Genomic DNA, 55114 nt, shown 5'->3' on the forward strand with positions numbered 1-55114 from the left:
CGGGGCGGGAGCCGGCTGTCGGCGGTAACAAGTCAGCTGTCGGCGGGAGGGGGGTGGGGGTGGGGGTGGTGGTCTCGCGGACCATGAGGCGGTGGGGCACGGTCACGGTCTGCGGGGGCACGCCGGCGGCGGCACCTCCGCGCAGGAGCAGGTCGATCGCCGCGGTGGCGAGGGCCTGCTTGTCGGGGGCGATGGTGGTGAGCGACGGCGTCGTGTACGTCGCCTCCTCGACGTCGTCCACGCCGACGACGGCCACGTCCTGCGGCACCCGCAGGCCGCGCAGCGCGAGCGTGCGCAGGGCTCCCAGGGCGAGGGCGTCGTTGAAGCAGAAGACGGCGTCGGGCGGTTCGGGCAGCTCGAGGAGCCGGTCCATGGCGGCGGCGCCGTCGGGGCGGTGGAACTGCTCGACGGTGGCGACGAGCCGCTCGTCGGCGGGCACGCCCGCGGCGGTGAGCGCGTCGCGGTAGCCCTCCAGGCGCAGCAGCGCCGTCTCGTTCGGGCCGCTGACCTGCGCGCCGATCGCCGCCACGCGCCGCCGGCCCAGGCCGAGCAGGTGCGTCGTCGCGTCCGCGGCCGCGGCGCAGTTGTCGATGGTCACGTGGTCGAAGACGGCGTCACCGACGTGCTCACCGAGCAGGACGAGCGGTGAGCGGTCCACCCGCTCGCGCAGCGCCGGTCCGTCCAGGGCGAGAGGGGACAGGACGAGCCCGTCGAGCACCGGCAGGTCGCGTCCCTCGAGGAGGGCGCGCTCGGCCTCCTCGGTGCCCTCGGTCTGGGACAGCAGCACCATGCGCCCGCGTGCCTTGGCGGCGCGCACGAGCTCGGCGGCGAGCTCGGCGAAGTAGGGCTGGGTGAGCTCGGGCAGCGCGACGGCGATGAGCCCGCTGGACCCGCGGCGCAGGTGCCGCGCGGCGAGGTTGGGCCGGTAGTCCAGCGCGGTGAGCGCCTCCTCGACACGCTCGCGCGTGGTGGCGGTGACCGACCCGGTGCCGTTGACGACGTTGGAGACCGTCTTGATCGACACCCCCGCGCGGGAGGCCACCTCGCGCAGACCGATGCGAGCCATCGCCCCTCCTTCCGCTGCCCGCCGGCCACCGCCCCGCGACGCCGCGCGATCTGGACCGGACCACCCGACCATAACGAATCGGCTCACCGGTATACAACGTTTACCGCCTGTGTTAGAAAGGCCGTCCAGGCACCTCCAGGGCCGGGGGTGCACCTCATCGACGAGGGGGCTTTCACGATGACAACCACACGGACAGCACGGGCCGGTGCCCGCAGGAGGAGTGCCCTCGCGGCCGCGACGGCCACCACCGTCGTCGTCCTCGCGGCGTGCGGCGGCGGACAGACACCCGAGGAGGCCGCCGGCGGCGGCGACACGAGCGAGGCACCGGAGTTCACCGGGGAGTACACCGGGCCGGAGGTCGAGCTGGCCTACTGGAACGGCTTCACCGGCGGCGACGGTCCGTTCATGCAGGACCTCGTGGACCAGTTCAACGAGGAGCACGACAACATCACCGTCGTCCCCAACACCATCGAGTGGGGCGACTTCTACCAGCGGCTGCCCGCCGCCGTCACCCAGGGCGAGGGACCCGAGGTGGGGGTCATGCACCTGGACCAGCTCGCCACCATGGCGGCACGCAACGTCATCGTCCCCCTCGACAACCTCGCCGAGTCCCTCGAGCTCACCGCCGACGACTTCACCGAGGAGATCTGGGACGCCGGCATCTACGAGGACGCCCGCTACGGCATCCCGCTCGACGTCCACTCCCTGGCGATGTACTACAACACCGAGCACTTCGAGGAGGCGGGCATCACCGAGCCGCCCACCGACGAGGCCTCGTTCATGGAGGCGCTCGACGCCCTCCAGGCGGCCGGCTACGAGCAGCCCTTCTGGATGCCGCAGGTGTGGCCCAGCCACCTCATGTGGCTCTCCCTCACCTGGCAGAACGGCGGGGAGATCTACGCCGAGGACGGCTCCGCCGCGATGTACGACTCCCCGGAGGGCGTCGAGGCGCTGGAGTGGCAGCGCTCCATCATCGAGGAGGGCTACAGCCCCAACGACGTCGCCCCGGACTCCCAGTACATCGCCTTCAAGAACGGGGAGACCTCCATCACCTGGGACGGCATCTGGCAGATCAACGACCTCGAGGCCTCGGGGGCGCCCTACGGCATCGCCCCGGTGCCGACGATCGGTGAGGAGGACGCCGTGTGGGCCAACTCCCACCACTTCTTCATGACCCGCCAGGCCACCGAGGACGAGAACACCGCCGCGGCCGCGCAGGTCTTCATCGCGTGGATGTCCGAGCAGTCCGGCGAGTGGGCCGGCTCCGGCATGATCCCGGCGCGCCTGTCCGTCCGTGACAGCGGCGTGCTCGACGGCATGCCTCAGCAGGCCATCGCCGAGGTCATCGACACCATGCGCTTCCTGCCGCCCGTGCCCGGCGTCGGTGGCGTGCAGACCGAGGCGCTGGAGCCGGCGATCTCCAACGCCGTGCTCGGCAACACCCCGCCGTCCGAGGCGCTGGGTACCGCGGCCGAGCAGGCGACCAACCTCATGGAGCAGAACCTCGAGAGCTTCGGAGCGGAGTAATGACCACCGCTGTGGCACCTCCGCGTAGCGAGGAGGGGCTGCGGGAGGGGCCACGGCGTGGCATCCCGGTTCACGGGAGGGCGACGCCGTGGCTCTTCCTGGCCCCCTACCTCGTGCTGTTCCTCGTGTTCGTCGTCGCGCCGGTCGTCCTCGGCGCGTGGATCAGCCTGCACCGGTGGGACTACACCCTGCCGAACAAGCCCTTCGTCGGCCTGGACAACTACGCCGCGCTGTTCGACTCCGGCTCCATCACCTCGGCGCAGTTCTGGGACGCCATGGAGGCGACGGGCATCTTCACGCTCTTCAGCGTCCCGCTGCTGCTCACCGTGCCCCTCGGCGTCGCGCTCATCATGAACATGCGTTTCAGGGGCCGGAACTTCTTCCGCGCCGTGTACTTCGCGCCGTACGTGCTCGGCGTGGCGGTCGTCGCGGTCCTGTGGCGCTACCTCCTCGACAACAACATCGGGCTCGTCAACTACTACCTCGGCATGCTCGGCCTGCCGGACGACACCGCGTGGCTCACCTCGAGCCCGGCGGTGTGGGTGAGTCTGGTCGGCGTCACCGTGTGGTGGACCCTCGGCTTCAACGCCGTCATCTACCTCGCGGCGCTCCAGGACATTCCCGGTGAGCTCTACGAGGCGGCCCGGGTGGACGGCGCGAACCGCTGGCAGCAGTTCCGCAACGTCACGCTGCCGGGCCTGCGCCCGGTGCTCGCCTTCATCACGACGATCACCATCATCGCCTCGGCCAACATGTTCGGGCAGTCCTACCTCATGACCCAGGGTGGCCCCGGCCGCGAGACCCGCACGGCGATCTACCAGATCGCCGAGACGGGCCTGCGCAACTACCAGATGGGCACCGCGGCGGCGATGAGCTACATCCTCACCGCGGCGCTCATGGTGCTGAGCATCATCGTCTTCTGGCTCTTCCGTGAGCGGAGGTCATGACATGACGACGACGGCACACCGGGAGCCCGCCACGACCCGACGGAGGCCCGGCGGTCGCGTCGTCGTGCGCTACGTCGTGCTCGGCGCGCTCGCCCTGCTGTTCATCAGCCCGCTCATCTACATGCTCGTCACCTCCTTCAAGGAGCGCGGCGAGGCGGCCGGCTTCCCGCCGACCTGGGTCCCTGACCCGCCGACCACCGACGCCTACTCCTCGATCCTCGGGACGAGCGGCACGCCCGTGCTGCGCTGGTTCCTCAACAGCCTCGTGGCGGCGTCGGCGAACGCCGCCCTCGTGGTCACGACGTCGACGCTCGCCGGTTTCGCGCTCGCGCGGATGCGCTTCCGGGGCCGCAGCCTCGTGTTCGGGGCGGTCATCGCCACGCTCTTCGTGCCGCCGGTCATCCTCGTCATCCCGAACTACCTCATCGTCGGGGAGCTCGCCTGGCTCAACACCCTCGCCGCGATCATCGTGCCCACCGCGGCCTCGGCGTTCGGGGTGTTCTTCATGCGCCAGTTCTTCATCAGCCTCCCCGGGGAGCTGGAGGAGGCCGCCCGCCTGGACGGGGCCAACCAGTGGCAGGCCTTCCTCAAGGTCGCCCTGCCGCTGTCCCGACCGGCGCTGGCGACCCTCGCGCTGCTGTCCTTCCTCACCAACTGGAACGACTTCCTCTGGCCGGTCTACGTCCTGTTCAGCCCCGAGGTCCAGACCCTGCCGGCGGGCCTGTCCACGCTGCAGACCGCCAACGCCGTGCGCTACGACCTCCTCATGGCCGGCGCGGTCATCGCCTCCGTCCCGGTCCTCGCGCTGTACGTCTTCCTGCAGCGCTACATCATCGAGGGCGTCTCCCGCTCGGGGCTCAAGGGATGAGGCGACCGGGCACGACGACGACGGCGCTGGCCTGCGTCGTCGTGCTCGCCGCCTGCGGGGGCGGGACGGACGACGACGCCGCCGCGCCCGCGCCGTCGTCGTCCTCGCCCGCCGAGGACGTCAACCCGGTGATCGACGACGACTTCCCCGACCCGGACGTCCTGGAGGTCGACGGCACCTACTACGCCTACGGGACCAACGGGAACCTGCGCAACGTGCGGGTGGCGCGCTCCACGGACCTGGAGGAGTGGGAGCTGCTCGAGGACGCGCTGCCGGACCTGCCCAGGTGGGTGATCCCCGGCAAGACGTGGGCACCAGAGGTGACGGAGCTGGACGACGGAAGCTACGCGCTGTACTTCACCGCGACGAACTACGACCCCTACGCGCAGTGCGTGGGCGTGGCGACCGCCGACGCGCCCGAGGGGCCGTTCACCGTGGTGGGAGAGGAGATGCTCGTGTGCCCGCAGGAGCAGGGCGGCGCGATCGACGCCTCGACCTTCACCGACACCGACGGCACCCGCTACCTGCTGTGGAAGAACGACGGCAACGCGGTCGGGGTGGACACCTGGCTCCACCTCGCCCCGCTCGCACCGGACGGGCTGTCGCTCACCGGTGAGCCGGAGCGGCTGCTCAAGCAGGACCAGGACTGGGAGGGGCACCTCGTCGAGGCGCCCACGCTGGTGGAGCGGGACGGCACCTACGTCCTGCTCTACTCGGCCAACGACTACGGCGGCGAGCAGTACGCCGTCGGGTACGCGACGGCCGACGCCGTCGCGGGCCCCTACACCAAGGCCGACGAGCCGCTGCTCACCACCGACGCCACCGACGGCCGCTTCATCGGCCCCGGCGGGCAGGACGTGGTGACGGCGCCCGACGGCACCGACCGGCTCGTCTTCCACTCGTGGTACGGCGACACCTCCTACCGCGGCGTCAACGTCCTGCCGCTGGAGTGGGACGACGGACGTCCCGTCGTCGTCGTGCCCTGACACACCCCTCGGAGAGACCAACGATGAGACACCGACGGATCACGGCTGCCCTGGGCGCTGCGGCGCTCGCGCTCGGCATGGTCGGGGCGGCCCTCGCGCCGGCCCAGGCCGGCGGCGGGCACGACGACGGCCCCGCCACGTCCTACACGAACCCGGTGACGGCGGACTTCGCCGACACCTACGCCGACCCCGCGATCATCCGCGGCAAGGACGGCTGGTGGTACCTCTACGCGACGTCCGACCCGCTCGTCGAGGGCGGGGAGTTCGGGCTCATGCACGTGGCGCGCTCGCGCGACATGGTCGACTGGGAGTACCGCGGCACGATCCTCGACGAGGGGTCCGCGCCGTCCTGGGCCACCGACACGTCCTTCTTCTGGGCGCCGGACATCCGCTACGTCGACGGCCAGTACGTCCTGTACTTCACGGTGACCGACACCGAGCTCAACGCCGGCGACGACTCGGCGATCGGGGCGGCGACGGCGCCGACGCCGGAGGGACCGTGGACGCCGGTGGCCGAGCCGGTGGTCCCGCCGCGGCCCGACGGCGGCGGCTTCTTCTGGACCTTCGACCCCTCGATGCTCGCCGACGACGACGGCAGCCGGTACCTGTACTACGGCAGCTACTACGGCGGCCTGTGGGTCACCGAGCTCGACCCGAGCGGCCTGCGGGCCGTGGGCGAGGCGACGCAGGTGGCGATCAACGACAAGTTCGAGGGCGCCTACGTGCTCAAGCGCGACGGGTACTACTACCTCATGGCGTCCTCGGCGAACTGCTGCGCGGGTCCCTCGACCGGGTACAGCGTGTTCGCCGGCCGGTCGGAGAGCCCGCGCGGGCCCTTCGTCGACCACGAGGGGGTGTCCCTGCTCGACACGCGGCCCGGCGGCACGCAGGTGCTCGTGCAGAACGGCAACCGGTGGATCGGGGCGGGGCACCACACGGTGGTGAGCGACCTGTCCGGCCAGGACTGGATCTACTACCACGCCATCGACCGGGAGGAGCCGTGGCTGAGCGAGCCGGGCGGGATCAACCGGCGGCCCACGCTGCTGGACCGGCTCGACTGGGTGGACGGCTGGCCGGTGACCCGGGCCGGGGCGGGGCCGAGCGAGGGGTCGCAGACCGGTCCGGTGGCAGGGTCCCTGCTGGGCCTGACGGTCGAGGACCCGGCCGAGGGGCGCGCGCTGCGCGGCTCCTACCGCCCCGACGTCGACGAGCAGTCCGGGGACCACGCGCTGGTCCGCGGACGGGTGTGGACGGACGAGGCGGCGCCGGAGGAGGTGCACGTCGAGCTCGACCTGCGCACCCGCCGCACCGAGCCCTTCCTCGTGCGGGTGGGGCGCGGCTCCAACCGCATCGAGGTGGAGGTGAACCCGGGGGAGCGCGAGCTCCACGTCGAGTACGGGCACGGACGCTTCCAGGAGGAGACGACCGTGCCGATCCCCGAGGAGTACGACCTGTCGGTGTGGACGGCGCTGCAGGTCCACGTCGTCGAGGGGCAGGTGCACGCCCGGCTGAGCGAGTCGCGGCTCGGTGACGTCATCGCCGAGGTGGGGCTGGAGCTGCGGCCGGGGATCCTGCGCTCGGCGCCGGTGGAGCTCAGGGGAACCGGTGCCCACGTGGACAACCTGTCGGTCAACGCGGCCCACGAGCCGGTGGCCGAGATGGTCGCGGAACCGGTGCGCGGTGAGGTGCTCGTGGAGGAGAGCTTCGACGACGCCGAGCTGGACGGGTGGGAGTGGGTCCGCGAGGACCCGGCCGCCCGCGTGGAGGACGGCGCGCTCGTGTGGCCGCTGACCGGTGCTGACCTCGTCGGTGCCGGCGGTTCTGGCGGCCTGCTCCTGAGGGAGGCACCCGCGGGTGACTGGATGGTGGAGACGAAGCTGACCCTGGACCTCGGGGACACCGAGGTGCGCAACTACCAGCAGGCCGGGCTCATCGTCCACGCCGACGACGACACCTTCCTGCGCCTGGGCCACGTGGCCATCTGGAACACCCGCCAGGTGGAGTTCGGCAAGGAGGTGAACCAGGACGGCTTCCTGTCCTGGGGCGGCCACACGAGCGGCCCGCCCGCCGACACGACGTGGCTGCGCATCCACCACACGACCAACGACGCCGGCGAGCACCTGTACCGCTCGGCCTTCTCCACCGACGGCGAGTCCTGGCGCTGGGGCGCGACGTGGACCCTGCCGGCGGGCTCGGACGCCCGTGTGGGCCTCTACACCGGCGGCGGCGCCCAGCCCGAGACCGAGGCCGTCTTCGACCACGTGCGGTTCTACGACGCCGGCTGACGCCCCCTCATGTCGCCGAGAGCTGAGTTGTTACTCGGGCATACGCCGGAACAACTCAGCTCTCGGCGAGGGGAGGAGGCCGCAGCTGGGCTACTCGAACTTGATGGTGATGACGACGCGGCGGTTCTGGGCGCGGCCCTCGTCGGTGTCGTTGTCGGCGCGCGGGTGGGCGAAGCCGTGGCCGGTCGTGCTGACGAGGCCGGCGTCAAGGCCGCCGTGGTCGACGAGCCAGGTGGCCACCGCCTGCGCGCGGCGCTCGGACAGGTCGAGGTTGTGCTCCTCGGTGCCGACGTCGTCGGTGTGCCCCTCGACGACGACGGCGGCCGGGGTGCCGCGGTCCGCGATGTCAGCGACGACCGCCTCGAGGGCGGAAGTGGCCTCGGGCAGGATCTCGTCCTCGTTGTTCCCGAAGAGGACGTCCCCCTCGCTGCTGTAGGACACGGACTCGTCCTTGTCCGTCACCTCGACGTCGTCGGTCCCCTCCAGGCGATAGCCCTCGAGCGACGCACCGGAGACGCTCTCGCCGGACACGGAGGAACCCGGGACCGACACCCCGGGGATCGACGCGCCCGGCACCTGGCCGTCGTCGAGGTACTCCACGGGCCGGTAGGCCACCGACTGGTAGGAGGCGGGCTGGTAGCCCGCCGCCCGGTAGATGGCCGGCCGGTAGACGGCCGACACATACGAGCCGGGCTCGTCGTCCTCGACCTGGCAGACCTGCTCGGCGGAGACACCGTCGACGACGACGTCGGGCTGGGTGACGCCGTCGACGACGATCTCCTCCAGCACGGTGCCGTCCGGCAGCATCACCGCGGGCAGCACCCGCGAGGGCAGGGAGTAGCCGGGGATGAGGGCGCCGCTGATCTCCACGGCCCCGAGGCAACCACCGGGGGCGTCGTACTCGACGATGCAGCCGCGGTCGATCACCCGCTCGGGGATCGTCACCGCCTCGATGACCTGCGCCGGCACGGTCTCGCCACCGAGCTCGAAGGCCTCGACCACGACCTCGGGGACCTCCTGCGCCTCGATCACCTCGTCCTCGAGCATGGTGACGGTCTTGCCCTCGCCGGGTTCGCACTGGGAGAAGCGCTGACCGACGGGCGCGGTGGCCGTCGCGCCCTTGGACTCCTCCGTAGGGCTCCGCTTCTCCTCGACGGTGCTCCCGGTGGCCGACGGCGTAGGTTCGGCAGGGGAGGCGGCCGGTTCGGCCTCGCCCGAGCAGCCGGCGAGGAGGAGCGCCCCCGTCGCGAGAACCGACACCGAGACGCGCGATGACCGCATGAGTACCCCTGCCCTTCGACGGGGTGAGCCCCACGCCTGTCGCCGACAAAACCGACACCGAGGCTAGCGGAGCCCCAAGGCTCGTCAGGACCGCCCTAGCATGAGCGCCATGCTCTTTGCCTTCTCCGTCGCGCCCACCGTCTCCGACTCGCCCGACGGCTCCGTCTCCGACGCCGTCGCCGCCGCCGTCCGCGTGGTGCGGGCGTCGGGGCTGCCCAACGAGACCACGGCCATGTTCACCACCATCGAGGGGGAGTGGGACGAGGTCATGCCCGTCATCAAGGCCGCGTGCGACGCCGTCGCCGCCCACAGCCCGCGGGTCAGCCTCGTCCTCAAGGCCGACCTGCGCCCAGGCTACGAGGGCCAGCTCAGCGCCAAGGTCGAGCGCGTCGAGGAGCGACTCCAGGGCGAGGGCTCGCCCGAGTAACGCCTCCGCGCTCGGCGCGGGGAGGGGCGGGTCGGCGTCAGTGACAACTCAGCTCTCGGCGCGGACGGTTGTAGGACCTCCTCCCCATGCTGGGGGGCGGGTTCGCTGAGAGGGTGGTGGGGAGGGCCGGCACCTCGCGCCGGTCCAGAAGGAGGATCAGCATGAAGGCCCTGCAGTACCGCACGATCGGCGCCGCTCCCGAGGTCGTCGAGATCGAGACACCCGAGCCCGGTCCCGGCCAGGTGCGCCTCAAGGTCACCGCGGCCGGCGTCTGCCACTCCGACTCGTTCATCATGAGCCTGCCCGAGGACCAGTACATCTACGGGCTGCCCCTCACCCTCGGCCACGAGGGCGCCGGCGTCGTCGACAAGCTCGGCGAGGGCGTCACCGGCGTCGAGGTGGGCACCGCCGTCGCCGTCTACGGGCCCCAGGGCTGCGGCCGCTGCTACATGTGCGCCCAGGGCAAGGAGAACTACTGCGAGCGGGCCGCCGAGCTCGGTATCGCCCCGCCGGGGCTCGGCTCGCCGGGGGCCATGGCCGAGTACATGATCGTCGACGACGCCCGCCACCTCGTGCCGCTGGGCGACCTGGACCCCGTCCAGAACGTCTCCCTGACCGACGCCGGCCTCACGCCGTACCACGCGATCAAGGGCTCGCTGGACAAGCTCGTCCCGGGCTCGGTCGCCGTCGTCATCGGTGCCGGAGGCCTCGGGCACGTCGGTATCCAGATCCTGCGCGCCATCACCCCGGCCACGGTCGTCGCCCTCGACCTCGCCGAGGACAAGCTCGAGCTGGCGAAGGAGGTCGGCGCTCACCACGCCTTCCTCTCGAACGACGACGCCGTGGAGCCGGTCCGCGCCCTCACCGGCGGGCGCGGGGTCGCTGCCGTCTTCGACTTCGTCGGGGCCCAGCCGACGATGGAGCTCGGTGCCAAGATGGTCGCGGTCGCCGGTGACCAGGTGAACGTCGGGGTCGGCAGCGGGACCCTTCCCGTCGGCATGCTCGACCGGCCGTACGAGTCCTCGGTCCGCGCGCCCTACTGGGGCTACCGCCACGAGCTCTTCGAGGTGCTCAACCTCGCGCGGACCGGCGCCGTCCACGTCGAGACCGAGGTCTTCTCCCTCGACGACGCGCCCAAGGCCTACGAGAAGCTGCACGACGGCACGCTGCGCGGCCGCGCCGTCATCGTCCCGTAGCCCCTGACACCGAGAGCCGGGCTCCCGCGGCGGGAGCCCGGCTCTCGTCCTGCATAGCGGCTGCTCGTGATCGGCGCACAAGTCCGCGACACGTCCGGTAACCCGCCGCACCTCAAGGCTGGAGCCTGGACGGCGACAGGCCGCGGCGGACTTGTGTGCAGGATCCGGACGGCGGGCAACCGTCAGGCCGCGGCGGCGTCGCCCTCCGAGGCGAGACGGACGAGGTAGTCGGCCAGCGCGCCCGGCGCCGAGCGCGGCGCGACGGCCTCGACGTTCGCGTTGTAGTTCGTGTTCGTGTTGACGTCGTAGGTGAGCAGCCGCCCGTCGGCGGACTCGATGAGCTCCACGCCGAGCACCTCGATGCCGTTGCGGGCGGCGAAGTCGATGTACGTGCCGATGATCGGGTGGTCGAAGCCCTCGCGGAGGCTGAAGAGCTGCTGGCCGATCTCGGGGGCGATGGTCGCCCCGGGCGGGGTGATGGGTCGGCCGGTGCTCGGGTCGATCTCGCAGGCGTCCGCGGGGCAGAGCTGGAAGCCGCCGCGCGCGGTGTCGGCGTCGATGGCGTAGATGAACTCCCCGCCCACGATCTCCACGCGGGTGATCCGCGGCGTCGCCGCCTGGACGTACTCCTGGACGAGCGTGATGCCGTCCACCGGCTCCTCGAAATCGGTGGACCCGACGTAGGCCTCGAGCTCGTCGTAGGTGTCGAAGCGTCGTACGCCCAGACCCTTGCCGCCCTGGTTGTGCTTGAGGATGAGCGGGACGGGGAAGCCTCGCGCCGCCTCGAGGATGCGCTCGCGGCCGATCGCCGCGACCGTCCGCGGGGTCTCGATCCCGGCGGCGCGCAACGCGGTCAGCTGGTCGACCTTGCTCATCTCCAGCTCCAGCACCCGGCGCCCGTTGACGGTCCGCCGCCCGTGTGCCTCCAGCCAGGACAGCACCGCCCGCGTGTAGTCCTTGGACAGCGTGTGCCCGCGGGTGTGGGAGGAGGCGCTGATCCGGGACCAGAAGATCCCCTCTGGCGGGGCGGAGTCGAGGTCGAGGACTCCGTCGGTGAGCACCCACTCGACGACCTCGACGCCGCGCTCGGCGAAGGCCCGGGCGAAGGGCGGGAACCACTCGGGGTTCTCGTGCAGGGCGTAGATGGGGAGAGTCATGTCAGGGCGAACAGTCACTCGTCGAGGAAGATTCCGTTGCCGGGCCCGACGGGCAGGTCGAGGGCGAAGAACACCGACAGCACGAGCACCCACGCCACCCGGAACACCACGGTGAAGGGCAGCATCCGCGCGATGATCGTGCCGAGGCCGGCCTTGGGCTCGTACCTCCGCAGCATCGTCAGCAGCACGATGATGTAGGGGTTGAGCGGGGTGAGGATCTGCGTGGCGGAGTCGCCCACGCGGAAGGCGGCCTGGATGAAGGCCGGCTCGTAGCCGATGAGGGCGAACATCGGGACGAAGACCGCCGCCATGAGCGTCCACAGCGCCGAGCCGGAGATGATGAAGAGGTTGAGGCTCGAGGCGAGCATGACGAACAGGAGGATGGCGAGGAAGCCGGTGAGCCCGGCGGCCTCCAGCCCCTCCGCACCGGTCACCGCGATCCACGAGCCGATCCCCGACCAGTTGAACAGCGCGATGAACTGGCCCAGCACGAAGGCGAGCACGAGGAAGGGGATCATGTCGCGGACGGCCCTGCCCATGAGCGTGGTGACGTCCGGGACGCTGCGGGCGGTGCCGACGACCCACCCGTAGACGAGCCCGGGCACGAGGAACAGCAGGAAGACGAGGAAGACGATCGAGCTGAGCAGCGGGGAGCTGGGCAGGAAGCCGCCCTCCTCGTTGCGCCACGGCGAGCCGGGCACGGCGACGGCGGCGACGACCGCCACCGCCGTGAGCGCGAAGGCCACCGCCGCCCACAGCAGCCCACGGCGTTCGACGGCGGTCAGCTCGGCCGTCACCGCCTCGCTCGACGGCGCGCCGTCCTCCTCGTCGGCCCGCTCGGTCTGCGGCACGCCCTGGCGGGTGAGGCGAGGTTCGAGCACCTTGTCGATGAGCAGGCCGGCCAGCACCATGAGGATGAGGGCGGCCGCGATGTTGAAGAACCAGTTCGAGACCGGATTGACCGGCGCGCCCGGGTTCGGCAGGACGCCGGTCACGGACTGGGTGATGCCGGCGAAGAGTGCGTCGAGGCTCGTGACGAGGATGTTCGTCGAGTAGCCGGCGCCGGTCGCCGCGAAGCCGCCGATGAGGCCCGCCACCGGATGGCGGCCGGCGGCCTTGAAGGCCAGCGCGGTGAGCGGGGGGATGACGACGAAGGACGCGTCCGAGAGCACCGAGCCGAGCACGCCCACCACGCCGACGGCGTAGGGCAGCGCCCAGCGCGGCGCGGACCCGATGAGCCGGCGGATCGCGGCGGCCAGCATCCCGGACTTCTCCGCGACACCCACGGCCAGGAGGATCGGCAGCACGGTGACCAGCGGCGGGAAGCCGACGTAGTTCGCGCCGAGGTTCTCGGTGAGCCACACCAGACCCTCACCGGTGAAGAGGCCGCGGATCTCCGTGACCTCGTCGCTGCCGGGGATCTGCACGGTGACGCCCGCCCAGGCCATCACCGTCGACGCGACCGCGACGATGACGAACAGCGCGAGGAAGAGGGTGAAGGGCTCGGGGAGCCGGTTTCCGACGCGCTCGACGCCGTCGAGCAGCCGGGAGGGCCAGCCTCGCCGTGACGCCGTGGTGCCAGCGGTCATGTCGCCCTCGTGTCTCAGTCGAAGTAGTGGGGGACGTCGAGCGGGCCGCCCTGGGCGGTGAACTCGGCGTCGACGGCGGCGCGCAGCTCGCCGTCGCACAGGTAGTCGAGGGCGGTGAGGGCGAGGCCCACGGCGCCGTCGAGGGCGCCGGACCGAGCGGCCGGGCCGGCTGCCGCCAGCGCGAAGTCCTCGGTGTGGAGGGCGACGTCCGGCGGGGCGATCGCGATGAGCGGGTGGATCCCCGGCACGCGGTAGCTGACGTTGCCGAAGTCGGTCGACGCGGCGAGCGTCTCGGGCACGACCCCGCCGGCGAGCGGTTCGCGGCCCCGGCGCCGCTGCGCGGCGACCCAGCGGGCGGTCAGTGCCTCGTTGGTCCGCACCGGCAGCGACGGCGGCTCCTGGTCCCACACGATCTCGACGCTCGTGCCGGTCATGAGCGCGGCGCCGCGGGCGATGTCGTCGAGGCGGCGGCTGAGGTCGCGCAGCGTGTCGGGGTACTTCGAGCGCGCGTAGAGCTCGATGACGGCGCGGTCGGGGATGACGCTGGGGCGCGTCCCGCCCTCGGCGACGACGGCGTGGACCCGGTCCACGGGCGGCAGCTGCTGGCGGAGCAGGCCGATGCCCTGGTAGGCGAGGGCGGCGGCGTCCAGGGCGTTGCGGCCCATGAACGGCTGGGCGGAGGCGTGGGCGGAGACGCCGCTGAAGGTCCAGCGCAGCAGCCGGCGTCCGAGCCACACCTGGTCGGCGAGGTCGTAGCCGTAGGGGTGGACCATGACGGCGGCGTCGACGTCGTCGAAGGCGCCACCGCGGGCGAGCAGCTCCTTGCCGGAGTGCCCCTCCTCGGCGGGCGTGCCGAGGAGCACGACGCGGCCGGCGACGGCGTCGGGGCGGTCCGCGAGCGTGCGCGCCAGGGCGAGGAACGCCCCGACGCCGGCGGCGGCGATGACGTTGTGCCCGCAGGCGTGCCCGAGGTTCGGCAGCGCGTCGTACTCGGCGAGGATCGCGATGGTCGGGCCGTCGGCGGCGCCGCGGACCTCGGCCCGGAAGGCGGTCTCGACGCCGTGGACGCCGGTCTGCGCGTGCACGCCGTGGCGGGCCAGGGTCTGGACGAGCGCGGCGACGCTGCGGTGCTCCTCGTAGGCGGTCTCGGGCTCGGCGTGGAGGGTGGCGACGACGTGGTCGAGCTCGGGCGCCAACGCCTCGGCGGCGGACTCGACGGTGCCGCTCAGCTCCGCGGGCGCGCCGGTGAAGGGGGAGTCGGGGGCGGTGGAGTGCCGCATCCGTGCGTCGGTCTCGTCGGCGAGGTGCGTGAGGTAGGCCGTGCTCGGCTCGAGCGGGTCGGTGTGAGGCACTGCGCCAATGTAACGACGGGGTCGGGCGCGCGCCGTCCCAGCCGGCGGCCCCGGCCCGTCAGCAGCCGTTGGCCGGGTCGTAGAGGCCGCGGGACGCGGCCCGCGCCTCGTCGTGGGCGGCGACGACGGCGTCGTGGAAGCGGTCGTTCGGCTCCACGAGCACCGGCACCGCGAGACCGGCGCGGGCGACCTCGGCGTTGACGAGGACCTCGCCGAGGTAGACACCGGCGAGGAGACGGCCGTAGCGGTCGGTCGGCTCGACGTCCTCGACCAGTCGCACCTCGGTGCCGGGCGGGACGAGCGCGGCGAGGAAGGCGGTGGCCTCCTCGCCCAGGCACTCCGCCTCGGTGTAGGGGCCGTCCTTCTCGGGGGCGTCGAGGTTGAGGAGGCGGACGGGGACCTCCTCGCCGTCGAGGTCGACGCGGATGGTGTCGCCGTCGACGACGTGAGCGACGACGGCGACCTCACCCTCACTCTCCTCGGCCGGCGCGCACGCGGTGACGAGCACGGCGACGACGGCGAGGGCGAGCGGAGCGTGCCACGGTCGGGGCACGCCTACCGGCCCGCCGCGCAACCGATGGGCGCTCGGAGGAAGGCCGCCTCGGCCGGTGAGGGCCTCACTCGCACAGGCCGTCCTCGGTCACGCCTCGCGCGCACAGCGGGGTGAGCTCGACGGACCGGACGGTGTGCCCCCGACCGGTGCGCTCGGTGACGACGTGCAGCCGCTCCCCGGCGAGGGCGTCGTCGCCGAGGCCGACGACGTCGATGACCACCTCTCCGGCGTCACCCTCGACCGGGCCGTCCACGACCACCGTCTCGACCGACGGCGGGTGGTCGGCGGTCCGCTGCCGCGCGACGAGCAGGCCGGCCTCCTCGACCGTGGCGGCCGAGGGCAGCTCGGTGAGGTCGGCGGTGATGTCGGTGGTCCCACCGAGCTGGGCGATGTGCTTGAGGCTCACCCAGTAGTACCAGCCGTCGTGCACCATGACCTGCGTCCAGTGCGAGCCGTCCTCGCGCCGGCGGGTCTCGCCGATCGCCGGGCGGTACCCGAGCGGCTCCAGGGTGCCGGCGACCTCGAAGTCCGTGCCCGGCCCGCGCCGGTAGTTGAGGCCACTGCCCGCCTCGACCCCGATGACAGCGGCGATGTCGTCGGAGTACGGCGGGACGTCGACGACCTCGCCGGGCAGGTCGCCGGGGGCGGTAGCCGGGTCCGTGGGCTCCTCCGGACCGGTCGGCTCAGCGGTGGTCGGTTCCTCCGGGCCGGTGGGGTCCTCCGTGCTGGGCTCGGTGCCCGTCTCGGTGGGGGAGGCAGCGGTGGAGCTCGGCTCCCCGCCGGGACCGTCCTGCCCGGTCTCGGTGCCGCAGGCGGTCAGGAGCAGGCCGGCCGCGAGGACCGCCGCGGGAAGTGTTCGTCGCATGTCGAGCACGTTAGCGCCGAGCGACGGGCCCGCGACGTGGCCGGGCGCTGTCGAGACGTAGTTGCAACACACGGGCCTGCGCGCGCACCGTCGTGGACCGACCAGTACCGTGGGCAGGTGTGGCGTGCGCCACACCTGCTGATGTTGGGGGCTCGACATGGTTCTACGACGCGCTGTCCTCGGTGCCGGCGCTCTTCTCGGCGCCGTCGTCCTCGCGGTGTCTCCCGCGGCCGCGCAACCCTCCGGGCAGGACGAGGCCTGGATGGTGGCGGCCCACCAGAGCAACCTCGCCGAGATCGCCGCCGGCACGGCCGCGCAGGAGCAGGCCAGCACGGAGGCGGTGCAGGAGATGGGCGCCACGCTCATCGCCGACCACGAGGCGCTGGACGCCGATCTCGTCGCGCTCGCCGGGGAGCTGGGGGTCGACCTGCCCGACCAGCCGTCGCCGGAGCAGGAGAGGGCGCTCACGGAGCTGAGGGAGACGGAGGGCGAGGCCTTCGACACGGCCTGGATCGCCGCGCAGATCCAGGCGCACCGGACGTCCCTCGCCGCGGGGCAGGAGGAGATCGCCTCCGGTTCCGACGAGGACGTCGTCGCCCTGGCCGAGGCCGCCGCCCCCGTGATCCAGCGTCACCTCGACCACCTGCTCGCCATGTCCGGTGAGGCGCCTGAGGCGGTCCCCGGCGGACTCGCGCCCGACGGCTCGGCGAACGCGGTCGGTGTTGCGGCGATCGCCCTCGGCGCCGTCGTGGTGGCCGCCTCGACGGCGGTCGTCGTGCGACGCAGGCAGGTCCGGGCGTAGGTGGTCCCACGACACGCGGCGCGGTCGCGGCGCGGCGTCCCCTGGCCCGCGCCACGTGCGTCGCGTGGTGCCTCGCCGCCCACGGCCCGGGGGGTGCGCGTCGCCCCACGGCACGTGGTGCGCGTGCGGAGGGGTGCTCGGCGGCACGTCGCTCGCGTACCGAGCGAGACCTTGTGGCACGTCGTTCGCGTACCGAGCGACGCCTCGCGGCACGTCGCTCGCGCGCCTAGCGAGACCTCGCAGCACGTCGCTCCCGTGCCCCGCACGCCCCGGCACGCTGCCCGCGCGCGGCCGGACCTCCCGCTCCGGGGTGCCGCGCTCGCCGTGGCAGCCGGCCTCGCGCTGGTCGCCGGCGGCGTGCAGCTGCTGGTGCAGGAGCCCGCCGTCCACGCGCAGGACTTCGGCGCGACGAGGGCGGAGGTGTCGATGCCGGTCACGGTCCCCGGGCCGGCCGGCGTCGCAGGGCCGGACCCGGGCGCGGTCACCGCCTTCGCCCAGGCACCGACCCCCGTCCCTCCGGAGCAGGTGACGCTCCCCGGCGTCACCGCCGAGATCGTGCCGGTGGGCGTGCTGCCCTCCGGCGCGCTGCAGCTTCCCGAGGACCCCGCCCGCGTGGGGTGGTGGGCCGCGGGCAGCATGCCCGGTCAGGCCGACGGCACGGTGGTGCTCGCCGGCCACATGGACGGCCTGCGCCGAAGCGGTGCGATGAGTGCGCTGCTCGGCGTCGCGTCAGGTGACGTGGTCGCCCTCGAGGACAGCCGCGGGCGGGTCCACGAGTACCGGGTCGTCCAACGGAGCACCACGCCGCAGGAGAACCTGAGCCCGTCCCTCTTCGCGACGGACGGGCCGCCCCGGCTGGTCCTCGTCACCTGCGGCGGGACCTACGACGAACGCACCGGAAGGTACTCCGAGAACATCGTCGTCGTCGCCGAGCCGGTCGGCTGAGACGAGGCGTGCCGTCGGGGCGTCCTCCGGCGGCCCTGGTGGCGCGTGCCGCCCGCCTCAGCCGTGGAGGTTGAGGACGAGCTCCTCCGGGCCGCCCTCGACCACCCGCACCGGGATGCCCCAGTCCTGGGCGGCGAGGTGGCAGGCGGGGAACTCGATGGCGGGGTCGTCGTCGCAGGAGGCGGCCTTGGCGGTCACCGAGAGGACGGTCTGCTCGTCGTGCCCGTCGAGGGAGCCGAGGCTGAGGGTGACCTGCCGCTCGAGCTCGGTCCCCGTGCCGCCGCCGGCCACGAGGGAGTCGGCGGACACCGACAGCTGGGTCGACGGGCCGAAGCGGTCGTCGAGCTTCTTCCCGGCGGGCGGGGTGAAGACCACGCGCAGCGTGAAGCTCGGCGCCACCTCGGTGGCGGGGCGGTGGGTGCGGTGCGCGCCGCCGTCGTGCAGCTGGGCCGCGCCCTCGGGCAGCGGCACCCGCGTGAGCCGGTGGGCGGCGGACTCGACGACGACGAGGTGCGCGCCGTCGTCGTCCACGAGCAGGCCCGACGGCTCGGCGAGCCCGGTGGCCACGGTGCTCACCTGCCCGGTCGCGGGGTCGTAGAGGCGCACGGCGCCGTTGTACGTGTCGGCGACGGCCACCTGCCCGCCCGGCAGGGCGGCGACACCGAGCGGGTGCTGGAGCAGGGCCTCCGCGGCGGCGCCGTCGCGGTGGCCGAAGTCGAAGAGTCCCTGCCCGACGGCGGTGCGCACCGTGCCGGCCGGCACGTCGACGAGGCGCAGGGCGGAGGTCTCGGAGTCGGCGAGCCACAGGCGCCCGTCCGCGCCGACCGACAGGCCCGAGGGCTGGGCGAACCAGGCCTGCCGCAGCTCGCCGTCGACCAGGCCCTCGTTCATCGTCCCGCCCAGCCGCGCGACGAAGCCGGCGGCGGGGTCGAAGGTCCACAGCGTGTGGTGCCCGGCCATCGCGACGACCACGGCGTTCGCGGCCGTCGACCACGTGACGTCCCACGGGGAGGAGAGCCGGACCCGCCGGGCCGGGCCGTAGTCCTCGGTGGCGGGCTCCTCACCCGGCTCGACGTTGTCCGGGGCGCCCACCATGAACTGCTCACCGGTGCCGGCGAGCGTCGTCACGTGCCCGTCGGCCAGCCGCACGCCCCGCAGGAGGTGGTTGACCGTGTCCGCGACGACGACGTCGTAGCCCACCTCGCCCGCGACCTCACCGGGCAGGAGGCACAGCCCGTTGGGCTCGTTGAGCTCGGCGACGTCCGCGGGGCCGTCGGTGCGCCCGCGGGCACCGGAGCCGATGGTGCGCACGAGCGTCTCGCCGTCGGGCGCGAGCTCGACGAGGCGGTGGTGCCCGGCGTCGGCGACGAGGAGGTTGCCGCCGGGCAGGGCGATGGCCTTGGCGGGGAACTTGAGCAGGCCGGCGGTCGGCTCGGGCGGCACGTAGGGGCCCGAGCCGCGGTGCAGGGTGCCCTTTTCCTCGTGCTCGGCGACGAGCTGCTCGACGGTCGCAGCGATGTTCGGGGTGTGCCCCTCACCGGCCATGTGCCCGACGATGTAGCCCTCCGGGTCGATGAGGACGAGCGTGGGCCAGGCGCGGGCGGTGTAGGCCTTCCACGTGACGAGCTCGGGGTCGTCGAGGACGGGGTGGGCGACGTCGTAGCGCTCGACGGCGGCGACGAGCGCGTCCGGGTCGGCCTCGTGGACGAACTTGGGGGAGTGGACGCCGATCGTCACGAGGACGTCGTGGTACCTCTCCTCGAGCTCGCGCAGCTCGTCGATGACGTGGAGGCAGTTGATGCAGCAGAACGTCCAGAAGTCGAGGAGGACGATCTTGCCGCGCAGGTCCTGCAGGCTCAGCTCACGGCCGCCGGTGTTGAGCCAGCCGCGGCCGACGAGCTCGGAGGCGCGGACACGGGGCTGGGTGCGGGCGCTGGGCGAGGTCATGCCCCCATTGTCCCCGGGGCGGCCGCGCGGCCTGGCACGAGGACCTGGCCGATCTCGTGGGATGGGACACGGAGCTCGGCGGACGTGTCTGCCGGCTGCCCCTGTGCGCCGCCGCCTGGCAGGAGCCGGCCGGTGAGGACGTGCATCGCGACGAGGACGGCGAGGGCCAGCACCACCATCGCGACGCCGGTGGCGATGGCGCCGGCGACCTCGGGCAGCCGGGTACGGGGACGGTCTGTGCTCACAGGACGATCCTCGCGTCTCGGCGCCCGCGCCCGCGTCGACCCTTCGGCTGACCCTGGTGCCGCGGGGTCCACCCACGGTCGTAGCGCGTGCGGCGGGGTGGGGCTCAGCCCGTGGTGGCCGAGCCGCTGCCGCCGTCCGTGCCGAGGTGCCCCAGCGCCCGCTCGAGACTGGCGGAGGACTCCAGGACCCGGATCTCGGCCGGCATGGCGATGTCGTGCGCGGTGTAGGCGGCCACGACCGCCGTGATGACCTGGGAGCGTGCCTCGAGAGTCTCGAGCTGACGCGCGCCGGACCAGAAGCGCAGCTCGAGGTCGATCGTCGAGGGGCCGAGCTGGGTGACCAGGGCCTCCGGCGGTGGCTCCTCCGCCACGGCGGACAGCCCATCCATGGCGGCCAGGGCGACCTCGCGTGCCTGCTCGAGGTCGGCGTCGTAGGCGACACCGACGACGACGGCGGTCCGCACCTGCTCGTAGCCGGTCTGCACGGTGACCACGCCGTCGTGCACGACGCTGTTGGGGATGACGACGCGGCGGCCGTCGAAGGTCCGCACGATCGTCTCGCGCAGGTTGATGCTCATCACCGTGCCGCGGACGTCCCCGATCGCCACCTGGTCGCCCCCGCGGAACGGCTCACGCACGAGGAGGATGACCCCGGCGAACAGGTTGCCCAGCACCTGCTGGAACGCGATACCGGCGGCGATCGAGATGACCCCGAGCCCGCCGAGCACGTCCACGGGCCGCACGCTGGGGAAGGCGATCGTCAGGCCGGCACCGAAGCCGATGAGCGTGACGAGCCACTTGGTGAGCATGGCGAACACCGTGGCGAAGCTCGGGCTGCGTCCCCGCCAGCGCCAGTACGGGCGGAGCACGACCTCGAGCACCCGGCCGAGCACGTAGGCGCCGAGGAGGACGAGCAGGCCCACCCCCACCTGGGCGGGCTCGATCGGGGGCAGACCCCAGTCGACCTGCATGGCGCGCGCCTCCATCCGGCTCATGATGCCAACGGCGCCTCGGGGGCACGACCTGGGGGCGCCGCAACCTCACGCGTGGCGGTACGTGCGCTGTCGGCGGTAGATGCGCTGTCGGCGGGAGGGGCGGCGGAGCGTCACGGCAGGCGCAGACCACCGGCGTGGTGGACGTGGAACCAGCGGAAGCCGTACCCGTCGAGGGCCAGCTCGGCTGCGCCGTCGTCGTCGAGGACGAGGCGTTCCTCGCTGAGCAGGCTCTCGAGGGCGGACCCGGGCGGCGCGTCGACGCGCAGCGGGACGGTGCGCGCCTCCCCGGCGAGGTTGTGGACGGCCACGACCATCCTCCCGTCCCACGCGACGCAGTGGGCGAGGACCTCGGTGTGGGGCTGGTCGAGCACGTGGAACGTGCCGCGGCCGAGCTCGGGGTGCGCGCGGTAGGTCTGGACGAGGTGGCGCACGAAGCTCCACAGCGAGCCGGGGTCGCGCATCTGGTCCCACGCGTTGACGAACTCGGGGCCGTAGCCGTCGGGTACCGGGCGGGCGACGAGCGTGGTGGGCGCGGCGGTGGAGAAGGCGCCATTGGGCTCAGGTGACCACTGCATGGGGGTGCGCACCGCCATGCGGCCCTCGGCGGCGAGGTCCTCGCCCATCCCGATCTCCTCGCCGTAGAAGAGCGACGGCGTGCCGGGCAGGGAGAAGAGCAGGGAGTAGACCAGTCGGATGCGGCGCGGGTCCCCGCCCATCATCGGCGGCACGCGGCGCTTGAGGCCACGCCCGTAGATCTGCATCTCCTCCTCGGGCCCGAAGGCGGCGAAGACCTCCGCCCGCTCCTCCTCGGTGAGCTTGTCGAGGGTGAGCTCGTCGTGGTTGCGCACGAAGGTGGCCCACTGGCAGTCCTCGGGGATGTCCGGGCGGGCGAGCAGCGCCTCGGTGAGCGGCCCGGCGTCACCGCGGGCCAGGGAGAGGTAGAGCTTCTGCATCGTGATGAAGTCGAACATCATGTGGAGCTGGTGCCCGTCACCGAAGTACGTCGCCTGCTCCTCGTGCGGCACGTTGACCTCACCGAGGAGGACCGCGTCGCCCCGGCGGCGGGAGAGAAAGGCCCGCATGTCCCTGAGGTGGTCGTGCGGGTGGGCCATCGCGTCGGCGTCCTGGCCGGTCATCCCGAGGTCCTCGAGGAAGAAGGGCACCGCGTCGACCCGGAAGCCGTCGATGCCCAGCTCGAGCCAGAAGCCGATGACCTTCATGATCTCGTCGCGCACCTTGGGGTTGGCGACGTTGAGGTCCGGCTGGTGGGAGTAGAAGTGGTGGAGGTACCACTCCTCGGTCCGCTCGTCGAAGGTCCAGATGCCGTCCTCCTTGTCGGGGAAGACCGCCATGTCGGAGGTGTCCGGAGGGGTGTCGGCGCGCCACACGTAGTAGTCGCGGAACGGGTTGTCCTTCGACCGGCGGGCGGCCTTGAACCACGGGTGCTGGGCGGAGGTGTGGTTGATGAGGAGGTCGACGATCACGCGCATGCCGCGGTCCTTGGCGGTGCGGACGAGCTCGACGACGTCTCCCAGGCTGCCCAGGCGCGGGTCGACGCCGTAGAAGTCGGTGACGTCGTAGCCGTCGTCCCGGTCGGGGGTGGGGTAGAAGGGCATGAGCCACAGGCACGTGACTCCGAGCTGGGCGAGGTAGTCGATCCGGTCGACGAGGCCGGCGACGTCACCCACGCCGTCGCCGTCGGAGTCGAAGAAGGTCTCGACGTCGAGGCAGTAGATGACGGCGGTCTTCCACCACTGGTCGGAGGTCTCGGTGATGCGGGTCATCAGGTCGTCTCCCTGGAGGCGGGCGCGTGTGCGCTCCTGTGTACCGGTGCGGGAGCGCCGCGGCATCCGGGGGGGTCCTCCGAGGGTTCGAGGGGCGAGGGGATGTGGTGCCGCGGACGTCCAGCTGATTCACCGGGTGACTCAGCTGAACGTCTCCGTCACATGTCCACCCGGCGGCGGGCGAGCGCGTACCCCGCGGCACCGGCCACGAGGGCGGTGCCGACAACGAGCGCCACGAGGGCCAGCAGACCCGGTGCGTCGAGGACGACCGTTCGCGGGCCGGACGCCCCAGAGGTCAGCGGCGTGTAGGACGTCCAGCCGAAGCTCACCTCGCGCACGAGGGTGCCCCAGACGCCGACGGCGAGAAGGACGGCACCCAGGCCCGCCGCGAGGCGGAGGAGCGCGGTTCCGGCGCCGGGCTGGCGGGGGAGTGTCATGTGGGCCTTCCGTCGTCTGCTGGGCAGCCACGGTAGCGGTGCCGCGTGGCGTGCGGGCCCGAACGCGTCAGCCGACGGCGGCAGCGTCCCGCACGAGAGGCGGGCACTCGGTGCCGGGCGCGGCGAGCGCCTCGACGTGCCACGGCTCGTTCTCGTAGACCAGGCACAGGCCGAACTCGGCACCGTGGTCGGCGAGCCAGTCGCGTGACTCGGCCGGGCCGACGTCGATCGCCTTCCCCTGCACGTGCGCCGACTGCTCCGGGGGGAGCACCCACCGACGGGCGGCCGCGGGGGAGCCGTGCTCCTCGACCGCCTCGTCGAGCAGGCGCTGCTGCTCCTCCGCGGTGCGGGCACCGGACGTGACGCGCAGCGGGTAGCCCTCCTCGGCGGCGGCGGCCTGCGCCCGGCGGAAACGGGCCGCCAGCTCCGGGTCGAGGCCGGCGAGCTCCGGCTGGTCGCCCGCGGGGACGGAGACCGGCGCGCGGTCGCGCGTCTCGTGGGCGAAGGCGCCCAGCGGGCCGGGTCGGCCGAGCAGCACGACGGCGACGACGACGACCGCCGCCGCGAGGACGAGGACGAGCAACCGGCGGCGGGCCTCGGCGGGGTGCTGTGGTGTGGTGGTCACATCACGAGCCTGGCCGGGGCGGAGGGCCGGCCGCGTCGTTCCGGTGGTGGACCACGCGTCGGCCTGGCGGCTGACCGGGCGCCCGCCGGGTCGGACCAGGGGTGGACCCCGGCAGACGCCACGGGAGGGCAGGACGTGCTGCGGAGACGTCAAGCTGAGTCACCGGATGACTCAGCTTGACGTCTCCGCGACAGCCCCGCCTGCCCGGCGCGCAGCCGCGCCCGGGCTCGGCTGCGCAGCGCCGGGTGCGGGCTCAGCCGCGCAGGGCCGCCAGAGCCTCGCGCCGCCGCTCCTGCTCGACCGGGTCGGGGACCGGGACGGAGGCGAGCAGCTTGCGGGTGTAGGGGTGCTGCGGTGCCTGCAGCACCTGCTCGTCGGTCCCGAGCTCGACGAGGTCGCCGCGGTAGAGCACGGCGATCCGGTCGGCGAGCATGCCGACGACGGCGAGGTCGTGGCTGATGAAGAGCGTCGCGAAGCCGAGGCGCTCCTGCAGCTCGCTGAAGACCTCGAGCACCTTGGCCTGGACCGACACGTCCAGCGCCGAGGTGGGCTCGTCGGCGACGAGCAGGTCCGGGTCCAGCGCCAGCCCACGCGCCAGGCTGGCCCGCTGGCGCTGCCCGCCGGACAGCTCGTGGGGGTAGCGCTCGGCGTAGTGCGTGGGGAGGTGGACGGCGTCGAGCAGCTCGTCGACCCGCGGGCGGGCCGCGGCGGCGTCCTTGGCCCGGCCGTGGATGAGCAACGGCTCCGCGACGGCCTCACCGATGGTGAGGAGGGGGTTGAAGCTCGTGGCCGGGTCCTGGAAGACGAAGCCGACCCGGGCGCGCAGCGGCCGGAACGCCTTCTCCTTGAAGCCGACCATCTCGTGGCCCAGGACCTGCAGCGAACCGCCGGTGGCGCGGGTGAGGCCCGCGATGGCCCGGCCGATCGTCGTCTTGCCCGAGCCGGACTCGCCGACGAGGCCGAGGACCTCACCGGGCGCGATGTCGAAGCTCACCTTGTTGACGGCGCGGAAGTCGGGCTGGCGCAGCCGGCCGGGGTAGACGATCTCCAGGTCACGGGCGCGGACCACCGGCTCGGGCCCGGCCGCCGCGGCGGCGGGGGAGGGCCCGGGCTCCCAGTCGGGGGTGTGGACGCCCAGCCTGGGCACCGCGCCGAGGAGCTGGTGGGTGTACTCGTGCTGCGGGGCGGCGAAGAGCTCGCGGGCCGGCGCCTGCTCCACGACCTTGCCGCGGTACATGACCGCGACCCGGTCCGCGAGGTCCGCGACGACGCCCATGTTGTGGGTGATGAGGATGATCGCGCGCCCGAACTCGTCGCGCACCGCCCGCAGCAGGTCGAGGATCTCGGCCTGGACGGTGACGTCCAGGGCCGTCGTCGGCTCGTCGGCGACGATGACCTTGGGGTCCAGGGCGAGGGCCATGGCGATGACGATGCGCTGCTTCTGGCCGCCGGAGAACTGGTGGGGGTAGTGGTCCACCCGCTTCTCGGGGTCGGGGATGCCGACCTTGCCAAGCATCTCCACCGCCCGGGCGCGCGCCTCCTTCTTGGAGTACTCCCCGTGCGCCCGCAGCCCCTCGGCCAGCTGCCAGCCGACCGTGTAGACCGGGTTGAGCGCCGTCGAGGGCTCCTGGAAGACCATGGCGACGTCCCGGCCACGCGCCCGGCGCAGGTCGGCCGCCCGCAGCTGGACGATGTCGTTGCCCGCGAGGACGACGGCGCCCTCGACGCTCGCGTTGTCGGGCAGCAGCCCGAGCACGCTCTTGGCCGTCACGGTCTTGCCCGAGCCGGACTCACCGACCACGGCCAGCACCTCGCCGGGGTTGACGTGCAGGGAGACGCCGTCGACGGCGTGGACCGGCTCCCCGTCGGTGGCGAAGGTGATGTGCAGGTCCCGGATGTCGACGACGTGCTCGCCGTCGGCGTCGTGCGCGGTCATCACGCCGCTCCCTTCATGGCGGTGGCGACGCGGCGCGGGCGTGGAGGCCGGCGCCGGATGCGCAGCCGCGGGTCGGACAGGTCGTTGAGGCTCTCGCCGACGAGGGTGATCCCGAGGACGAGCAGGACGATGGCGGCACCGGGGAAGACGCCGGTCCACCAGATGCCGCTCGCGACGTCGGAGATCGCCCGGTTGAGGTCGTAGCCCCACTCGGCCGCCGCGGTCGGGTTGATGCCGAAGCCGAGGAAGCCGAGGCCGGCGAGGGTGAGGATCGCCTCGGAGGCGTTGAGCGTGACGATGAGCGGCAGGGACCGGGTCGCGTTGCGCAGGACGTGGCGCGAGAGGATCCGCGGGGTCGAGGCGCCCAGCACCCGGGCGGACTCGACGAAGGCCTCGGCCTTGAGCCGGACCGTCTCGGCACGCACCACCCGGAAGTACTGCGGGACGAAGACCACGGTGATCGAGATGGCCGCTGCCGCGATGCCGCCGAGGAAGCTCGACTGCCCCCCGGAGATGATGATCGACACGACGATCGCCAGCAGCAGGGACGGGAAGGCGTAGACCGCGTCGGCGATGGTCACGAGGATCCTGTCGAGCCAGCCGCCGAGGTAGCCGGACACGAGCCCGAGGGCGATGCCGAGGAAGATCGAGGCGACGACGGCGAGGACCACCGTGAGCAGCGCCGTCTGGGCGCCCCACACCACGCGGGAGAACACGTCGTAGCCGCCCACCGTGGTGCCCCACCAGAACTCGCCCGACGGCGGCGCCTGGCGCGGGAAGGACCCGTCCGGCCCGCTGAGCTGGTTGAAGGAGTAGGGCGCGATCAGCGGCGCGAGGGCGGCCATGAGGACGAAGACGGTGCAGATGACGAGGCCGGCGATGAGCATGCCGCGCTGCAGGCCGACGCTGCGGCGCAGCTGCCACACGAGCGGGAGCTTCTTCCAGCGGGCCTCGTGCGCCGCGGCGCCGTGCTCGACGGGGTCGGGTGCGGTGCTCATCGTCAGTACCTCACTCTCGGGTCGATGAGGGCAGCGATGACGTCGACGACGAAGTTCGTCACCGCGACGATCACCGCGAGGAGCGCGACGATGCCCTGGACGGCGACGAAGTCGCGCGCGCCCAGGTACTGGGCCAGCTGGAAGCCCAGCCCCCGCCACTCGAAGGTCGTCTCGGTGAGGATCGCGCCACCGAGCATGAGCGCGATCTGCATGCCCATGACGGTGATGATCGGGATGAGGGCGGGCTTGTAGGCGTGCTTGCGCAGGAGGCGGCCCTCGGGGACACCGCGGGAGCGGGCGGCGTCGACGTAGTCCATGCCGAGCGTGCCGATGAGGTTGGTGCGCACGAGCCGCAGGAACACCCCGGCGGTGAGCAGTCCCAGGGCGACGGCGGGCAGGACGGCGTGGGACAGGACGTCAACGATGAGGTCCCAGCGTCCGGTACGCAGCGCGTCGAGGATGTTGATGCCGCTGGACCCGGAGATCCGGTCCAGGGTCAGCTGGGTGCCGGGTGTGGCGCGCCCGCCCAGCGGGAACCAGCCCAGCCACACCGAGAACACGAGCTTGAGCAGCAGGCCGGCGAAGAAGACCGGGGTGGCGTAGCACAGGATCGCGAAGACGCGGAGCACGGCGTCGGGCAGCTGGTCGCGGCGGTAGGCGGCGATGCGCCCCAGGGGGATGCCCACGACCAGCGCGACGATCAGCGAGAAGACGACGAGCTCGAGGGTCGCGGTGCCGTACGTCAGGAGGATCTCGCTGATCGCCCGGTTGTCGGTCACCGTGCGGCCGAAGTCGCCGGTGAAGATCTGGCCCAGGTACTCGACGTACTGGACCAGGACCGGCCGGTCGTAGCCCGCGTCGGCCAGCCGCTCGGCGAGCTGGTCGGGGGTCAGCCGCCCGCCGACCGAGGCGGAGATCGGGTCACCGACCACGCGCATGAGGAAGAACACCAGGGTGACCAGGATGAACACCGTGGGGATGATGAGCAGGAACCGCACGAGGATGTAGCGGCCCAGCCCCGAGCCGCCGGACCTGCCGGCGGGTGTGGTGCCCACCGCCTGTTCGTCAGCGATCGTCACGACAACTCCTCTCACGGACGGGACGGGGCGCCGCTGGTGCGGCACCCCGTCCCGTCGTCGTGGATGTGCGCTCGGGCTAGCGGCCGAGCGGGGCGTAGCGGAACTTGAAGGAGGCGTCGAGGGTGACGCCGGTGATGTCGTTCTGGGCCACGGCCACCTGGGCGCCCTGGAGGTAGGGCAGGGTGGACAGGTCCTCGGCGACCAGACGCTGCACCTCGGCGATCTTCTGCTCACGCGCGGCCGGGTCCGGCTCGGTGGCCTGGTCGAGGATGAGGTCGTTGACCTCCTGGTCCTCGTAGCCGTTGACGAGGAAGTTCTCGGTGAGGAAGAACGGCGAGAGGTAGTTGTCCGCGTCGGAGTAGTCCGGGAACCAGCCGAGCTGGTAGGCCGGGTACACGCTCTCGACGCGCTCGGTGTTGTAGGTGTCCCACAGCGTCGACTGGAGCGTCACGTCGAACAGGCCGCCGGCCTCGAGCTGGCTCTCGATCATCGCGTACTCCTCGTCGGAGGAGTTGCCGTAGTGGTCGGGGCTGTACTGGAGGTTGAGCGCGACCGGCGTCTGGACACCGGCCTCCTCGAGGGTCGCCGCGGCGGCGTCGGCGTCCGGGCCGCCCTCGCCGTCGCCGTACATCTCGAGCAGCGGCTCGGCGGCGCCGCTGAGGCCCTCGGGCACGTAGGAGTACAGCGGGGTGTAGGTGCCCTGGTAGATCTCCTGGCTCAGCGCCTCGCGGTCGAGCAGGTGCGCGGCGGCCTGGCGCACGGCCAGGGCCTTGGCCGGGTCGGCCTCCTCGGTCGCCTCACCGAAGGGCTGGGCGTTGAAGTCCCAGGTGATGTAGCGGATCTCGCCGCCGGGGCCGTCGTGGATCGTCACGGCGTCGTCGCCCTCGAGGTCGGCGAGGTCGGTGGGGGAGAGGTTGCGGAACGCGACGTCCACGTCACCCTGCTGGACGGCCAGCTTGAGGGAGGTCTCCTCGGTGAAGTACTGCGCGGTGACGACGTCGGTCTCCGGAGCGCCGAGCATGCCGCCGTAGTCGGCGAAGGCCTCGTAGCGCACCAGCTCGTTCTGGGTGTAGTCGGTGATCGCGTACTGGCCGGCGAAGGCGTTGCCCTCGACGATCTCCTCGGCGGGGGTCAGCTCGGTGGCCGAGAAGACCTCCTCGTCGACGATCGGGCCGACGGGCGAGGAGAGCACCTGCGGGAAGGTCTGGTCGTTCTCACTCGTGAGGTGGAAGACGACGGTGAGCTCGTCCGGCGCCTCGACGCTGTCGAGGTTGTACAGCAGCGAGGACGGGCCGTTCGGGTCGGCGATCTCGCGCTGGCGGTCGAAGCTGAACTTCACGTCCGAGGAGGTGAGCTCGTTGCCGTTGGCGAAGGTCAGGCCCTCTTTGAGGGTGACGGTGTACTCCGTGGGCGCGGTGAACTCCGCCGACTCGGCGATGTCCGGCTCGACGTCCGGGCTGCCGTACGGGGTGTTGAGCAGGAAGGGGAAGACCTGGTTCTGGACGAGGAAGGAGCCGTTGTCGTAGGAGCCGGCCGGGTCCAGGGAGTAGATGACGTCGGTGGTGCCGACGGTGATGCCGTCGCCGCCGGAGCCCGTGGCGTCGTCGCCGGAGCCCCCGCCGCCGCCGTCGTCGGTCTCCGCGCACGCCGCAAGGACGAGGATGAGGGCGGTCGAGGCACCAACCAGTACCCGGCGCCGCTGGTGAGCGAGGGCCATAGTTCACTTCCTTAGAACGGGTGAGCCGCCCGCCCCGAGATGCGGGGTCGAGCGGCGGCTGCTCTCGCGTCCACCCGACGTGGGCGGGACGCGGGTATGGAAACTAACACACCGTGTCTCACTCTCTGAGCGCCCGGTGCCAGCGCCCAGTGCGCGCCATGGCCGTGCGGTGCTGCGGCGCCGCACCATGGTGGGATGACGACGGCGCACCGTCACGAGCACGCGGCAGCCCTGGTCGTGTCCGCCGGGCCTGCGGTGGTGCTCGAGATCGGCTGCGGGAACGGGGCCGTGCTCGAGCTGCTGGCGGAGCGGCTGCCCCAGGCGCGGCTCATCGGCCTCGACCGGTCCGCGACGGCCCTCGCCCGGGCGGCGGGACGGCTCCGGGAGCAGGTGGCGGCCGGGCGCGTGACGCTCGTGCAAGCCGCGATCGTCGAGCTCGGCCTGCCGGCCGCGAGCGTGGACGTCGCGGTCGCCGTCAACGTCAACGTCTTCTGGACCAGCTCCGCCGCGGCCGAGCTCGCGGTGCTGGCGCGCGTGCTGCGGCCCGGTGGGGAGCTTCACCTCGTCGTCGCGCCACCGTCACCCGACCCGCGGGTGCGGGCGGGCACGGAGGGGTCCCTGCGGCGGGCGGGCTGGACGACGACGGCGGTCGCCGAGCACGGAGGAGTCGTCGCCGTCTCGGCGACGCCCGGTTGAGGCAGGGGCCGGCGCGCGCCCTGCCCCGGTCCGGGTCACCGTGTGCCCTGCCGGACGCTCGGTGACCCGGAGGCGGTGGGAGGGCGGCGGCTCAGGACGTCGGCGCGTCCATCGACCTCCCGGTCTCGACGTAGGTCTTGAGCCCGGACAGCGACCACGGCCAGCCGCCGCCACCGCCCTGCGGGTCGCCGCCGCCGTTGAGCTCCTCGGCCTGGTCGGGCGCGGCGCTGACGTCGTGGGTGAGGACGACCTTGGTCTGGCTGTTGGGGTACTCCGTCAGCTCCCAGGTGAGACGGGTGGCCGGCGCCCCGGGCCGCCACGTGGGGCTCCAGGACAGCACGAGCAGTCGGGGCGGGTCGATCTCGACGACCTCACCCTCGACGGCCACCGGCCCCATGCCGAAGGCGACCATGTCCGGTGTGGAGAGGTTGCGGTAGGTCCCGCCGGGTCGCGGGTCGATCTCGACATCCCCGCCGTAGCCCCACTGCGTGGTGCCCTCGGAGGTGGTGATGGCGTCCCAGATCCGCTGGGCCGGGGCGTTGATGTAGATGGTGTGGATGACGTCGGTGCTCATGACGGGTCCTTGTCCTCGAGTCGTTCCTTGAGATCGATGAGGGCGTCAGCCGTGCGCGCCCTGTCGGTGTACTTGCCGATCCACCGGCGGTGGATCTGCTGCACGGGGACCGGGTTGAGGTAGTGCTCCTTGACCCGGCCCACCTTGCGGGTGGTCACCAGCCCGGCCGCCTCGAGCAGCCGCAGGTGCTTGGCCACGCCGAAGCGCGTCATCTCCACGCGCTCGGCGACGACGTCCTCGAGCTCCCCCAGCGCGCGTCCGTCGCGCTCGAAGAGGGCGTCCAGGAGCAGCCGGCGGACGGGGTCCGCCAGTGCCTTGAACACGAGGTCCTCGTCCACGCGTCCAGCATAGGTGACCAATAAGTCACCTATCAAGGGTGCGGCCCACTGTGCGCCCGGTGGTCCCACCGTGCGCCCGGTCGACGGGGCGCACGGTGGACCAGCGGGAGCACGGTGCGGGGGAGGGGGCAAGGGGCGGGGCGGCGGGAGGGAGTGGGCGGAGGTGGGCGTCAGCCCGGTCGGGCGCCCGTCACCTCTCCGGCGTAGCGGTCGAGCAGCGCGGCCACCTGGTCCGGGTGGCTGAGCGCGGCAAGATGGCCGCCGTCGACGTCGTCGGGCAGGATCCCGAGGCGCTCGCGGGCGAGGCGGTGCTGGAAGTCGCGCGGGAAGAGGCGGTCGTCGCGGCCGGTGACGACCCGGGTGGGGACGTCGGGCCACGCGTCCAGCGGCCACGGGTCGGCGAAGGGCCGGCCGGACTGGTTGGCGGCAGTGTCGCCCTCCGCGGTGAAGAGCTCGGGCGGGACGTCGTGACCGTAGAGGACCGCCTCGTCCTGGAGGTCCGCCTCGGTCAGCCCGATGCTCCGCGCGTGCTCGACCATCGCCTCGTGCTGCCCCGTCACCCGCCACCAGTCCCCACCGGTCTCACCCGGCAGCGGGACCATCGCGTTGTGCAGGACGATGAGGCGGACCGGGCGGCGCTCGCAGACGAGCGGTGCGGTGAGCGCGCCCATCGACAGCGCGACGACGGCGACGTCGTCCGCACCGGGCGGGACCGCGGCCACGACCGCGTCGGTGTACGCGGCCAGCCCGGCGTCGTCGTCCCCGGCAGGAAGGTCGACGGGCACGGCGCGGTGCCCGCGAGCCTCGAGCTCACGGGCGACGAGGTGCCAGATCCACCCGGACCCGCCGGCCCCGGGGAGCAGCACGAAGCTGGCCATAGGAGGACAGACCGGCGAGCCCCCCGAAACTCGCCGGGGTACCCGAGTACGCACATACGGTCAGTCCCGGCCCCGTCGCAGGGCCCGCCGGTGACCGGATGTGCGTACTCGACGGAGAAGGAGGGGGGCGCCGTCAGGCGCGTAGCGCGGGGAGCAGCTCGCGTTCGGCGAGCTCGAGGAAGGGGGTCTGGTCCTGGCCGACGTGGTGGAGGTACACCTCGTCGAAGCCGAGCTCCTCGTACTCGCGCAGCTGCTCCACCAACCCGGCCACGGAGTCGGTGATGACGACGGCGCCGGCGACGACGTCGTCGGGCACGTAGCGACCGATCGTGTCGAAGTCCTCGGGCGTGGGGGTGTCGTGCGCGATCGGCTCGGGGAAGGTGTTGTTCTGCCACTGGTCACGCGCGATGTCGCGCGCCTCGGCCAGCGTGGGGGCGATCGAGACGTGCACCTGGAGGGCGAGCGTGCCGTTCCCGCCGGCCTCCCGGTAGGCACCGACGATCTCGCGCATCGTCTCGATCTTGCTGTTGATCGTGATGAGCCCGTCGGCCCAGAGCGCGGCGCGGGCGGCGGTGCCGGGGGACAGGGCCGGGCCCATGAGGGCGGGCGGCTCCGGCGGGAGGGAGTAGAGACGCGCGCGCTCGACCGTCACGTGGCGGCCCCGGTAGGTGACGTCCTCACCGGCGTGGAGGCGGCGGATCACCTCGACGCACTCCTCGAGGCGCTCCTGGCGCAGGTCCTTGCCGATCCACTTCTCGCCCGTGACGTGCTCGTTCATGTTCTGCCCGCTCCCCAGCGCCACCCAGAAGCGGCCGGGGAACATCTCGGCGAGCGTGGCCGAGGCCTGCGCGACGATCGCCGGGTGGTAGCGCTGCCCGGGCGCGTTGACCGCGCCCAGGCGCAGGTTCGTCGTCGCGAGCGCGGCCCCCAGCCAGGACCACGCGAAGCCGGACTGCCCCTGCCGCACCGACCACGGGGCGAAGTGGTCGGAGCACATCGCCATGTCGAAGCCGGCACGCTCGGCCTGCTGGACGTCACGGAGGAGCCGGGAGGGGGCGATCTGCTCGTGCGAGGCGTGAAATCCGTAGCGGGGCATGCGTCCTGTCTAGCGTGCGAGGGCCCGCCCGGCACCCGGAGCCTTGCCCCTCCCGGGCGCGCCCGGGAATACTCGCCGGGTGATCCGCCGCCTCGCTCCAGCCTGTGCCCTCGCGCTTCTCCTCACCGCCTGCTCGGGTCCCGAGGACGACGGTCTCGACGCCGCCGCCGCCGGCCTCGCCTCAGCGCTGGCCGAGCAGAACCTCGACGGCGTGACCCTCACCGACCCGGCCGCGGCCGGGTCCTTCGGCGAGCTCGTCGCACCGCTCGCCGAGTACGACGTCACGGTGGAGGCGCAGGAGGTGGTGCGCGCGGAGGACGACGGCGGCGCGAGCGTCGACCTCGCGTGGTCGTGGACCGTCGAGGACCACGAGTGGACCTACACGACGACGGCCGAGCTCACGGAGCAGGAGGAGGGCGGCTGGGCGCTGGCGTGGGACCCCGCGGTCCTCGCGCCAGGGCTCACGGACGGGGAGCGGCTCGAGGTGACTCGCACCCTGCCCGAGCGCGCCGACGTCCTCGGCGCGGACGACGAGCTCATCGTCACCGAGCGGCCCGTCGGCCGCTACGGCCTGGACAAGACGCTCGTCGAGCCCGAAGAGGTGGGGGAGCGGGCCGAGGAGGTGGCCGAGGCGCTCGGCATCGACCCCGCCGCCTTCCGTGAGCGCGCGGAGGCGATGGGCCCGCGGGCCTTCGTCGAGGCGATCGTCCTGCGCCCCGAGGACGCCGAGGACGCCGTCGAGGACGGCTTCGCCGACATCCCCGGTGCCCGCGTCGTCGAGGACGCCATCCCGCTGGCACCCACCCGCGAGTTCGCCCGCGAGCTGCTCGGACGCGTGGGGCCGGCGACGGCGGAGGTCGTCGAGGCGTCCGAGGGCCGCGTCCGCGCCGGAGACGAGGTCGGACTGTCCGGCCTCCAGGCCGCCTTCGAGGAGCAGCTGCGCGGCACACCGGACATCGAGGTCGCCGCGGTCGACGCCGCCGACGCGCGCCGCACCCTGTTCGAGGCGGAGGGCACCGCGCCGGAGGACCTGCGCCTCACCCTGGACGTCGACGTCCAGCAGGCCGCGGAGGAGATCCTCTACTCCAGCGAGGACACCGAGTCCTCAGCGAGCGCCGTCGTCGCGCTGCGGCCCTCCACCGGTGAGGTCCTCGCCGCGGCGAACGGCCCGGGCAACGAGGGCCTCAACGCCGCGACCGCCGGCCAGTACGCGCCCGGCTCCACCTTCAAGGTCGTCACCTCCCTCGCCCTCCTGCGCGCCGGGCTCGCCCCCGACGACGTCGTCACCTGCTCGCAGAGCCTCACCGTCGACGGGCGCGAGTTCACCAACTACGACGACTACCCGGCCTCCGCGCTCGGCGAGGTGCCCTTCCGCACCGCGCTCGCCCACTCGTGCAACACCGCCCTCATGGACCAGCGAGAGCTCCTCGACGACGGCGACCTCGCCGCGGCCGCCGAGGCGCTGGGCATCGGGGTCGAGCGTGACCTCGGCTTCCCCGCCTACCTCGGGCTGGTCCCCGCCCCGGAGAGCGAGACGGAGCGGGCGGCCTCGCTGATCGGGCAGGGGCGCGTGCTGGCGAGCCCGCTCGCGATGGCGACGGTCGCGGCGTCGGTCCAGGCCGGCCACGCCGTCCTCCCTCAGCTCGTCGCGGACGCGGTGCCCGAGGCCGCCGGACCGGCGCAGCCGCTCACCGAGGAGGAGGCCGAGCAGCTGCGCGAGCTCATGCGGGCGGTCGTCACCGAGGGCTCGGGCGTGGCCCTCGACGACGTGCCCGGCGAGCCGGTGCTCGCGAAGACCGGGACCGCCGAGTACGGAAGCCCCGACGACGACGGCGCGCACGAGACGCACGCGTGGATGATCGCCGCCCAGGGTGACCTCGCCGTCGCCGTCCTCGTCGAGACCGGCGTCTCCGGCTCGCAGACCGCCGGCCCCGTCCTCGAGGAGCTCCTCACCGCCCTGGCGGACTGAGGCCTCACACGCGGGCGCGCGCCTCCAGCGCGGCCGCCAGCTCCGCACCGGCGTACCCGGCGTGGAGGAGGACGTGGAGGAGCAGGCGTGCCTTGCGCCCGGAGAGCTCGCCGGCCATGAGCACCCCCGCCTCGATGAGCTGCGCCTCCGAGCCGATGTACCCGTAGGTGGCCCGGCCGGTGCCCCCGCGCGCGGTGCGGGAGGCGACCACGACGACGACACCGTCGGCCACCGCCGTCGCGAGCACCTGGGAGGTGGCGGCGGAGACGTGCCCGAGGCCGCTGCCGTCGACGACGAGCGCGCGGAAGCCGGCGGCGAGGACGGCACGGACGACGCGGCCGTCGTCGGCGAGCGGCGCCTCGACGAGGGCCACGTCCACGGGCCCGGCCTCGGGCGGGGGCAGCGGGGCGGGCCGCGCGGCGGGCGGAGAGGCGAAGCGCGCCCGGCGCTCCTGGACCCGGCCCACCGGGCCGAAGCCCGGTGAGGCGAAGGTGTCGAGCGCCGTCGAGCTCTCCTTCGTCACCCGTACGGCCAGGTGGATCTCGTCGTTGAGGACGACGAGCACGCCGCGCCCACGGGCCTCGGTGGCCAGCGCCACGCGCGCGGCGGCCAGGAGGTTGGCCGGCGCGTCCGTGCCGGTGAGGTCGGCCTGACGCATGGCGCCGGTGACGACGAGCGGCTCGGGCCGGTCCCACAGGAGGTCGAGGAGGTAGGCCGTCTCCTCGAGGGTGTCCGTCCCGTGGGTGACGACGACGCCGCTCGCGCCGTCGTCGACCTGTGCGCGCGCCCAGGTGAGGGCCTCGAGCACGTCGGCGACCTCGACGGAGGCGGAGGGCTTGGTGCACACGGAGGTGACGAGCACGGCGGCGAGGTCGCCCAGCTCGGGGACGCCGCGGACGAGGTCGACCGCGTCGAGGCGGGGCTGGGCGGCGGCTCCGGGGGCGGGGGCGGTCATCGCGATGGTCCCGCCCATGGCGGCGACGGCGAGGATCGGCTGCATCCCGCCAGGATGCCACCCCGCCGAGAGCGCACTTGTCGCCGACAGCGCACTTGTCGCCGACAGCGCACTTGTCGCCGACAGCAGACTTGTCGCCGACAGCGCACTTGTCGCCGACAGCGCACTTGTCGCCGGCAGTCGAGCTGCCGACGGCGGGACCTTGGGCCCGGGACGCCGCGCGGCCCGCTGCCCGACACTGGACATATGGCACGAACCCCACGCGTGGCCGCTGTCGCCGCCACCCTGCTGCTCGCCCTGACCGCCTGCTCCGACGCCGCGGACGAGACCGCCACGGCGCCCGCGCCCGAGACCACCACCGCATCCGCGCCCGAGACAGCCCCGCTCCTCGCCGAGCACGGCCTGGAGGGGATGAGCGGCAAGGAGATCGTCGACCACCTCGACCGGCTCGGTGGCGCCGAGCGGCCGGCCGACCTCACGGCCTCCGTCCGCCCCGCGGAGCTGATCGTCAGCGACGGCACCGAGGAGCTCGCCGTCGCCCTGCCCGAGGACGAGTTCTACCTCTCGGTCGCGCCCTACGTGGACAGCAGCCACGAGTGCTACTTCCACTCGCTCACGACGTGCCAGGGAGAGCTCACCGAGACGGACATCGAGGTCACCTTCACCTCGTCCGACGGCGAGGTCCTGCTCGAGGAGTCGACGACGACCTTCGCCAACGGCTTCGCCGGCTTCTGGCTCCCGCGCGACGTCGAGGGCGTCCTGGAGGTCACCCACGACGGCCGCACCGGCACGGTCCCCGTCGCCACCGGCGAGGAGGACCCCACCTGCCTCACCACGCTGCAGCTCACCTGACTCCGCTCGCCGGGCTCCCCGCGCGGTCTTAGCGTGAGGCCATGAGCGAGCAGCCCAGCGACACCATCAAGGACCCCGAGGACTGGACGACCGGCGAGGAGCCGGCTACCGGCGCCCAGCTGAGCTATCTGAGCACCCTGGCCCGCGAGGCGGGCCGCGAGGTGCCCGACAACCTCACCAAGGCGCAGGCCTCGAGCCTCATCGACGAGCTGCAGGAGGGCAGCGACCGCGTCAGCGGGGACTGAGCGTCTGCGCCGTCGGCGCCGCCTCCAGACCGCCCAGCACCCACCGCAGGCTGCGGGTGGACACGTGCCCGGCGGCGACGCCGAGCGTCGCGTCGCGGCGCGGGTGGTCGGGCAGGCGCAGCGGCTCGCGCGCCCAGCGGGGCAGGGTCGCCACGGCCGCCCGACCGATGAGGGTGTAGCCGGCGCGGGCGGGGCCGGTGACCGGGGGGCGGTGGAGGAGGAACTGAGCCGCCTCCAGCGCCTCGGGTGTCGAGCGCATCTCCGGGCGGTAGTGCGCGAGGGCGGCGCGCAGCTCGGCGTGCGTCGTCGGCACCGCCTCCCCGCCGAGCCGTCGAGCCACCCCCGCCGCCTGCGCGACGTAGGTGTCGGCCTCCGCAGGCGTCAGCGGCCGGGTGCCGAAGCGCTGGTGAGCGGTGAGGAAGCTGTCGACCTCGGCGACGTGCACCCAGGTGATGAGGCGGGGGTCGTCGGCCCGGTAGGGGACGCCGTCCGTCGTCGTGCCGGAGATGTGCCGGTGGACGGCGCGGACGATCGCGACCGCCCGCTCGGCGTCCTCCACACGCGCGTAGGTGGTCTCGGCGATGAAGGTGCTCGTGCGGGCCAGCCGTCCCCACGGGTCGGTGCGGTAGTCCGAGTGCTGGGCCACTGCGGCCATGGCCAGGGGGTGCAGCGACTGCAGGAGCAGGGCCCGCAGGCCACCGACGTACATCGAGGCGTCCCCGTGGACGCGCTGGATCGGGTCGTCCGCTCCGAACCAGCGCTCGCCGGGCTCGCCGTGGATGCGGTGGCGCGCGTCGTGCGCGTCGGGACCGGCGACTCGAGCCAGCAGGAGGTTGCTCAGCCGCCTGCGGGCGGCGCGCACGGGCGTCATGCACACCAGTGTGCGTGAGCGCGGCCGAACCGTCGTGCGCGGGGCGGTGGTCTGGTGCATGCCACGGGTGCGGGCGGCGTCTACCGGGGTCATCAGGGCGAGGGTCGCTGCGGGCCGGGACGCTGGTGAGCGCTCAGGTGGTGGCGGTGGCGGTGCCGGTGCCGGTCTCGCGGATCTGGACGACCTCGCCGAGGCGGGTGACGTCGAGGAGGAAGCGGACGAGGTCGGGCGGGTCGACGAAGACCGCGGTGTGCTGCCCGACCGCGAGCCTCGCCAGGCTCGTCAGCGCGAGGGAGTCCATGAAGGTGACGGCGCGCGTGTCGACCTCCACCGGGAGGTCCCCCGTGCGGGCCTCGGTCACGGCCTGCTCGAGCGCCTGCTCCATGAGGGCGTCGACCTCGCCGCCCAGCTCGAGTCGCACGCAGCCGTCGCAGCGCCGCAGGCGCACCCAGCCCTGCCTGCTCGCCGGACCTGTTCGTTCCATGACGTCCCCCACGCCGTGATCGTGGGGTGATCATGGCACGGCGGCGCCCAGTACGGGAACGGTTTGCCCGGCTTTGTCAGGGGCTGCGGTCACCGCCGAGGAGTGCGAGCGCCTGGGCGAGGGCCTCCCACGGCGTGCCGAGCGAGGCGACGCGCGCGTGCAGCTCGCGTGCGGCGCCCGCTGCCTTGCGCTCCTTCGCGGAGGCCAGCAGGTCGGCGTAGCGCGGGTCGAGGAGGTGGTGGTTGCCGGCGGCGTGCGCGGCCAGGAGGTCGAGGACGATCGCGAGGTCGCGTGACTGCTCCTCCGGGCGCCCCCGCTCCGAGGCGGCGACGTAGTCGAAGACGCCCTCCCACAGGCGGGCCTTGCCCCCCACGTGCCGGCGGTCGAGGACCGTGCCCAGCGGGAGGCGTGGCTCCTCGCCGTGCGGGCCCTGCTCCTGGAAGTCGACGACCTCGTGCGCCAGGCGTAGGAAGTTGTCGTCGGTGAGGGAGGCTCCCACGACGAGCAGGTGCCGGGTGAGCATGAGCGCCTGGACGACCGAGCCGAGCGGCCGCGACCGGGAGTCGTAGCGGACGAAGTCGCTGCGCGTCAGGACGATCCCCGCGGGGTCGCTGACGTCACCGTGCATCTTGAGCACCCACGGACTGCCGCTGAGCGGCTGTCCGTAGGGCAGGGCGGGCACGGCGTCGGTGCCCTCGATGTCACGGGCGGCCCGCTCGTACAGCGCGTCGTAGTTCGTCGTGACGATCTCCCGGCAGCCCAGCGCCGCGAGCAGGCTGTGGGTGATGGCGTAGCGGTCCACGCTGGAGGTCTCCCGGGCGACGGCGGCACCGAAGTCCGCGCCGAGCTCGCGGCGCAGCAGCTCGGCCCGGTCGAGGGGGGAGGGGACGTCGTCGAGGTCGACGTCGTGCCGCTCGGCGATCGTCGCGATGAGCGCCTCCCACGAGGGCAGCCCCGCCGCCATGCTCACCCCGGCCCCGACGAAGAGCGCCAGCTCCCCGCGACGGGCTCGCTCGGCCAGCGCACGGGCGGCGTCGGCCACCTCCGCCGCGATGTCGGGCTCGAGGCCACGAGCGAGGCGTGCGGCCTGGAAGGCGGTGTAGTCCGAAGCGGTGGCGGCGACGATGACGACGTCGACGTCGTGGCCGGCGACAGCGTCCTGGCAGGTGGCGAGCTGGGCGTCGACGACGGCGCCCGTCACGTCCGCGAAGCCGCCGCCTCCGGTGCCGAGCGTGGGCAGCGCGACGAGCAGCTTCGCGCGGCCGGCGCCAGGGGGCAGGCCAGCCGCGGCGACGTCCTCGAGCGCGCGTCCCAGCCGGCCCATCACCGCGCGCAGCTCACTGGCGGTGGCGCCGCCACCGCGTACGACGTCCACGAACCATGCCGGCTGGAGGAGCCCGCGCGAGCGGCCCCGGCCGACGCCGTGCTCCGCCCAGCTCTCCGGCTCGAGGTCGCCGACCGCGTCCGCCTCCACCCCCAGCGCCGCGTGCCAGGGCTCCTCGACGACGAAGGAACGGTCGGTGGGCACGATGATCGCGTCGCAGTCCAGGTGGCCGATCCGGCCCTGGACGACGAAGACGTGACCCATGCACCGACGCTACTCGGCGCGTCTGTGGCGCGCTCGTGCACAACTGGTGGACAAGGCTGTGGACAAGCGTGCGTCCGCCGCGCGCCGCGCCACCGGCCCGCCTAGCGTGGACCGCACCCACCAGACCCGGGAGGACCCATGTCAGCCACCCAGTCCGACCACCCCCTCGCCGTCGTCACCGGCGCCTCGACCGGGATCGGCCGCGAGGTCGCCACGCTCCTGGCCGAGCAGGGCTACGACCTCGTCGTGTGCGCGGACGACGCCGAGATCCACACCGCCCTGCCCGACTCGCCCGGTCTCACGGTCGAGGCGGTGCAGGCGGACCTGTCCACCTACGACGGCGTGGAGGACCTCCTCGACGCCGTCGGGGACCGTGACGTCGACGCGCTCGTCCTCAACGCGGGCATCGCCGTCGGCGGGAGCTTCGTGGAGACGTCCCTCGACGACGACCTCACGCTGATCGGACTCAACATCAGTGCCAACGTCCACCTCGCCAAGCGCCTCCTTCCCCGGATGGTCGCCGCCGGACGCGGGCGCGTCCTGCTCACCGGCTCGGTCACGAGCATGATGCCGGGGCCGTACTACGCCACGTACAGCGCCTCGAAGGCCTTCCTCCTCAACTTCGCCCACTCGGTGCGGTACGAGCTCAAGGACACCGGTGTCACCCTCACGACCATGATGCCGGGGCCCACCGACACCGAGTTCTTCGCGCGCGCCGACATGGAGGACACGCGGGTCGGTCGCAGCGACAGCAAGGACGACCCCGTGGAGGTCGCCCGTGACGGGATCGCCGCGATGCTCGAGGGCAAGGACGACGCCGTCGTCGGTGCCACGGTGCGCAACACGCTCATGTCCCGGGCCTCGAAGCCGCTGCCCGAGCGGGCCAAGGCGGCCACCCAGGCCCGGCTCACCAAGCCGCTGGAGCCGGGGGAGTGACGCTCCGGACGGGCGGGGGCCCCGACGTCGTCCTAGCGTGGGCGGATGCGAGTCATCGGAGTCACCACGCCGGGCGGACCTGACCAGCTGGAGGTCCTCGACCGGCCCCTTCCCCAGCCCGGGCCGGGCGAGCTGCGCGTCGCCGTCGTCGCGGCCGCCGTCAACCCCACGGACACGATGCTGCGCGAGCGCGGCGCGGACGGACTCGAGGCGCCGTGGATCCCCGGCATGGACGCCGCTGGCGTCGTCGACGCGGTCGGGGAGGGGGTCGAGCTCGCGCCGGGAGACCGGGTCGTCGCGATCGTCGACCCGCGCACCCCGCTCGGCGGTGCCTACGCCGAGCTCGTCGTCGTCCCCGCCGACGGCGTCGCGCGGCTGCCCGACGACGTCGACCTCGTCGCCGCGGCCTCCCTCCCGCTCAACGCGCTGACCGCGCGCCGCGCCCTCGAGCTCATGCGCGTGCCGCGGGCCGGCACCATCGCGGTCACCGGTGCGGCGGGCGCGGTCGGCGGGTACGCGATCGAGCTGGCCAAGCACGCCGGCCTGCGGGTGGTCGCGGACGCCAAGGAGGAGGACGTCGCGCTCGTCGAGTCCTTCGGCGCGGACCTCGTCCTCCCGCGCGGGGAGGGCTTCGCGCAGGCCGTCCTCGAGCACGAGCCCGGCGGGGTGGACGCGCTGCTGGACGCCGCCGTCATGGGCGCCGCCGTCCTGCCCGCCGTGTGCGACGGCGGGGTCGTCGCCTGCGTGCGCCCCTTCGACGGGGAGCCCGAGCGCGGCATCGACGTCTACACCATCACCCCGGCCGACTACGTGCACGACGGCGAGGGGCTGGCCGAGCTCGTCGACCTCGCCGTGCACGAGGTGCTCTCGTTGCGCGTGGCGCGGACCTTCCCCGCCGAGGAGGCCGCCGAGGCGCACCGGCAGCTCGAGGCGGGCGGCACACGGGGACGCCTCGTCCTCACCTTCTGACGAGCACGGCGCGCGGGACGTCCCTGGCGGCTGGCACGATGACGCCATGACCCATCCCGTGAGGATCGCAGTCCAGCTCCAGCCCCAGCACGCCGACTACGGCCAGATCCGCGACGCCCTGCTGCGCGCGGAGGACGCCGGCGCGGACGTCGTCTTCAACTGGGACCACTTCTTCCCGCTCACCGGGGAGCCCGACGGCCAGCACTTCGAGTGCTGGACGATGCTCGGGGCCTGGGCCGAGCAGACGAGCCGCGTGGAGATCGGCGCGCTGGTCACGTGCAACAGCTACCGCAACCCCGAGCTGCTCGCCGACATGGCCCGCACGGTCGACCACATCAGCGGCGGGCGGCTCGTCCTCGGGATCGGGGCGGGCTGGTTCGAGCGCGACTACGACGAGTACGGCTACGAGTTCGGCACCCCCGGCACGCGGCTGGCGGACCTCGCGCAGGCGCTGCCGCGCATCAAGGAGCGCTGGGCGCGGCTCAACCCGCCGCCCACCCGGGACATCCCGGTGCTCGTGGGCGGGGGCGGGGAGCGCAAGACCCTGCGCTACACCGCCGAGCACGCCGACATCTGGCACAGCTTCGCGGACCTCGAGACGCTGCGGCACAAGAGCGCCGTCCTCGACCAGCACTGTGCCGACGTCGGGCGCGACCCGGGCGAGATCGAGCGGTCGGTCGCCGTCAGGGGAGACCCGAGCGAGAGCGGCGAGGCGCTCGTCGCGGCCGGCGCCACGCTCTTCACCGTCTCCGCGAGCGGGCCGGACTACGACCTCTCCTCGCTGCGCGACTGGGTCGCCTGGCGCGATGCGCGCTGAGCGCCCGGCGATCGGCGAGCGTCCCGTCGGACGCTCCCAGCCCGTCCCCCAGCTTGTCCGAGGCTTCCTCATGGGCTCCGCCGACATCGTCCCCGGGGTCTCCGGAGGGACGGTCGCGCTCGTCCTGGGCATCTACGAGCGCCTCGTCCACACCATCTCCACCGCCTCCTCCTCCCTCGGGTCGCTCGCGCGGGGCGACCTCCGGGAGACCGGTCGCCGGCTGGCGGCGGTGCCGTGGGTGTGGGTCCTCGCGCTCCTCGCCGGGATCGGCGCGGCGGTGCTCCTCCTGTCGGGCCCGCTCGAGCAGCTGCTCGCCGAGCAGCCACAGGCGATGGCCGGGCTCTTCCTCGGCCTCATCACCGGCGCGGTCGTCGTGTCCTGGCACCTGCTGCGCCGGCCGACGCCGCAGCTCGCCGGTGCCGCGGCCGTCGCCGGGCTCGCCTTCTTCCTGTTCCTCGGCCTGCAGGACACCACCCACGCGGCGGGAACGGAGGCGGTCACCCGCCCCTGGTGGGCGTTCTTCCTCGCCGGCGCCGTCGCGATCTGCGCGATGATCCTCCCGGGCATCAGCGGCTCCTTCATCCTCGTGCTCCTCGGCATGTACACCGAGGTCCTCGGGGCGGTCAACGAGCGGCAGCTCGGGCTCCTGCTCGTCTTCCTGGTCGGCTGCGGGCTCGGGCTGGCGGCCTTCTCCTCGGTGCTCACCTGGTTGCTCGACCATCACCACGACCTTGTGCTCGCCGTGCTCATCGGCCTCATGCTCGGCTCGCTGCGCATCCTGTGGCCGTGGCCGCACGGGCTCGAGAGCACGACGCTCGGGGCGCCCTCCGGGCCCGTCCTCGTGCCGGTGCTGCTCGCGGTGGCGGGGTTTGCGGTCGTCGTCGGCGTCGACCGGCTCGGGAGGCGCGCCCCGTCCGCAGCGGGAGCGGCCCGCTGAGGGCAGCACCACACGGTCCCGGCTTGCCGACCTCCGGGGCCGCGCCGAACGTTGGGGGATGACGACGCGCGAGGAGCTGCAGGAGATCGCCCGCGAGCAGTTCGGCTGGGACGACCTGCGCGGTGGCCAGCTCGAGGCGATCGAGGGCGTGCTCGCGGGACGGGACGTCCTGGCGATCATGCCCACCGGCTACGGCAAGTCCGCGATCTACCAGGTCACGGGCGTCGTCCTGCCGGGCGCGACCGTCGTCGTCTCCCCGCTCATCGCCCTCCAGGGCGACCAGATCGCCGGGATCACCGACGCCCCGGAGGCACCCGACGCCGTGGCCCTCAACTCCGCGCTGCGGGCGGCGGACCGCAAGGAGGCGTGGCAGGCCGTGACGGCGGGGGCGGCGGAGTACTTCTTCCTCTCGCCCGAGCAGCTGGCCAAGGACGACGTCGTCGGGCGGCTCGCCGAGCTGACGCCCTCGCTCGTCGTCGTCGACGAGGCGCACTGCGTCTCCGCGTGGGGGCACGACTTCCGGCCCGACTACCTGCGGCTGGGGCACGCGATCGACCGGCTCGGCCGCCCGCCGGTCATCGCCCTGACGGCGACCGCCGCGCCCCCGGTGCGCGACGACATCGCCGCCCGGCTCGGGCTGCGCGACCCGCTCCTCATCACCCGCGGCTTCGACCGGCCCAACCTCGAGCTGCGCGTGGTGCGGCACGTGGACGCCGGGAGCAAGCGCCGAGCGCTCCTCGAGGACGCCGCCACGCTGCCGGGCCCGGGGCTCGTGTACGCGGGGCGCCGCAAGGACACCGAGACCCTGGCCGCTGAGCTCGCCGAGCGCGGGCTGCGAGCCGCCGCGTACCACGCGGGGCTGCGCGCCGGGGACCGGCAGCAGGTGCACGAGGACTTCTCCGCGGGGCTGCTCGACGTCGTCGTCGCCACCTCCGCCTTCGGCATGGGCATCGACAAGGCCGACGTGCGCTTCGTGCTCCACGCAGACCCGCCCGGCTCGCTCGACAGCTACTACCAGGAGGTCGGCCGCGCGGGCCGCGACGAGGAGCCGGCCCTCGCCGTGCTCCACTACCGTCCCGAGGACCTCGGGCTGCGGGCCTTCTTCGCCACGGCCAGTGCCCGCGAGGAGGACCTCCGAGCGGTGCTCGGCGCGGTGCGCGCCGCCGACCGGCCGCTCGGTGTCGCCGCCCTGCGCGAGCGGCTGGACCTGCCGCCCCGGCGGGTGACCACCGCCGTCAACCTGCTCCAGGAGGTCGGTGCGGTGCGCCAGACCCGGCGCGGGGTCGCGGCGCGCGGCCGGCAGCGAGCGGGTGAGGTGATCGCCCTCGCCGAGGAGCACACCGAGTCCCGGCAGCGGGTGGAGCGCTCGCGCGTGGAGATGATGCGCGGCTACGCCGAGACGCTGTCGTGCCGCCGCGAGTTCCTCCTCGGCTACTTCGGCGAGGACTACCCCGGCCCGTGCGAGAACTGTGACACCTGCGCCGCCGGCACCGCCCAGGAGCGCGCCGCCGAGGACGCGGCCGCCGCGGGTGACGGGCCGGGCAGGCAGGAGGAGGTGGTCCACGAGCAGTGGGGCCGCGGCACGGTGATGAGCACCGAGGACGACCGCCTCACCGTCTTCTTCCCCGACGAGGGGTACAAGACCCTGTCCAAGCAGGTGGTGGAGGAGCAGGGGCTGCTGCGCACCGCCGCCGACGGCTGAGTTCCGGGCCGCACCGGAGCATGCCTGCTTGACTGGTCTCACGGCGGCCGACGAGGAGGCGACGTGGGAGTGCGCAGGACCGTGACGGCGCTGGCGCTGGCGCTGGCGCTGGCTGTGGCGTCCGGGTGCGTGAGCGGGCCCGAGAGGCCGATCGCACCCGAGGACGCCGCCGACCCCGCCGAGCTCGTCGGACTGTGGCGGGTGAGGGGCGCGGGCGAGCCCCGTGACACCTGGCTGCGGATGGAGGCCGGCGCGTTCCAGCTGTGGCGCGGCGCCGGTTTCGACGACGGCGGCTGGGACGCCTCCCGGTCCACGATCGTCGCCACCGCGTGGGGACACGTCGGCGAGGACCACGGGGCAGGCGCCCGGGACGCCGACTGGCTGCTCGGGGCTCACACCTACCGGGTCACCGAGGACGGGTGGCAGCTCCTGGACGACGACGGCGACCCGGTGGCGACGATGACGGTCGACGGCGCGCCGCAGCCCATCGCGTCTGCCAGCGACGTCTTCGCCGCGGCTCTGGAGGTGGGCGAGGAGGAGCGCGAGGCGCTCCGGGCGCCGCAGCCGCTCCCGGAGGAGCTGTCGCCCGCCACGGCGGGGCGGCTCACCGGCCGGTGGGGGCCCGCCGAGGGGACCTACGAGACCGACCCGCACGTCGTCCTGCACGACGACGGCTCCTGGGCCGGGTCCGACGGCTGCAACGGCGTCTGGGGCGACTGGGCGCTGGCCGATGCCGGGTGGCTGCTGAGCACCGGCGGCCCGTCGACGGCGATCGGGTGCGACGGGGCCCCGGTGGGCTCGTGGGTGGCCGGCGCCGCGCTCGCCGGCCTCGACGGCGACGTCCTCGTGCTGCTCGACCGCGACGCCACCGAGCTCGGTCGCCTCGAGCGCGGCTGACCGGGCAGGGGCCGCCGCCCGGCCGTAGCCTTCCGCAGATGGACCCCGTAGCGGCACTCAAGCGCGTGGCCTACCTCATGGAGCGCGAACGCGCGGAAGCCCGGCGCGCCACCGCGTTCCGCAAGGCGGCGCGACGGCTGGAGGGTCTCGGCCCGCGGGAGCTGGAGCGACGCCTCGCCACGGGGACGCTGACGGAGCTGGCGGACGTGGGGCAGCGGACGGCCGGCGTCGCGATGGAGGCCGCCGGCGGCCAGGTGCCCGACTATCTCGCCGATCTCGAGGAGCGGGCGGGCGTCCCGCTCGCCGAGGGCGGGGACGAGGTGCGTGGCTGGTTGCGCGGGGACCTGCACTCCCACTCCGAGTGGTCCGACGGCGGCACCCCGATCATCGACATGGCACGCGCCGCGATCGACCTCGGGCACGACTACCTCGCGCTCACCGACCACTCACCGCGACTCACCGTCGCCCGCGGGCTGTCTCCCGAGCGGCTGCGCGAGCAGCTCGACGCCGTCGAGCGGCTCAACGCGGAGCTCGCGCCCTTCCGCATCCTCACCGGTATCGAGGTCGACATCCTCGACGACGGCGGGCTCGACCAGGAGCCCGAGCTCCTCGCCCGCCTCGACGTCGTCGTCGCCAGCGTCCACTCCAAGCTCCGGATGGACGCCGCGTCGATGACCCGGCGGATGGTCGCCGCCGTCGAGCACCCGCTCGTCGACGTGCTCGGCCACTGCACCGGCCGCCTGGTGACGGGGGGCCGCGGGACCCGCCCGGAGTCGCAGTTCGACGCCGAGGCGGTCTTCGGGGCGTGCCTGGACAACGACGTCGCCGTCGAGCTCAACTCCCGCCCGGAGCGGCTCGACCCGCCCACCCGGCTGCTCGAGCTGGTCGTCGACCTCGGGTGCCGGGTGGCGATCGACACCGACGCCCACGCGCCCGGTCAGCTCGAGTTCCTCGACCACGGCTGCGCGCGCGCCCAGGACGCGGGCGTCCCGCGCGAGCGCATCGTCAACGCCCTGCCCCTGGACGATCTCCTCGCCTGGACGAACCGGTAGGGGCGAGTCCCGGCTCCGCTCGTGCTCCCCCTTGCCACCCCCCCCTGCCACCCCCCCCATCACCGCCGAGAGCGGAGTTCTTACCGGTCCTGTGGACGACGCCGTTGTCCACACCTGGCCCACGGCGTGTCGGTGGTCGGTGGTTGGCTCCCGCCAAGGAGGGGAGACCAATGACGACCGAGACCCTGACATCACTGAACACCACCACGCTCATCGGCCACACCGCCCACCGCGGGACGGCCTGGCACTACCGCGCCGAGGAGCAGGGCGAGGAACCGAACCACTACGCGGGACCGATCCCGCCGCAGGACGTCGCCCGGCGGCTCTTCGGCTGGCGGGCGCTGTCCCTGCCGGTGGCCGTGGAACGGCCTGCCGACATCCTCACGATGACCCACCGTGGCGCGGACGGGATGCCCCGGCGCTGGGTGCAGATCGAGGGCCGGCAGGCGATCGCCCGGAGCGACGAGGACGACGGCCACGTCCTCGGCGTCTTCACCGACGCCTACGAGGCCCACCAGTACACCGAGTACCTGCTCACGGCGGTCGGCAACATCCTCGACGACTCGCTGTCCATCAGCTCCGCCGGCGTGCTCCGCGGCGGGGCGGTCGCCTGGGTGGAGGTGAGCGTGCCGGAGTCCGTCGTCACCCCCGAGGGGGTGGAGTTCCGGCCGAACCTGCTCGCGACCACCACCCTGGACGGGTCCCTCGCCACCACCTACAAGCGCACGGTGACCGACGTCGTCTGCGACAACACGCGGGCGGCGGCGCTGCGGGAGGAGGGGCAGGAGCTGAAGATCCGCCACTCGCGTCACTCCCGGCTGCGGCTCGCCGACGCCCGCGGTGCGCTGAACATCGTCCACGGCTTGGCCGAGGACTATGCCGCCGAGGTCGCCGAGCTGTGCCGGACGGTCGTGGACGCCCGCACCTGGGACCGGTTCCTCGACACCTGGGTGCCGCTCGTGGGCACGGACGGCGAGCCGCTCTCGACACGTCGCCGGGAGACGGCGGAGGCGAAGCGGGAGGCCCTGGCGGAGTCCTACGTGCGGGACGAACGGGTGGCGCCGTGGGCGGGTACGGCGCACGCCGTCCTCCAGGCGGTCAACACCTACGAGCACCACCACAGCCCGGCGGCGGGCTCCCGGTCGGAGCGCAACATGCGGCGAACGCTCTCCGGCGCCTACGAGCAGCTCGACCGCCGCGCCTGGGAGGTGCTCCAGCAGCTGCTGCCCACGTCCTGACGGGAGGGCGGGCAGGCCGACGGGTCTCCCCGGGGGGCGGGGGCCGCGCGTGCCCGCTAGCGTGCCCGGGAGTCGAGGAAAGGACAGGGATGACCGCGAAGAACCGGTGGAGCCGGCACCCGGCCGAGATCCTGCGCCCAGGTGAGGACTTCTCGCTCTCCGACGTCGACGCCCGGGCCACGCCCGGCTGGCAGGGCGACAAGCGGCAGGGCAAGGAGTTCGCGCGTGCGCGCGGTGCGCTGCTCTCCGAGCTGCAGGAGCGCCTGTTCGCCCAGGGCCGCGCGGGCGGCAAGCGCTCGGTGCTCCTCGTCGTGCAGGGCATGGACACCTCGGGCAAGGGCGGGGTCGTGCGGCACGTCATCGGGATGGTCGACCCGCAGGGTGTCGTGCTGCGCGCCTTCGGGCGCCCGACGGACGAGGAGCTGTCCCACCACTATCTCTGGCGCGTCCGCAAGGCGCTGCCGACCGGTGGTCAGATCGGGGTGTTCGACCGCTCCCACTACGAGGACGTGCTCGTCCCACGCGTCCAGGGCCTCATCGAGCCGGACGTCTGGGAGAAGCGCTACGCCGAGATCAACCGTTTCGAGCGGGAGGTCGTCGAGTCCGGCACCACACTGCTCAAGGTGGGCCTGGTGATCTCGCGCCGCGAGCAGGGGCTGCGGCTGGCCGAACGGCTCCAGCGCTTCGACAAGCACTGGAAGTTCGACCCGGCCGACGTCGATGCGCGCACCCGGTGGGACGACTACCAGCAGGCGTACGCCGACGTCTTCGCGCGGACGAGCACCGATGTCGCGCCCTGGTACGTGGTTCCCGCCGACCGCAAGTGGTACGCCCGGCTCGCGGTCACCGAGCTGCTCACCCGCGCGCTCATCGACCTCGACCTGTCCTGGCCGAAGCCGCGCTGGAAGGTCGAGACCCAGCAGCGGCGGCTCGCCGAGACGATGGAGCCCGACGCCGTCGCCGAGGCACGGGCCTCCGAGAAGGCGGTGAGGAAGAAGCTCGAGCAGGACGAGAGGGCCTTTGCCGCCGCCGTCGCGGAGGCCAGGCACTGACCGCCGAGCGTCAGTGCCAACGGGGCTCGTGCGCGGCGGGCCGGAGCCGCTCGGGGATGCGGTCCCGCTCGTAGGTGATCTCCGTCTGGCCGTGGGGAGTCGGGACACCGTCGTCGGAGAGGTTGACGAAGACCATCGAGTCGACGGTGAGGATCCGCTGGCGGGTGAAGAGGTTGCGGACCTCGGCCCGCATGGTGAGCGACGTCCGGCCGAACTTTGTGGCCCGCAGACCCATCTCGACGATGTCGCCCTGCTCGGCGGAGCTGACGAAGTTGATCTCCGACATGTACTTCGTGACCACGCGCTCGTTTCCGAGCTGGATCATCGCGTAGATCGCGGCCTCCTCGTCGATCCACCGCAGCAGGCTGCCACCGAAGAGGGTGCCGTTGGCGTTGAGGTCCTCGGGCCGGATCCACTTGCGGGTGTGGAAGTTGATGTCGTCGGTGTGCATGTGATCCAGGTTAGGGCGGCACACCGGACCCGACCCGGCGAGCAGGGCGTGCGACCCGCCACGGCGGCGCTGCGTCAGCGGCCGACCTGCATCCACGCGTCGGTCGGTGTCATGCCTCGGCGTGGAGGTGCGAGCTCGACGGACCACGGAGCGAGGTCGCGTCCAGCAGCTCGCGCACGGTGGCGCGGTCGCCGGAGACGTGGACGGCCGGCAGCCGCTCGAACGGGACACCGCCGATGACGCACGCCTTCCAGTCGCGGGTGGAGGCCGACACCTGCGCATCGGTCGCCTGCGGCTCCGGCGACCGGTCGATGGTCGTCGCCTGCGCCGTCAGCCGCGCCACGTAGGTGACCGGCGGGGCGTCCTGCCGCCTGGCGTCCGTGAGGACCAGTGCGACACGTCGCTCACCCGGCCCCCCGGAGGCCGGGCGCGCGTGGGCACGCATCGCGAGGACCACGGTGTCGGGGCTCATGTCCGCGTCTCGGGGCAGGGCGGGGGACGCCACGGCCCAGAGCGACAACGCCGTGTTGACGGCCTCCAGCCCCGCGCCCCACTCGGTCAGCTCGTAGACGTCGACGCGTCCTGGCCCGCTCCAGCGGCGCCGTTGCACGATGCCGCTGGCCTCCAGGTCGTGCAGCCGCTGGGTCAGGACGGCAGGGCCGATGCCGACCACATCTCGCTGGATGTCGGTGAAGCGCTTGGGTCCGAGGAGGAGCTCCCGCACGACGATCATCGTCCACCGTTCGCCGACGAGGTCGAGTGCGTGCGCGGCGGCGCAGCCGTCGTTGTACGAACCGTACGACCGTCGAGATCCCATTGACACAGGTTACTACCGTTGCAGTAGTGTGCGCTTCAGTATCTGTAGTGCCGCGCACTCGGCCGGTACTTCGCACTCGATGAGGAGCCCCATGCGAGCCTCGGCAGCGGCGGTCTGGCAGGAGGTGCACTCCGAGAGGCGACGCCTCGTCGCCGATCTCGCGGGACTGCGCGACGACGAGTGGCGACGGCCGTCGCTCTGCCCGGGCTGGGACGTCCACGATGTCCTGGCCCACCTCGTGGACACCGCGCGGACCGGGCGCGTGGTATTCGTCCGTGACCTGCTCGTGGCGCGGATGGACTTCGACCGGGCGAACGCGAACGGCATCGCGCGGCACAAGAGGCAGGATCCACGGGAGACGCTCGAGGCGCTCAGGGAGGCCGCTGATCTCACGCGGACCCCACCGGCCCGTCTCGTCACCCGTCTGGTCGAGGCCATCGTCCACGGTGAGGACGTCCGCCGGCCCCTGGGCATCACCGGGCGGTACGCGGAGCACGCGATCGTCCTTGCCCTCGTCCACCAGCTGCGCACCCCCGTCTCCTTCGGCGGCGGGCGCGAGCGGGCGGCAGGCCTGCGACTGACCGACCGGGGGACCGGGGCGGCCTGGGGGCGTGGCAAGGACGTCGAGGGCGACGCCGTCGATCTGCTGCTCGCGGTGTCCGGGCGCCCCGTGGACCGGCAACGCCTTGCCGGAGACGGAGCGCCCGATCTCGCCGGCACCGCCCCGGGTCCGTCGGCGCCCGACACCGCGCCTCCACGCTGAGAAGGGGAGCACGCCATGGAGAGACCGAACGACCACCTGTGGGCGCTGATGAGCGCCGAGCGGGCCGCACTGGCAGCGGACCTGTCCACGCTCGATGCCGACCAGTGGCGGCACGGCACCCTGTGCGGCCGGTGGGACGTCGAGCACGTCGTCGCGCACCTCACGGCGGCCGCGAGCCTGAACCAGTGGCAGTGGCTGCGGAGCATGGTCGGCGCACGTCTCCGTCCCGACGTCCACAACCAGCGCCGGCTCGCCGAGCACCGCGGCAGGACGCCCGCCGAGACGCTCGACCGGTTCCGTGCGGTCATCGGCAGCACCACCGCACCGTCCGGCCACACGGCGGCCTACCTCGGAGAGGTCGTCGTGCACGGCCAGGACATCCGCCGGCCGCTCGGGCTGCCGGGGGCGCCCGCGGTGGAGGCCCTGACGCCCGTGGCCGAGTTCTTCGCCCGACGCGACTTCACCGTCGCCAGCCGCACTCGGGCGGCCGGCGTGCACCTGCAGGCCGACGACGGACCGTTCACCGCCGGCTCAGGCCCGCTGGTGACCGGCTCGACCCTCGCCCTGGTGATGAGCATGGCCGGGCGCGCACCGTACCTCGACGAGCTCGCCGGGCCGGGAGTGCCGGTCCTGCGTGAACGCCTGGGCGCCACCACAGCCTGAGCCTCCGACACCCCCGTCCCGGGGCTGGCGCGAGACGGCTGCGCACCGTCACACTGCACCCGTGACCAGCTCCAGGCACAGTGCCCAGGCCGTCGGCCGACGCGTCTGCGAGGCCCTCGACCCGGTGCTCGTGCCGCACGGCTTCCAGGCCGGGCAGGTGGGCGTCGGCACGGACGTCGGAGTGACGTTCTGCAGCCCGGGCGGTGAGTTCAGCCGCCGGTTCCCGCACCTCGCGTCGTGGATGGACCTGGACCACCCGGCCGCGTGCGTCGACCTCGCGGTCTACGCCCACCCCGAGCCCGCGCGGCTCGTCCAGGTGCGGCTCGAGGGACGTGAGCTCGACGACGTGGCCGGCAGGAGCGGGAACCACGCGGCCGGCCGGGCGGACGGCGTGGGGCTGCCGATGGAGGAGGGCCTGGAACGCCTCGCCGCCACGGTGGCCGCTCTCCTTCTGGAAGGATCGCCGCATGAGTGACCAGCCGGGACCGCTGCTCCTGCTCGACTCCGCCTCGATGTACTTCCGCGCGTTCTTCGCGCTTCCGGACACGATGACGGCGCCGGACGGCACGCCGGTCAACGCCGTGCGCGGCTTCCTCGACGCCATCTCCCGGCTCGTGGAGGCGCACCGGCCCTCGCGCGTGGTCGCGTGCTGGGACGACGACTGGCGCCCCGCCTTCCGCGTCGACGCCATCCCCTCCTACAAGGAGCACCGGCTCTCCGACGACGGCGGTGAGGAGGTCCCGGCCGCGCTCAGCGCCCAGGTGCCCGTCATCGTCGACGTGCTCGCCGCCCTCGGCATCCCGCGCCTGGGCTCGCCCGGGTACGAGGCCGACGACGTCATCGGCACCCTCGTCGCCCGCGAGGTCGCGGCCACCGACCGTGCCTCCGAGGTCCTCGTCATGACGGGCGACCGGGACCTGTTCCAGCTCGTCGACGACGACGCCGGCGTCGTCGTCCTCTACCCGGTGCGGGGGCAGAAGGAGCCGCAGCGGATCGACGAGGCGTGGCTGCGGGAGAAGTACGGGGTCGACGGCGGGCAGGCCTACGCCGACATGGCCACCCTGCGCGGCGACCCGAGTGACGGGCTGCCCGGCGTCGCGGGCATCGGGGAGAAGACGGCCGCGTCCCTGCTCGCCCAGCACGGCACGCTCGCCGGGATCATCGACGCCGCGCAGGACCACGGCTCCGCGCTCACGGCCACCCAGCGCAAGCGGATCCTCGCGGCGGCCGACTACCTCGCCGTCGCCCCGACCGTCGTCCAGGTCGCCCGCGACGCGCCGGTGGCCGAGGACCGCGGGAACCTGGGCGACGTGCCCGCGGACGGGGACACGCTCCTCGAGCTGGCCGAGCGCTGGGGCCTGGAGTCGCCGCTCAAGCGCCTCGTGGACGCGTGCGCCGCCGTCTCCTGACGAGACCGGACCAGCGCGTGGCACGGTGACGGGCCAGGTGGGCCGGGAACTGTACTCTCGGCGCAGAAGGTGGCAGGAACGCGACGACGAGAGGAAGCCGCCGATGGACAGGCAGCAGGAGTACGTGCTCCGGGCGATCGAGGAGCGTGACATCCGGTTCATCCGGCTGTGGTTCACCGACGTGCTGGGCGTGCTGAAGTCCGTGGCCATCGCGCCGGCCGAGATCGAGGCGGCCTTCGCCGAGGGCATCGGCTTCGACGGCAGCTCGATCGAGGGCCTCACCCGCGTCTACGAGGCGGACATGCTCGCCAAGCCGGACCCGGCCACGTTCCAGCTGCTGCCCTGGCGCGGGGACGAGCACGGCGTCGCGCGCATGTTCTGCGACATCCTCACCCCCGACGGTGAGCCCGCCCGCTCCGACCCCCGCAACGTCCTCAAGCGCACCCTCGAGCGCGCGAAGGACGCCGGCTTCACCTGCTACACCCACCCCGAGATCGAGTTCTACCTCTTCGAGCAGCGGCAGAGCCCCGAGGACCCGCTCGTGCCCATCGACACGGCCGGCTACTTCGACCACGTTGCCCGCGGCACCGCCCACGACTTCCGCCGCGACACCATCACGCTGCTCGAGTCCATGGGCATCTCGGTGGAGTACTCCCACCACGAGGCCGGCCCCGGGCAGAACGAGATCGACCTGCGCTACGCGGACGCCCTGTCCACCGCGGACAACATCATGACCTTCCGCACGGTGGTCAAGGAGGTCGCCCTCCAGCAGGGCATCATGGCCACCTTCATGCCCAAGCCCCTCATCACGTCCCCCGGCTCGGGCATGCACACGCACTTCTCCCTCTTCGAGGGTGACGCCAACGCGTTCTACGACCCCGCCGGGCAGTACCAGCTGTCCTCGACGGGCCGGTCCTTCATCGCGGGCCTGCTCCACCACGCCGCCGAGATCGCGGCCGTCACCAACCAGTACGTCAACTCCTACAAGCGCCTGTGGGGCGGGGGAGAGGCGCCCAGCTACGTGTGCTGGGGCCACAACAACCGCTCCGCGCTCGTCCGCGTGCCCATGCACAAGCCGGACAAGGGCCCCTCCACCCGCGCCGAGTACCGCGCGCTGGACTCCGCCGCCAACCCCTACCTCGCCTTCGCCGTGCTCATCTCCGCCGGCCTCAAGGGGATCGAGGAGGGCTACGAGCTGCCCGACGGCGCCGAGGACAACGTGTGGGCGCTGTCGGACGTCGAGCGCAAGGCGATGG

At 73.1% G+C, this 55114-nt stretch carries 54 protein-coding genes (1 of these 54 cut by a window edge); 27 read left to right on the top strand and 27 right to left on the bottom strand.

What is annotated here, in order from left to right:
• Positions 1–1066, bottom strand: a 1066-nt coding sequence (locus DSZ44_RS18170; RefSeq protein WP_181424504.1) for a LacI family DNA-binding transcriptional regulator, incomplete at its 3' end; no start/stop codon positions are given.
• 177 nt (positions 1067–1243) lie between these two features.
• On the opposite strand from DSZ44_RS18170, the gene DSZ44_RS01885 reads away from it, so the two are divergent.
• Genes DSZ44_RS01885 through DSZ44_RS01905 form a run of 5 tightly spaced genes read left to right on the top strand, consistent with a single transcriptional unit; the run spans position 1244 to position 7679 of the window.
• Positions 1244–2593 (top strand): ABC transporter substrate-binding protein, encoded by a 1350-nt coding sequence (locus DSZ44_RS01885; protein WP_146237456.1) that lies wholly within the window; start codon positions 1244–1246, stop codon positions 2591–2593.
• Positions 2593–3540, top strand: a complete 948-nt coding sequence (locus tag DSZ44_RS01890; protein WP_110850879.1) for a carbohydrate ABC transporter permease — start codon at positions 2593–2595, stop codon at positions 3538–3540. The genes DSZ44_RS01885 and DSZ44_RS01890 overlap by 1 nt, the downstream gene beginning before the upstream one ends.
• A gap of 1 nt (position 3541) precedes the next feature.
• The gene (locus DSZ44_RS01895) at positions 3542–4408 is read left to right on the top strand and encodes a carbohydrate ABC transporter permease (RefSeq protein ID WP_110850880.1); all 867 of its coding nucleotides are present in this window, start codon (positions 3542–3544) and stop codon (positions 4406–4408) included.
• A complete protein-coding gene (locus DSZ44_RS01900) occupies positions 4405–5394 on the top strand; it encodes a glycoside hydrolase family 43 protein (protein ID WP_110850881.1) in 990 nt (329 codons plus the stop codon). The genes DSZ44_RS01895 and DSZ44_RS01900 overlap by 4 nt, the downstream gene beginning before the upstream one ends.
• A gap of 23 nt (positions 5395–5417) precedes the next feature.
• Complete coding sequence (locus DSZ44_RS01905) at positions 5418–7679, top strand: glycoside hydrolase family 43 protein (RefSeq protein WP_110850882.1); 2262 nt, start codon at positions 5418–5420, stop codon at positions 7677–7679.
• A gap of 90 nt (positions 7680–7769) precedes the next feature.
• On the opposite strand, the gene DSZ44_RS01910 is transcribed toward DSZ44_RS01905, so the two are convergent.
• Positions 7770–8960 carry an OmpA family protein gene (locus DSZ44_RS01910; RefSeq protein ID WP_146237457.1) on the bottom strand — a complete coding sequence of 397 codons (1191 nt, stop codon included), beginning with the start codon at positions 8958–8960 and terminating at the stop codon, positions 7770–7772.
• 109 nt (positions 8961–9069) lie between these two features.
• Here DSZ44_RS01910 and DSZ44_RS01915 point away from each other — a divergent pair, with 109 nt between their 5' ends.
• Positions 9070–9387 carry a thiamine-binding protein gene (locus DSZ44_RS01915; protein ID WP_110851305.1) on the top strand — a complete coding sequence of 106 codons (318 nt, stop codon included), beginning with the start codon at positions 9070–9072 and terminating at the stop codon, positions 9385–9387.
• 161 nt (positions 9388–9548) lie between these two features.
• Entirely contained in the window at positions 9549–10583 is a 1035-nt protein-coding gene (locus DSZ44_RS01920) for an NAD(P)-dependent alcohol dehydrogenase (protein WP_110850884.1), read from the top strand.
• A 182-nt stretch (positions 10584–10765) separates the two neighbouring features.
• On the opposite strand, the gene DSZ44_RS01925 is transcribed toward DSZ44_RS01920, so the two are convergent.
• From DSZ44_RS01925 to DSZ44_RS01945, 5 genes are all read right to left on the bottom strand, one after another.
• Complete coding sequence (locus DSZ44_RS01925) at positions 10766–11740, bottom strand: ATP-grasp domain-containing protein (protein ID WP_110850885.1); 975 nt, start codon at positions 11738–11740, stop codon at positions 10766–10768.
• 14 nt (positions 11741–11754) lie between these two features.
• Positions 11755–13329, bottom strand: a complete 1575-nt coding sequence (locus DSZ44_RS01930; RefSeq protein ID WP_110850886.1) for an AbgT family transporter — start codon at positions 13327–13329, stop codon at positions 11755–11757.
• 14 nt (positions 13330–13343) lie between these two features.
• A complete protein-coding gene (locus tag DSZ44_RS01935) occupies positions 13344–14609 on the bottom strand; it encodes a M20 family metallopeptidase (protein ID WP_110851306.1) in 1266 nt (421 codons plus the stop codon).
• A 130-nt stretch (positions 14610–14739) separates the two neighbouring features.
• Positions 14740–15234, bottom strand: coding sequence for a thermonuclease family protein (locus DSZ44_RS01940; RefSeq protein WP_181424505.1), 495 nt, complete (start codon positions 15232–15234; stop codon positions 14740–14742).
• A 64-nt stretch (positions 15235–15298) separates the two neighbouring features.
• Positions 15299–16099, bottom strand: a complete 801-nt coding sequence (locus DSZ44_RS01945) for a hypothetical protein (protein ID WP_110850888.1) — start codon at positions 16097–16099, stop codon at positions 15299–15301.
• Between the two features lie 157 nt (positions 16100–16256).
• Here DSZ44_RS01945 and DSZ44_RS01950 point away from each other — a divergent pair, with 157 nt between their 5' ends.
• Together DSZ44_RS01950 and DSZ44_RS01955 are read left to right on the top strand one after the other, a co-directional pair.
• Positions 16257–16901 (top strand): DUF4142 domain-containing protein, encoded by a 645-nt coding sequence (locus DSZ44_RS01950; RefSeq protein ID WP_110850889.1) that lies wholly within the window; start codon positions 16257–16259, stop codon positions 16899–16901.
• Positions 16902–17156: 255 nt separating this feature from the next.
• Positions 17157–17846 carry a class F sortase gene (locus DSZ44_RS01955; protein WP_110850890.1) on the top strand — a complete coding sequence of 230 codons (690 nt, stop codon included), beginning with the start codon at positions 17157–17159 and terminating at the stop codon, positions 17844–17846.
• 57 nt (positions 17847–17903) lie between these two features.
• Here the strand turns inward: DSZ44_RS01955 and DSZ44_RS01960 are convergent, their stop codons facing one another.
• The 10 genes from DSZ44_RS01960 to DSZ44_RS02005 all read right to left on the bottom strand — a co-directional run bounded on the left by DSZ44_RS01960 (position 17904) and on the right by DSZ44_RS02005 (position 29609).
• Entirely contained in the window at positions 17904–19793 is a 1890-nt protein-coding gene (locus DSZ44_RS01960; RefSeq protein WP_110850891.1) for an NHL domain-containing thioredoxin family protein, read from the bottom strand.
• A complete protein-coding gene (locus tag DSZ44_RS01965; RefSeq protein ID WP_110850892.1) occupies positions 19790–20038 on the bottom strand; it encodes a hypothetical protein in 249 nt (82 codons plus the stop codon). Before DSZ44_RS01965 ends, DSZ44_RS01960 begins: the two co-directional genes overlap by 4 nt.
• A gap of 104 nt (positions 20039–20142) precedes the next feature.
• Complete coding sequence (locus tag DSZ44_RS01970) at positions 20143–21033, bottom strand: mechanosensitive ion channel family protein (protein WP_258369150.1); 891 nt, start codon at positions 21031–21033, stop codon at positions 20143–20145.
• 110 nt (positions 21034–21143) lie between these two features.
• Positions 21144–22817: an alpha-amylase family protein gene (locus DSZ44_RS01975; RefSeq protein ID WP_110851308.1), complete on the bottom strand. Its 1674-nt coding sequence runs from the start codon at positions 22815–22817 to the stop codon at positions 21144–21146.
• Positions 22818–22975: 158 nt separating this feature from the next.
• On the bottom strand, positions 22976–23254 hold the full coding sequence (locus tag DSZ44_RS01980) for a hypothetical protein (protein ID WP_110850893.1): 279 nt from the start codon (positions 23252–23254) through the stop codon (positions 22976–22978).
• Between the two features lie 67 nt (positions 23255–23321).
• The gene (locus tag DSZ44_RS01985) at positions 23322–23879 is read right to left on the bottom strand and encodes a D-alanyl-D-alanine carboxypeptidase family protein (protein WP_220035058.1); all 558 of its coding nucleotides are present in this window, start codon (positions 23877–23879) and stop codon (positions 23322–23324) included.
• A gap of 253 nt (positions 23880–24132) precedes the next feature.
• Positions 24133–25815 carry an ABC transporter ATP-binding protein gene (locus DSZ44_RS01990; RefSeq protein WP_110850894.1) on the bottom strand — a complete coding sequence of 561 codons (1683 nt, stop codon included), beginning with the start codon at positions 25813–25815 and terminating at the stop codon, positions 24133–24135.
• Positions 25815–26813 (bottom strand): ABC transporter permease, encoded by a 999-nt coding sequence (locus DSZ44_RS01995; protein WP_110850895.1) that lies wholly within the window; start codon positions 26811–26813, stop codon positions 25815–25817. The genes DSZ44_RS01990 and DSZ44_RS01995 overlap by 1 nt, the downstream gene beginning before the upstream one ends.
• A 2-nt stretch (positions 26814–26815) precedes the next feature.
• Positions 26816–27892, bottom strand: coding sequence for an ABC transporter permease (locus DSZ44_RS02000; RefSeq protein ID WP_258369151.1), 1077 nt, complete (start codon positions 27890–27892; stop codon positions 26816–26818).
• Between the two features lie 76 nt (positions 27893–27968).
• Positions 27969–29609, bottom strand: coding sequence for an ABC transporter substrate-binding protein (locus DSZ44_RS02005; protein WP_110850896.1), 1641 nt, complete (start codon positions 29607–29609; stop codon positions 27969–27971).
• A 195-nt stretch (positions 29610–29804) separates the two neighbouring features.
• Between DSZ44_RS02005 and DSZ44_RS02010 the strand changes: the two genes are divergently transcribed.
• Positions 29805–30305, top strand: coding sequence for a class I SAM-dependent methyltransferase (locus DSZ44_RS02010; RefSeq protein WP_110850897.1), 501 nt, complete (start codon positions 29805–29807; stop codon positions 30303–30305).
• Between the two features lie 91 nt (positions 30306–30396).
• Here the strand turns inward: DSZ44_RS02010 and DSZ44_RS02015 are convergent, their stop codons facing one another.
• From DSZ44_RS02015 to DSZ44_RS02030, 4 genes are all read right to left on the bottom strand, one after another.
• Positions 30397–30879, bottom strand: a complete 483-nt coding sequence (locus tag DSZ44_RS02015) for an SRPBCC domain-containing protein (protein ID WP_110850898.1) — start codon at positions 30877–30879, stop codon at positions 30397–30399.
• Positions 30876–31217: an ArsR/SmtB family transcription factor gene (locus DSZ44_RS02020; RefSeq protein WP_220035059.1), complete on the bottom strand. Its 342-nt coding sequence runs from the start codon at positions 31215–31217 to the stop codon at positions 30876–30878. Before DSZ44_RS02020 ends, DSZ44_RS02015 begins: the two co-directional genes overlap by 4 nt.
• A gap of 170 nt (positions 31218–31387) precedes the next feature.
• Complete coding sequence (locus tag DSZ44_RS02025) at positions 31388–32095, bottom strand: alpha/beta fold hydrolase (RefSeq protein WP_110850900.1); 708 nt, start codon at positions 32093–32095, stop codon at positions 31388–31390.
• Positions 32096–32228: 133 nt separating this feature from the next.
• A complete protein-coding gene (locus DSZ44_RS02030; protein WP_110850901.1) occupies positions 32229–33191 on the bottom strand; it encodes a TIGR03885 family FMN-dependent LLM class oxidoreductase in 963 nt (320 codons plus the stop codon).
• 79 nt (positions 33192–33270) lie between these two features.
• Here DSZ44_RS02030 and DSZ44_RS02035 point away from each other — a divergent pair, with 79 nt between their 5' ends.
• Complete coding sequence (locus tag DSZ44_RS02035; RefSeq protein WP_258369152.1) at positions 33271–35160, top strand: penicillin-binding transpeptidase domain-containing protein; 1890 nt, start codon at positions 33271–33273, stop codon at positions 35158–35160.
• A gap of 4 nt (positions 35161–35164) precedes the next feature.
• Here DSZ44_RS02035 and DSZ44_RS02040 read toward each other — a convergent pair whose 3' ends face one another.
• A complete protein-coding gene (locus DSZ44_RS02040) occupies positions 35165–36160 on the bottom strand; it encodes an asparaginase (protein ID WP_110850902.1) in 996 nt (331 codons plus the stop codon).
• Positions 36161–36361: 201 nt separating this feature from the next.
• Here DSZ44_RS02040 and DSZ44_RS02045 point away from each other — a divergent pair, with 201 nt between their 5' ends.
• Together DSZ44_RS02045 and DSZ44_RS02050 are read left to right on the top strand one after the other, a co-directional pair.
• Positions 36362–36967 (top strand): CueP family metal-binding protein, encoded by a 606-nt coding sequence (locus tag DSZ44_RS02045; RefSeq protein WP_110850903.1) that lies wholly within the window; start codon positions 36362–36364, stop codon positions 36965–36967.
• Positions 36968–37008: 41 nt separating this feature from the next.
• Positions 37009–37212 (top strand): DUF3072 domain-containing protein, encoded by a 204-nt coding sequence (locus DSZ44_RS02050; RefSeq protein WP_110850904.1) that lies wholly within the window; start codon positions 37009–37011, stop codon positions 37210–37212.
• Here DSZ44_RS02050 and DSZ44_RS02055 read toward each other — a convergent pair.
• The 3 genes from DSZ44_RS02055 to DSZ44_RS02065 all read right to left on the bottom strand — a co-directional run bounded on the left by DSZ44_RS02055 (position 37199) and on the right by DSZ44_RS02065 (position 40155).
• Entirely contained in the window at positions 37199–38083 is an 885-nt protein-coding gene (locus DSZ44_RS02055) for an oxygenase MpaB family protein (protein WP_110850905.1), read from the bottom strand. The genes DSZ44_RS02050 and DSZ44_RS02055 overlap by 14 nt on opposite strands.
• Before the next feature lie 133 nt (positions 38084–38216).
• A complete protein-coding gene (locus DSZ44_RS02060) occupies positions 38217–38567 on the bottom strand; it encodes an STAS domain-containing protein (RefSeq protein ID WP_146237458.1) in 351 nt (116 codons plus the stop codon).
• A gap of 76 nt (positions 38568–38643) precedes the next feature.
• Positions 38644–40155, bottom strand: coding sequence for an SIR2 family protein (locus DSZ44_RS02065; protein ID WP_110850907.1), 1512 nt, complete (start codon positions 40153–40155; stop codon positions 38644–38646).
• A gap of 138 nt (positions 40156–40293) precedes the next feature.
• Here DSZ44_RS02065 and DSZ44_RS02070 point away from each other — a divergent pair, with 138 nt between their 5' ends.
• From DSZ44_RS02070 to DSZ44_RS02110, 9 genes are all read left to right on the top strand, one after another.
• Positions 40294–41091, top strand: a complete 798-nt coding sequence (locus tag DSZ44_RS02070; RefSeq protein WP_110850908.1) for an SDR family NAD(P)-dependent oxidoreductase — start codon at positions 40294–40296, stop codon at positions 41089–41091.
• Positions 41092–41136: 45 nt separating this feature from the next.
• The gene (locus tag DSZ44_RS02075) at positions 41137–42060 is read left to right on the top strand and encodes an NADP-dependent oxidoreductase (RefSeq protein ID WP_110850909.1); all 924 of its coding nucleotides are present in this window, start codon (positions 41137–41139) and stop codon (positions 42058–42060) included.
• A gap of 46 nt (positions 42061–42106) precedes the next feature.
• Positions 42107–42877, top strand: coding sequence for an LLM class F420-dependent oxidoreductase (locus DSZ44_RS02080; RefSeq protein WP_110850910.1), 771 nt, complete (start codon positions 42107–42109; stop codon positions 42875–42877).
• Positions 42867–43814 (top strand): DUF368 domain-containing protein, encoded by a 948-nt coding sequence (locus tag DSZ44_RS02085; protein WP_110850911.1) that lies wholly within the window; start codon positions 42867–42869, stop codon positions 43812–43814. The genes DSZ44_RS02080 and DSZ44_RS02085 overlap by 11 nt, the downstream gene beginning before the upstream one ends.
• Positions 43815–43872: 58 nt before the next feature.
• A complete protein-coding gene (locus DSZ44_RS02090; protein ID WP_110850912.1) occupies positions 43873–45516 on the top strand; it encodes a RecQ family ATP-dependent DNA helicase in 1644 nt (547 codons plus the stop codon).
• Positions 45517–45579: 63 nt separating this feature from the next.
• Positions 45580–46413, top strand: coding sequence for an META domain-containing protein (locus tag DSZ44_RS02095; RefSeq protein ID WP_146237459.1), 834 nt, complete (start codon positions 45580–45582; stop codon positions 46411–46413).
• A gap of 38 nt (positions 46414–46451) precedes the next feature.
• Positions 46452–47465 carry a PHP domain-containing protein gene (locus DSZ44_RS02100; RefSeq protein WP_110850914.1) on the top strand — a complete coding sequence of 338 codons (1014 nt, stop codon included), beginning with the start codon at positions 46452–46454 and terminating at the stop codon, positions 47463–47465.
• A 170-nt stretch (positions 47466–47635) separates the two neighbouring features.
• Positions 47636–48703, top strand: a complete 1068-nt coding sequence (locus tag DSZ44_RS02105; protein WP_110850915.1) for a DUF932 domain-containing protein — start codon at positions 47636–47638, stop codon at positions 48701–48703.
• 89 nt (positions 48704–48792) lie between these two features.
• Positions 48793–49755, top strand: coding sequence for a PPK2 family polyphosphate kinase (locus DSZ44_RS02110; protein ID WP_110850916.1), 963 nt, complete (start codon positions 48793–48795; stop codon positions 49753–49755).
• A 10-nt stretch (positions 49756–49765) separates the two neighbouring features.
• On the opposite strand, the gene DSZ44_RS02115 is transcribed toward DSZ44_RS02110, so the two are convergent.
• Together DSZ44_RS02115 and DSZ44_RS02120 are read right to left on the bottom strand one after the other, a co-directional pair.
• A complete protein-coding gene (locus DSZ44_RS02115; protein ID WP_110850917.1) occupies positions 49766–50206 on the bottom strand; it encodes an acyl-CoA thioesterase in 441 nt (146 codons plus the stop codon).
• 109 nt (positions 50207–50315) lie between these two features.
• Positions 50316–51023, bottom strand: a complete 708-nt coding sequence (locus tag DSZ44_RS02120) for a winged helix-turn-helix transcriptional regulator (RefSeq protein ID WP_110850918.1) — start codon at positions 51021–51023, stop codon at positions 50316–50318.
• 91 nt (positions 51024–51114) lie between these two features.
• Between DSZ44_RS02120 and DSZ44_RS02125 the strand changes: the two genes are divergently transcribed.
• The 5 genes from DSZ44_RS02125 to glnA all read left to right on the top strand — a co-directional run.
• Complete coding sequence (locus tag DSZ44_RS02125; protein WP_110850919.1) at positions 51115–51786, top strand: maleylpyruvate isomerase family mycothiol-dependent enzyme; 672 nt, start codon at positions 51115–51117, stop codon at positions 51784–51786.
• 15 nt (positions 51787–51801) lie between these two features.
• On the top strand, positions 51802–52449 hold the full coding sequence (locus DSZ44_RS02130; RefSeq protein ID WP_110850920.1) for a maleylpyruvate isomerase family mycothiol-dependent enzyme: 648 nt from the start codon (positions 51802–51804) through the stop codon (positions 52447–52449).
• A gap of 61 nt (positions 52450–52510) precedes the next feature.
• The gene (locus tag DSZ44_RS02135) at positions 52511–52924 is read left to right on the top strand and encodes a hypothetical protein (protein WP_110850921.1); all 414 of its coding nucleotides are present in this window, start codon (positions 52511–52513) and stop codon (positions 52922–52924) included.
• Positions 52917–53858, top strand: coding sequence for a 5'-3' exonuclease (locus DSZ44_RS02140; protein WP_110850922.1), 942 nt, complete (start codon positions 52917–52919; stop codon positions 53856–53858). Before DSZ44_RS02135 ends, DSZ44_RS02140 begins: the two co-directional genes overlap by 8 nt.
• Positions 53859–53961: 103 nt before the next feature.
• Positions 53962–55114 carry the 5' portion of a type I glutamate--ammonia ligase gene (gene glnA, locus DSZ44_RS02145; RefSeq protein WP_110850923.1) on the top strand. 185 nt of this gene lie beyond the right edge of the window, so the window shows 1153 of its 1338 coding nt (coding positions 1–1153); the start codon lies at positions 53962–53964; its stop codon lies off the right edge, out of view.

This window comes from Georgenia satyanarayanai (assembly GCF_900116375.1).
In the GTDB taxonomy this organism is placed as follows: Bacteria; Actinomycetota; Actinomycetes; order Actinomycetales; family Actinomycetaceae; genus Oceanitalea; species Oceanitalea nanhaiensis.

Excerpts from the sequence above, each read along its gene's own strand:
- DSZ44_RS02120 (WP_110850918.1), bottom strand. The coding sequence starts at position 51,023 with ATGGGATCTCGACGGTCGTACGGTTCGTACAACGACGGCTGCGCCGCC.
- DSZ44_RS02110 (WP_110850916.1), top strand. The coding sequence starts at position 48,793 with ATGACCGCGAAGAACCGGTGGAGCCGGCACCCGGCCGAGATCCTGCGC.
- DSZ44_RS01910 (WP_146237457.1), bottom strand. The coding sequence starts at position 8,960 with ATGCGGTCATCGCGCGTCTCGGTGTCGGTTCTCGCGACGGGGGCGCTC.
- DSZ44_RS02130 (WP_110850920.1), top strand. The coding sequence starts at position 51,802 with ATGGAGAGACCGAACGACCACCTGTGGGCGCTGATGAGCGCCGAGCGG.
- DSZ44_RS01975 (WP_110851308.1), bottom strand. The coding sequence starts at position 22,817 with ATGACCCGCATCACCGAGACCTCCGACCAGTGGTGGAAGACCGCCGTC.
- DSZ44_RS02070 (WP_110850908.1), top strand. The coding sequence starts at position 40,294 with ATGTCAGCCACCCAGTCCGACCACCCCCTCGCCGTCGTCACCGGCGCC.
- DSZ44_RS02085 (WP_110850911.1), top strand. The coding sequence starts at position 42,867 with ATGCGCGCTGAGCGCCCGGCGATCGGCGAGCGTCCCGTCGGACGCTCC.
- DSZ44_RS02125 (WP_110850919.1), top strand. The coding sequence starts at position 51,115 with ATGCGAGCCTCGGCAGCGGCGGTCTGGCAGGAGGTGCACTCCGAGAGG.
- DSZ44_RS02045 (WP_110850903.1), top strand. The coding sequence starts at position 36,362 with ATGGCACGAACCCCACGCGTGGCCGCTGTCGCCGCCACCCTGCTGCTC.
- DSZ44_RS02025 (WP_110850900.1), bottom strand. The coding sequence starts at position 32,095 with ATGGCCAGCTTCGTGCTGCTCCCCGGGGCCGGCGGGTCCGGGTGGATC.
- DSZ44_RS01990 (WP_110850894.1), bottom strand. The coding sequence starts at position 25,815 with ATGACCGCGCACGACGCCGACGGCGAGCACGTCGTCGACATCCGGGAC.
- DSZ44_RS02010 (WP_110850897.1), top strand. The coding sequence starts at position 29,805 with ATGACGACGGCGCACCGTCACGAGCACGCGGCAGCCCTGGTCGTGTCC.
- DSZ44_RS02115 (WP_110850917.1), bottom strand. The coding sequence starts at position 50,206 with ATGCACACCGACGACATCAACTTCCACACCCGCAAGTGGATCCGGCCC.
- DSZ44_RS01905 (WP_110850882.1), top strand. The coding sequence starts at position 5,418 with ATGAGACACCGACGGATCACGGCTGCCCTGGGCGCTGCGGCGCTCGCG.
- DSZ44_RS02065 (WP_110850907.1), bottom strand. The coding sequence starts at position 40,155 with ATGGGTCACGTCTTCGTCGTCCAGGGCCGGATCGGCCACCTGGACTGC.
- DSZ44_RS01915 (WP_110851305.1), top strand. The coding sequence starts at position 9,070 with ATGCTCTTTGCCTTCTCCGTCGCGCCCACCGTCTCCGACTCGCCCGAC.
- DSZ44_RS02140 (WP_110850922.1), top strand. The coding sequence starts at position 52,917 with ATGAGTGACCAGCCGGGACCGCTGCTCCTGCTCGACTCCGCCTCGATG.
- DSZ44_RS01945 (WP_110850888.1), bottom strand. The coding sequence starts at position 16,099 with ATGCGACGAACACTTCCCGCGGCGGTCCTCGCGGCCGGCCTGCTCCTG.
- DSZ44_RS02075 (WP_110850909.1), top strand. The coding sequence starts at position 41,137 with ATGCGAGTCATCGGAGTCACCACGCCGGGCGGACCTGACCAGCTGGAG.
- DSZ44_RS01970 (WP_258369150.1), bottom strand. The coding sequence starts at position 21,033 with ATGAGCCGGATGGAGGCGCGCGCCATGCAGGTCGACTGGGGTCTGCCC.
- DSZ44_RS01890 (WP_110850879.1), top strand. The coding sequence starts at position 2,593 with ATGACCACCGCTGTGGCACCTCCGCGTAGCGAGGAGGGGCTGCGGGAG.
- DSZ44_RS01925 (WP_110850885.1), bottom strand. The coding sequence starts at position 11,740 with ATGACTCTCCCCATCTACGCCCTGCACGAGAACCCCGAGTGGTTCCCG.
- DSZ44_RS01980 (WP_110850893.1), bottom strand. The coding sequence starts at position 23,254 with ATGACACTCCCCCGCCAGCCCGGCGCCGGAACCGCGCTCCTCCGCCTC.
- DSZ44_RS01930 (WP_110850886.1), bottom strand. The coding sequence starts at position 13,329 with ATGACCGCTGGCACCACGGCGTCACGGCGAGGCTGGCCCTCCCGGCTG.
- DSZ44_RS02005 (WP_110850896.1), bottom strand. The coding sequence starts at position 29,609 with ATGGCCCTCGCTCACCAGCGGCGCCGGGTACTGGTTGGTGCCTCGACC.
- DSZ44_RS01885 (WP_146237456.1), top strand. The coding sequence starts at position 1,244 with ATGACAACCACACGGACAGCACGGGCCGGTGCCCGCAGGAGGAGTGCC.
- DSZ44_RS02060 (WP_146237458.1), bottom strand. The coding sequence starts at position 38,567 with ATGGAACGAACAGGTCCGGCGAGCAGGCAGGGCTGGGTGCGCCTGCGG.
- DSZ44_RS01935 (WP_110851306.1), bottom strand. The coding sequence starts at position 14,609 with ATGCGGCACTCCACCGCCCCCGACTCCCCCTTCACCGGCGCGCCCGCG.
- DSZ44_RS02080 (WP_110850910.1), top strand. The coding sequence starts at position 42,107 with ATGACCCATCCCGTGAGGATCGCAGTCCAGCTCCAGCCCCAGCACGCC.
- DSZ44_RS01900 (WP_110850881.1), top strand. The coding sequence starts at position 4,405 with ATGAGGCGACCGGGCACGACGACGACGGCGCTGGCCTGCGTCGTCGTG.
- DSZ44_RS01960 (WP_110850891.1), bottom strand. The coding sequence starts at position 19,793 with ATGACCTCGCCCAGCGCCCGCACCCAGCCCCGTGTCCGCGCCTCCGAG.
- DSZ44_RS02090 (WP_110850912.1), top strand. The coding sequence starts at position 43,873 with ATGACGACGCGCGAGGAGCTGCAGGAGATCGCCCGCGAGCAGTTCGGC.
- DSZ44_RS02055 (WP_110850905.1), bottom strand. The coding sequence starts at position 38,083 with ATGACGCCCGTGCGCGCCGCCCGCAGGCGGCTGAGCAACCTCCTGCTG.
- DSZ44_RS02105 (WP_110850915.1), top strand. The coding sequence starts at position 47,636 with ATGACGACCGAGACCCTGACATCACTGAACACCACCACGCTCATCGGC.
- DSZ44_RS01920 (WP_110850884.1), top strand. The coding sequence starts at position 9,549 with ATGAAGGCCCTGCAGTACCGCACGATCGGCGCCGCTCCCGAGGTCGTC.
- DSZ44_RS02040 (WP_110850902.1), bottom strand. The coding sequence starts at position 36,160 with ATGCAGCCGATCCTCGCCGTCGCCGCCATGGGCGGGACCATCGCGATG.
- DSZ44_RS02050 (WP_110850904.1), top strand. The coding sequence starts at position 37,009 with ATGAGCGAGCAGCCCAGCGACACCATCAAGGACCCCGAGGACTGGACG.
- DSZ44_RS02030 (WP_110850901.1), bottom strand. The coding sequence starts at position 33,191 with ATGCCCCGCTACGGATTTCACGCCTCGCACGAGCAGATCGCCCCCTCC.
- DSZ44_RS01995 (WP_110850895.1), bottom strand. The coding sequence starts at position 26,813 with ATGAGCACCGCACCCGACCCCGTCGAGCACGGCGCCGCGGCGCACGAG.
- DSZ44_RS01950 (WP_110850889.1), top strand. The coding sequence starts at position 16,257 with ATGGTTCTACGACGCGCTGTCCTCGGTGCCGGCGCTCTTCTCGGCGCC.
- DSZ44_RS02100 (WP_110850914.1), top strand. The coding sequence starts at position 46,452 with ATGGACCCCGTAGCGGCACTCAAGCGCGTGGCCTACCTCATGGAGCGC.
- DSZ44_RS01895 (WP_110850880.1), top strand. The coding sequence starts at position 3,542 with ATGACGACGACGGCACACCGGGAGCCCGCCACGACCCGACGGAGGCCC.
- DSZ44_RS02015 (WP_110850898.1), bottom strand. The coding sequence starts at position 30,879 with ATGAGCACCGACGTCATCCACACCATCTACATCAACGCCCCGGCCCAG.